Source organism: Sinorhizobium numidicum (assembly GCF_029892045.1).
Lineage (GTDB): Bacteria > Pseudomonadota > Alphaproteobacteria > Rhizobiales > Rhizobiaceae > Sinorhizobium > Sinorhizobium numidicum.
Map to the genome: position 1 here is coordinate 3,255,818 of NZ_CP120368.1, position 57,671 is coordinate 3,313,488.

The window sequence follows — 57,671 nt, forward strand, 5'->3', positions numbered from 1 at the left end:
CATCATGATCTTCAGCGGGATTCGATCCTGATTGTCCATGGCTACGCTGCAAAGTTTCGCCCGCTGCTGCGCGTGCGTAGCAGGATTGCGAAAAGTGCGCCGCGACCGCCGCATCCCACTCAAGCAAGCGAGAGGAGATCGGCGCGCAGGCGGGCTAAGCTGGTCTCGCCAAGAAGCGCGTCGACGCCTTCATGCGTCTGCTTCCAGATCGGTAGAGCCTCGGCCAGCAGCCGCTCACCATGGGGCGTGAGCCGCAAGCGACGCAGTCGCCTGTCATCCGCATCGACGAAGACCTCCACGAGACCGCGGCGCTCGAGCGGCTTCAGCGCCGCCGTCAGCGTCGTGCGGTCCATGGCGAGCAAGGATGCCACGGCGCTGATACTCGGGGGAACCGGCCGGTTCAGCGACATCATCAGCGAAAACTGCCCGTTCGTTATGTCGAGCGGTCTCAGCGCATCATCGAATTGACGCGCCAGCGCCCGGGCGGCGCGCTGTACATGAAGGCAAAGGCAGGTGTCCCTGACAAGGAGCGTGGTGGAGTAAGGTGTTAGCGGCGACTTTGACATGGTACAGTAATGTTGATATCAACATAATAGTCAAGCGCACATTCGTGGAGGAGGGAACGGATATGACGACGAACCACACCATCGTGTCGCCTGAAAAATGGCTGGAGGCGCGCAAGTCGCTTCTGGCGCTTGAGAAGGAGCACACGCGTCTTCGCGACAAGATCAATGCCCAGCGCCAGGCTTTGCCATGGGTGAGGATGGACAAGAACTATGTCTTCGAAACCGTCGACGGCCGCAAGACATTGTCGGAACTCTTCGATGGGCGCAGTCAGCTCGTCATCTATCACTTCATGCTTGGCGAGAACTGGGAAGCCGGTTGCCCGAGTTGCTCCTTCCTCGCCGACCACTTCGACGGCATGCTCCCCCATCTCAATCATCACGATGTGACCCTGATCGCCGCGTCCAATGCTCCGCTCGCAAAGATCGAGGCCTACCGCAGGCGCATGGGCTGGCATTTCCCCTGGGTCTCTGCCTGGGGCAGCGACTTCAACAGCGACTTCCACGTCTCGTTCACGCCAGCCGAGCTCGCCGGCGGCAAGGTCGTCTACAATTTCGCGGAAATCGACAGCGGCTCAGCCTATGAGGAACTTCCCGGCCTCAGCGCCTTCTACAAGGACGAGGACGGCACGGTCTATCACACCTATTCCACCTATGCCCGAGGGCTGGAGGAGCTTGTCGGCACCTTCATGCTGCTCGACCGGGCACCCAAAGGTCGGAACGAAGGCCAGGTCATGGATTTCGTCCGCAGGCACGACGAATACGAGGATGCGCAGCGGCAGCGGGCATGACGGCAAAGCGGGCGGCGACGCCGCGGAAGGAACCATTAGCGTTTCAGGGCGTTGTCGTCCCGCGCGCGGCGCGAGGGATCGCCGCGTCCTGCCATGGGAGGGAACAAGTGAAAGCGGAACCACAGGAAGAACATCGCTGGCTGGAACAACTGCTCGGCGAATGGACGGTCACATCCGAAGATCCCGCCGGCACCGAACAGTCGAATGCACCTTGGGTGGAAAATGTCCGCTCGATGCAGGGCCTCTGGGTTGTTTGCGAAGGGCAAGGCACCATGCCGGATGGAAAATTCGGCCAGACGCTGATGACGCTTGGTTTCAATCCGCTGAGGCAGCGCTATGTGGGCACTTGGGTCGGTTCCATGATGACGCATATGTGGGTCTATGACGGCGAACTGGAAGACGAAGGCAGGACGCTCGCCCTCAATTGCGAAGGTCCCGACTTCGAGGATCCCGGTAGATCCTGCAGGTATCAGGACAGGATAACGCTCATCGACGCGAACCACCGGACGCTAACGGCCCGCGTCGAAACCGAAGACGGAACTTGGAAAGACATCATGAAAGCGGACTATCGCCGCCGATAAGCTCGATGCAGCACCGCGGCGACCATTTCATTGCTACCAATGGCAGCATATCACACAGAATAATCGGAGGATCGACCATGCATGGGAACTTCGTCTGGTACGAACTGATGACGACGGACACGAAGGCAGCGGAAGCCTTCTACACGAACGTCGTTGGCTGGAGCGCCCGCGACGCGAGCATGCCAGGGATTGAATACACGCTGTTTTACGCCGGAGATCGGCAGGTGGCGGGCCTGATGACCATGCCGGACGGCGCGCTCGACATGAAGGTGCCGCCGGCTTGGCTCGGCTATGTTGCGGTCGACGACGTCGATGCCGCCGCTGCAAAGATTGCCGCCGAGGGCGGCAATGTTCATCGCGCACCGGATGACATACCGGGCGTCGGGCGCTTCGCCATCGTAACCGATCCTCATGGCGCTGCCTTCGCCCTTTTCAAGGGCACGGGCGAAGCGCCGCCTCTCGACCAGATGGCCCCCGGCAATACCGGCTGGCACGAACTGATGGCCGGCGACCTCGACACCGCCTTCGAGTTCTATTCGAAACTGTTCGGCTGGACCAAGGATCAGGCGATGGATATGGGGGAGATGGGCGTCTACCAGATCTTCGCTTCGGGCGGCAAGCAGATCGGCGGCATGATGACGAAGCCAAAGGATATTCCCGCCCCCTATTGGCTCTATTATTTCAACGTCGAGGCGCTTGATGCGGCGATCGAGCGGACGAAATCCGGCGGCGGGCAGATCGTCCTCGAGCCTATGGAGGTGCCCGGCGGAGCCTGGATCGTGCAGTGCACCGACCCTCAAGGGGCTCTTTTTGCCCTCGTCGCACCGAAACGCTAACACGCTCGCGACGAAATCAACTGAGAGCGGGAGGCTGATGCAAATCCGCTGAACGTCTCCCGCTCTTTATCGCCGCGCGTTGCATTTACTCAGGCCAGGCGCGCAACTGGACCCCTTTCCGCGGTAATGCGGGCATGCTTTGCAAGAAAATCGAGAACGGCACGCACGCGGGAGGGAAGCGCGCCGCCTTGGCCGAGAAAGACGGCGTGAATCTCCTCGATATCCCCCGGGTTCAGGTCCTCGAGCACGGGAAGAAGTCGGCCGGCTCGCAAATCTTCGCGCACCGTAAACTCCGCCAGTCGCGCCAATCCGGCGCCGGCCAGGGCCAGGTGGCGCAGTCCCTCGCCGTCGCTCGCCTGGACTGCTCCCGAGGCGGGCAGCACGATCGCTTCACCGTCGGTTCTTATCGGCCAGCCATCGACGGCGCGGCTATAGCAGAAGCCGAGTCGCTCATGTCCCCGGAGATCATCGAGGCTCGAGGGAATGCCGAACCGTTCGACATAGGACGGTGCGGCGACGATCATCATCCGCGTGGCACCGAGCTTACGTGCAATTAGCGTCGAACTTTTCATAGGTCCTGCCCGCACCGCCACATCGGCGCGCGCCTCCATCAGGTCGACCACCGCGTCGGTCTGGACGATGTCAAGGGTAACGGCCGGAAAGCGTGCCCGGAATTCCGGCACCAGCGGCATCAGGATATGGGTGCCGAAGGAAGCGCTGACATTCAGCCGCACCCTTCCCGCCGGGCTTTCGCCGGCCGAGGCACAGCGCTCGGCCTCCTCGATATCCGCGAGAATGCGTGTCGTCCGCTCGTAAAACGCATGCCCCTCCGGCGTCAGTTGCAGCCTCCGGGTCGATCGGTTCACGAGCCTGACGCCAAGCCGATCTTCCAGGCGGAGGACAAGCTTGCTCACCGCGGAAGGCGTCATGCGATAGTGGCGAGCCGCCGAAGAGAATCCGCCGAGCTCCACCGCTTTGGCAAAGATTTCCATTTCGCCTGAACGATTGACGGAAGGTCGAGACATATGAATTCAACTCACAAATAATATTCCGAGCACCAGTCTATATTCAAAGAGCAACCGGCTCCATGTTCGTCAACGGCAAACACGTGGATAAGCACAAAGGAGCTGGAATATGGAATACCGACGGCTTGGTTCGTCCGGACTGAAGGTCTCGGCGCTCAGCTTCGGCGCGGGTACCTTCGGCGGCAAGGGTCCGCTCTTCGGCGCCTGGGGCACGACGGATGAAACGGAGGCCCGCCGGCTCATGGATATTTGCCTCGACGCCGGCATCAATCTTTTCGACACGGCGGACGTCTATTCCGAAGGCGCATCCGAAGAGGTGCTGGGCGCGGCGATAAAGGGGCGTCGCGAAAAGGTGATCCTGTCGACGAAAATCTCGCTTCCCTTGGGAGACGGGCCGAACGATGCCGGCTCGTCCCGTTCCCGTCTCATCAAGGGCGTCGAAGATGCCCTGAAGCGACTCGGAACGGACTATATCGACCTCATGCAACTACACGCCTTCGATGCCGGGACGCCGGTCGAAGAAGTGCTGTCGACGTTCGATGTCCTGGTTCGTTCCGGCAAGCTGCGCTACGTCGGCGTTTCGAATTTCTCCGGCTGGCAGCTGATGAAGTCCCTCGGGGTCGCCGACAGGCTCGGCTATCCTCGCTACGTCGCCAACCAGGTCTACTATTCGCTCGTTGGCCGCGATTATGAATGGGAGCTGATGCCGCTCGGCCTTGATCAGGGTGTCGGCGCCCTCGTCTGGAGCCCGCTCGGCTGGGGTCGGCTGACCGGCAGGATCCGCCGCGGAAAGCCGTGGCCGGAGGGAAGCCGCCTGCACCATACCGCCGCGTTCGGGCCGCCCGTCGATGACGAAAAGCTCTACGACATCGTCGATGTGTTGGAGGTGCTTGCGGAAGAAACCGGCAAGACCGTGCCGCAGATCGCAATCAACTGGATTCTCCAGCGACCGACCGTTTCGAGCGTCATCATTGGCGCCCGCAACGAAGAGCAGCTCCGGCAGAACCTCGGTGCCGTCGGCTGGTCGCTCTCGGCCGAGCAGGTTGCGCGGCTTGACGGGGTGAGCGCGACGACGGCGCCCTACCCCCATTTCCCCTATTACCGGCAGGAGGGGTTTGCCCGCATCAATCCTCCGCCGGTCTGACAAACTCCCGAAGAGGAAGCGGCATACGCCTGAGAGCAAGCCGAAACCCACCGCGGTTTCGGCTTGCTTTCTTTCTTCGCATTGCACAAAGTTCCCTTGAATGGCGGGCGAAGGACCCGCCATCGAGGGGAAATTCTGCATGTCGATCAAGGCCAGTATCTACCACCTGACCCACTACACCTATGACCGGCCGGTAAGGCTCTCACCGCAAATCATCAGGCTGAAGCCGGCTGCACATTCCAAGCCCAAGGTCATCAGCCATTCACTGAAAGTCTCGCCGGCCAACCACTTCGTCAATTTGCAGCAAGATCCTTACGGCAACTACCTCGCCCGGTACGTTTTCCCCGATCCGGTGACGGAATTTAAGATCGAGGTCGACCTCGTCGCCGACATGACCGTCTACAATCCGTTCGATTTCTTCGTCGAGGAAGAGGCGGAGCACTGGCCGTTCCGCTATCCGGAAGAGCTGAGCGAGGATCTGAAGATCTACATGACGCCGGAGCCGATGGGGCCGTCGCTCTCCGCCTTCATGCAGACCGTGGACCGCTCGCGCCAACGCACGATCGATATGGTGGTCGGCCTGAACGCGCGGCTCCAGCAGGAACTCGGCTACGTCATCCGCATGGAACCCGGCGTTCAGTCGGCGGAGGAGACGCTGAGCCTCGCTAGGGGCTCATGTCGCGATTCAAGCTGGCTGCTGGTGCAAATTCTTCGCAATCTCGGTTTTGCCGCTCGTTTCGTCTCCGGCTATCTCATTCAGCTCACGCCCGACCTGAAGGCGCTCGACGGTCCTTCCGGCACTGAATACGATTTCACCGACCTTCATGCCTGGGCCGAAGTCTACCTGCCAGGCGCCGGATGGATCGGCCTCGATCCGACCTCCGGCCTGCTCACCGGCGAGAGCCATATTCCGCTGGCCGCGACACCGCATTATCGCAACGCCGCGCCGATTTCCGGCGGCTTTTCCGGCGATCCGGAAACGCAGTCCAACTTCGCCTTCGACATGAGGATAGCGCGTGTCGCCGAGCATCCGCGCATCACCAAGCCCTTCTCCGACGAGAGCTGGGAGGCGCTGAATGCGCTCGGTGAGGAGGTCGATCGCGTGCTCGCCGAGAACGACGTGCGGCTCACGATGGGCGGCGAGCCGACCTTCGTATCGATCGACGACTTCGAATCCGAGGAGTGGAATACCGATGCCGTCGGTCCGACCAAACGCGAAAAGGCGGACGGGCTCATCCGGCGGCTGCGTGAGCGCTTCGCACCCGGCGGTTTTCTCCATTACGGCCAAGGCAAGTGGTATCCCGGCGAGAGCCTCCCGCGTTGGACCTTCTCGCTCTACTGGCGCAGAGACGGCCTGCCGATCTGGCAGCGGCCCGAGCTGATCGCGGAGGAAAGAGGCCGGCACGATGTCACCGAACAGGATGCCGAGCGCCTGCTCGTCGCGATCGCCGGCGAACTCGATGTGCCGGCCGACATGGTCGTTCCGGCCTATGAGGACCCGGCCGAATGGATCGTCAAGGAAGCGAACCTTCCGAACAATGTCGATCCGGCCAACTCGAAGCTCAAGGATCCCGAGGAGCGCAATCGTCTCGCCCGTGTCTTCGAACGCGGCTTGACGATACCGAGCGGCTACGTGCTGCCGGTGCAGGCCTGGAATGCACGTGCCTCAGCTGTGCAATGGGTCAGCGAGAAATGGAAAACCCGGCGCGGCCGCCTCTTCCTTGTGCCGGGAGACAGTCCGGTCGGCTACCGTCTGCCGCTCGGCTCACTGCCTTACATCGCTCCTTCGTCCTATCCCTACGTCAATCCTGTCGATCCGACCGTTCCGCGTAACGACCTGCCCGATTTCGCCGAAGAAAAAGGGCGGGCGCAGCAATCACGCTTCCAGCCATCGGAGGCGCCGCAGACGCCGCTGCCGCCCTCTCGCGATGACATTGCTGGAGCCGTACGTACGGCGATCAGCGTCGAGCCGCGCGACGGCAGGCTCTGCGTCTTCATGCCGCCGACCACGAGCATCGAGGAATATCTGGATCTGATCGCCTCGACGGAGCGCGCCGCAGCAGAACTTGGGCTGGCGGTGCATATCGAAGGCTATCCGCCGCCCCATGACGAACGCATCAATGTCATCCGCGTCGCGCCTGACCCCGGCGTGATCGAGGTCAACATCCACCCGGCCGCGAACTGGCGGGAATGCGTCGACATCACCACGGCGATCTACGAGGAGGCGCGCCAAGGCCGGCTCGGCGCCGACAAGTTCATGATCGACGGCCGCCACACCGGGACGGGCGGCGGCAACCATGTGGTGGTCGGCGGGCGCAATCCCAACGACAGCCCTTTCCTGCGTCGCCCGGATCTGTTGAAGAGCATCGTGCTTCATTGGCAGCGCCATCCCTCCCTTTCCTATCTCTTTTCCGGCCTCTTCATAGGACCGACCAGCCAGGCGCCACGCATTGACGAGGCGCGCCACGATTCGCTCTATGAACTGGAAATTGCCTTGGCGCAGGTGCCGCCGCCCGGCACGGACCGCATGCCGCCCCTGCCCTGGCTGGTCGATCGGCTGTTCCGAAACCTGCTTGTCGACGTCACCGGCAACACGCATCGGTCGGAAATCTGCATCGACAAGCTGTTTTCGCCGGACGGACCGACTGGGCGGCTCGGCTTGATCGAGTTCCGCGGCTTCGAGATGCCGCCAAACGCGCGCATGTCGCTGGCGCAGCAATTGCTCGTCCGCGCTCTCATCGCGCGCTCCTGGAAAAGCCCGGTCGAAGGCGGCTTCGTGCGCTGGGGCACGACGTTACATGACCGCTTCATGCTGCCGCACTATGTCTGGCAGGATTTTCTCGACGTCCTCTCGGATCTGCGCGCCCATGGCTTCGATCTGCGTCCCGAATGGTTCGACGCCCAGCTCGAATTCCGCTTCCCCTTCTGCGGCGAGGTCGAATACGCGGCCGCCAAGCTGGAAATCCGCCAAGCCCTCGAACCCTGGCACGTGATGGGCGAACAAGGCGCGATCGGAGGTACCGTACGTTATGTCGATTCCTCGATCGAACGATTGCAGGTGAAGCTCGAGACCGCCAATCCGGATCGCTATACGGTCACCTGCAACGGTCGCCCGGTGCCGCTCTCGAAGGCGGGCACCAGTGGCGTCGCCGTCGCCGGCGTCCGCTACAAGGCCTGGCAGCCGGCATCCGGTCTGCATCCGGTGTTGCCGGTCAACACTCCCCTCACATTCGACATTTATGATACATGGTCGAATCGGGCGATCGGCGGCTGCGTCTATCATGTGGCGCATCCGGGCGGACGCCACTATGAGACATTTCCGGTCAACGGCAACGAGGCCGAGGCACGCCGACTGGCACGCTTCGAACCCTGGGGCCACACCGCAGGCGTCTATCGGCTCCGACCGGAGACGCCGTCGGCGGAATTTCCCCTGACGCTCGATTTGAGGCGTCCGGCAGGAGTGTAGATGGCGAAGAAGCAGGCGGCAGAGGCAGCAGACAAAGGCCAGTTCGATGGCGACCCGGTGTTCGGCTATCGGGCCTTGCCGGGAATTGCCGACGAGATGCTCGACCCGAACGGCAATGTCCGCCCGGTGTGGCAGCGGCTGCTCGCAACGCTCGGCCGCATGGACGAAACGGACCTCGCCAACCGCTTTGCCCGTGCCGATCGCTACCTGCGCGACGCCGGCGTCTTTTATCGCGCCTACGGCAAGGAAAGTTCCGAGCGAAGCTGGCCGCTGTCGCATGTTCCCGTGCTGATCGACGAAGCCGAATGGGCGGCCGTTTCACAGGGCCTTGTTCAGCGGGCCGAACTCCTGGAGCGGGTGGTCGCCGATATCTACGGCGAAAACCGGCTCGTCCAGGAAGGACTGCTGCCCCCCGCGCTCGTCGCTTCCAATCCGGAGTTCCTGCGGCCGCTGGTCGGCATCGAGCCGGCCGACGGACATTTCCTGCACTTCTGTTCCTTCGAGATCGGACGCGGACCCGACGGCAATTGGTGGGTGCTTTCCGATCGAACCGAGGCGCCGTCGGGAGCAGGTTTCGCTCTCGAAAACCGGGTGGCGACGACGCGCGCCTTTTCCAACCTCTATGCCGAAACGCACGTGCACCGGCTGGCTGGCTTCTTCGGCGCCTTCCGCGATACGCTGCAGGCACGCAAGCAGCACCCGGACGACCGTATTGCCGTTCTCTCACCGGGTATCGCCAACGAAACCTATTTCGAACATGCCTATATTGCCCGCTACCTCGGCTTCATGCTTCTCGAAGGCGAGGACCTCACGGTGGTGGGCGGCAAGGTCATGGTCAGAACGGTTGCCGGCCTCAAGCCGGTCGGCGTGCTCTGGCGCCGCCTCGATGCCGCCTTCGCCGACCCGCTGGAACTCAATCAGTCTTCTCACATCGGCACCCCCGGCATTGTCGAAGCGCTGAGGGCGGGCTCGGTTTCGATCGTCAATGCTCTCGGCACCGGTATTCTGGAGACGCGCGCCTTTCTCGCCTTCATTCCGGCGATCTGCCGTCACCTGCTTGGCGAGGAGCAGAAGCTGCCGTCGATCGCCACCTGGTGGTGTGGACAACAGTCGGAGCGCGAGCACGTCGCCGCCAACATCGAAGGCATGGTGATCGGGCCTGCCTATTCGACGCGTCCCTTCTTCGATGACAACGGCCAGTCGGTGCTCGGCGCCTCTCTCCGCGAGACGGCCAAAAGCTCCGTTTCCGAGTGGCTCACGGCCGAGGGCGGCAAGCTGGTGGGCCAGGAGGTCGTCACGCTCTCCACGACACCGGCCTGGGTGCACGGGCGCTTAATGCCCCGCCCGATGAGCTTGCGGGTCTTTGCCGCGAGGACGCGCAATGGCTGGCAGATCATGCCGGGCGGCTTCGCCCGCATCGGTTCCGGCGACGACGTAGCGGCGATCGCGATGCAGGCCGGCGGTACAGCGGCCGATGTCTGGATCGTCAGCGACAAGCCCGTCGAGCGCACGACGCTGTTGCCGGCCGAGGAAAGCTTCACCCGCAACATGCCGGGCAGCCTGCCGAGCCGCGCCGCAGACAATCTCTTCTGGCTCGGCCGCTATATCGAGCGCGCGGAAGGCGCGCTCAGGATTCTGCGCGCCTGGCACGGGCGCTTTGCCGAAGCCGCCGACCCGAACATGCCGCTCTTGAAGGACGTCACGGACTATCTGGCCGCCCTTGACATCAATGCGCGCCAACCGGTGCCGGACAGTCTGCTTGCCAATATCGACAGCGCGCTCTTCAGCGCCGGCAACATCCGCGACCGGTTCTCGCCCGACGGGTGGTTGGCCCTCAACGATCTGTCGAAAACGGCGCGAAAGTTCCACGCGACCGTCCAGGCGGGCGATGACGCCACCCACGCAATGACCATCCTGCTGCGCAAGCTCGCGGGCTTCGCCGGTCTCGTGCACGAAAATATGTACCGCTTCACCGGCTGGCGGTTCCTGTCGGTCGGGCGCTACATCGAGCGCGGGCTGCACATGACCCGGCTGCTCGGGCACATGTCCGGACCTGAGGCTCCCGATGGAGCCTACGACATGCTGCTCGAGATCGGCGACAGCGTCATGACGCACCGCCGCCGCTACAACGTCAATACGGCGGCATTGACTGTAACCGATCTGCTTGCGCTCGACCCGCTCAACCCGCGCTCGGTCCTCTACCAGTTGAACGAGATCAAGACGGAGGTCGAACTCCTGCCGAACGCCTTCGTCAACGGCCAGATGTCGCCCTTCTATCGGGAAACGATGCGGCTGCATTCCGGCCTTGCGGTGATGACGCCGGAAACGATGAACGTCACCGTTTACAAGCGGCTGGAGCAGGATCTCGAAAAGCTCTCCGATCTGCTCGCCCAAACCTATCTCGGCTAGAGCGGGATGAGGAAAAGTGTCTGCGGTTTTCCGCCCGCGTCCCGCTCTAACTTAGTAGAATCGATGATGTTTATGATTTTGGGTCGATTCGATCCAAAATCATCGTGATCTAATGGAGGGCGGCGTTCCGATGCTCTACGACATCAACTTGAAGATCACCTATGGCTACGAGGTTCCTGTCGTCGGCGGGCGTCATCTCGTGCGCGTTCTGCCGGCGTCGATTCCCGGTCGCCAGCGCCTCGTCGCGGGATCGGTGACCTGCCAGCCGCCCCCCGGCGAGCGGGTGGAAAGTCTCGATTTCTTCGCCAATCCCACCACGTCAATCCTGTTCCGCTCGGTGCACGATCATTTGATCATTCGCATGCAGGCGCGCGTCCAGGCGGAGGCGCCGGCGCTCATCGCCGATCTCTCGCCACCGCTTGCCGGGTTGCCGCCGCAACTTGCCGCATGCTGGACGGTCGATGCCGACTCCCCCCACCATTTCGTCGGACCGAGCCCGCTCCTAACGGAGGTGCCGGAGATCGCCGCCTATGCGCGCGCGATCGTCGACGAGGGAATGACCGTGCGGCAGATCGGCACCGCCATCTGCGACCGTGTCCATCGCGACTTCGCCTACGATACCGAGGCGACGACCGTCAGCACGACGCCTGCCGAGGCTTTCAGGCTGAAGCGTGGCGTGTGCCAGGATTTCACCCACGTGATGATCGTCGCCCTTCGCAGCCTCGGCATTCCGGCCGGCTATGTCAGCGGTTTCCTGCGGACCTTGCCCCCGCCCGGCAAGGAGCGGCTCGAGGGAGCCGATGCGATGCATGCCTGGGTCCGCTTCTGGTGCGGCAGCGCGGGCGGCTGGATGGAGCTCGACCCGACGAACAACATTCCGGCAGGCACGGACCACATCGTCGTCGGCCACGGCCGCGACTATGGTGACGTGGCACCGGTCATCGGCGTGCTCAAGAGCTATGGCAGCCAAACGACGGAACAAGCCGTCGACGTTATCCCCGTCGGGTGACCCGAAATGGCACACCCTGTTCCATTTTCAGACGGCCGAATGTCGCTAGAGCCCGGTAAAATCAAGGGTTTTCCGGCAAATCACTAAAATTGAAATAGTCGCCTGAACCCAATTGAAATTTATCGCCGCTAATGTCGCACCCGAGCTTGCAATGTGTTCTCTCGAGGTGTCCGAATATGGGAAGACGATCCACTGTAGGCCGATCCTTCATGACGATGCTGAAGGATCGGGGCGGCAATTTCGGTATGATGACGGCGCTGGTCGCGCCGCTGCTTCTGGCGGTCGGCGGCGTTTCCATCGACATGGCCAACATGCTGATGACAAAGAACCAGCTTCAGGATGCGACCGACGCGGCAGCCCTTGCAGCGGCGTCCGCACTCGTATCCGATGAAAAACCGGACATCGAAACGGCCAAGACGATCGCGCGCAAATTCCTGAAGACTCAGATGGCCGGCACGAGCTCGGCAGACGTCCCCGGAGAGGGAGCCACCATGGCAGCCGCAAACACCACGCCGGCTTCGACCACGCCAAATTGGGACGACGTCAACACGTCGGAAGTTGTCATTACCGAAGTGCCCAACGGCGCGAAGGGAAAGTCGTTTAAGGTTTCGGTGGTGAACAAGCACCTGCTTCAGTTCAACGCCATGACGCGTCTGCTCGGTAAAAATTCCATCGAGCTTCAAACCAGCTCGACGGCCGAAAGCGCGACTGAGAGCAAGAACGCCATTTCGATGTACCTCGTGCTCGATCGCTCGGGTTCGATGGCATGGAAAACCGATACCATCGACAAGACCCGGACAAAGTGCATCAACTGGACCGCGTCGAACTGGGGAAATTCGTACGTGAAGGAGACCAGTCCGTGCTACGTCGACAAGATCACCACTCTAAAGTCGGCGGTCGAAAAGCTGTTCACGCCGCTAGCAAAAGTGGATCCCGACAACGAGTACCTCCGCGTGGGTACAGTCGCCTACAACAACAGGCAGGACAAGCCCTCGAATTTGACGTGGGGCACGAAAGATGCGTCCGACTATGTTGAGGCCCTCAGCGCGACTGGAGGAACCGATTCGAGCTCGGCTTTTGACGCAGCCGTGGACGAATTGCTGCTGGATAGTGAGAATGAGGCCCATCTGGCCAAGAACGGGCAAACTCCGGAAAAATACATCGTCTTCATGACCGATGGCGAAAATACGAGCTACAACGGCAGAACTTCGGCCCGCGACCAGGAAAAGGCGGACTCAGTCACCAAAGCGGCTTGCACAACGGCAAAAAACAGCGGCATTGCGGTCTTCACCGTGGCCTTCATGGCACCGCAACGAGGCAAGGATCTGTTGAAGGCCTGTGCGACTTCGCTCGACCATTACAAGGAAGCCGACGACGCTGCGGCACTCGTTTCGGAATTCGAGAAGATCGGCCAAAAGGCTGCCGCGATGACGGCGCGCCTGACGAAATAAACCTTCACTTTCGGCAATTGTGGAATGCCGTCCGGCGCCGCCGGGCGGCATTTTTCTTTATGTGCAAATTCCGAAATATTTGCCGCATATGGGTCGACCGACAAGCACTCGTTGTTTTAAACCTTTTAAAAACATCTGTTGCAAGCGCTTCGGATCGATGCATAAATTGCCGCTATCCCCGGTCTGCTCCGACCTGCGGCTCCCAAACGCAAAAGGGTATGACAGTTCTTATGATGAATCGGCTCTCCACCACCGAACTGCCGCAGCCCGCACTCAGGTCTTCCGAGCCGGGTCAACTCGCGGTCGAAATTCTCGAGCGCCTCAAATACCGTATCGGCAAGGATCCGAAGGTCGCCAAGCCGCACGACTGGCTGACGGCCGCCATTCTCGTCGCTCGTGACCGCATTACCGACAAGTGGATGGAGTCTACACGCAAGACCTATGCGACCGGTGCCAAGCGCGTCTATTACATGTCGCTAGAGTTCCTGATCGGCCGCCTGATGCGTGACGCCATGACGAATATCGGCCTGATGGAGGAGATGCGCGACGCGCTCGCCTCGCTCGGCGTCGATATCGACGTGGTCGCCCAGCTCGAACCGGATGCCGCGCTCGGCAATGGTGGCCTCGGGCGGCTTGCCGCCTGTTTCATGGAGTCCATGGCGACGGTGGACGTTCCGGCCTACGGCTATGGTATCCGCTACATGCATGGCCTGTTTCGCCAGCAGATGGCCGACGGTTGGCAGGTCGAACTGCCTGAAACCTGGCTGGCGCACGGCAATCCCTGGGAGTTCGAGCGGCGGGAAAGCTCCTACGAAATCGGATACGGCGGCGGCGTGGAAACCGTCAATATCGACGAGGAAGTGCAGCGCTACATCTGGAAGCCGGCCGAACGGGTCATCGCCACGGCCTTTGACACGCCGGCCGTCGGCTGGCGGGCGACGCGCGTCAATACGCTCCGCCTGTGGTCGGCTCAACCGATCGATCCGATCCTGCTCGATGCCTTCAATGCCGGCGACCACATCGGCGCACTGCGCGAAAGCAACAAGGCCGAGAGCCTGACACGCGTGCTTTATCCGGCCGACGCGACGCCCGCCGGCCAGGAACTGCGGCTGCGGCAGGAATACTTCTTCTCCTCCGCCTCGCTGCAAGACATTCTCCGGCGCCATCTGCAGCAATATCCGGATTTCACGTCATTGCCGGATGCAGTTGCCATCCAGCTCAACGACACGCACCCGGCCGTCTCTGTCGCAGAACTGGTTCGCCTCCTAACGGACGTGCATGGGCTCGATTTCGAGCAGTCCTGGGACATCACCCGGCGCACCTTTTCCTACACCAACCACACGCTGTTGCCGGAAGCGCTGGAAAGCTGGCCGGTGCCGCTCTTCGAGCGGCTGTTGCCGCGCCATATGCAGATCGTCTACGCCATAAACGCCAAGATCCTGATCGAGGCGCGCAGGCAAAAGCACGCGACCGACGAAGAGATTCGCAATATCTCGCTGATCGAGGAGACGGGCGAGCGGCGCGTACGCATGGGCAATCTCGCCTTCGTCGGTTCCCATTCGATCAATGGAGTCTCGGCGCTCCACACCGAACTCATGAAGGAGACGGTCTTCGCCGACCTCCATCGGCTGTATCCGGAGCGCATCAACAACAAAACCAACGGCATCACCCCGCGCCGCTGGCTGATGCAATGCAACCCTGGCCTTTTCGGTCTCGTCCGCGACGCGATCGGCGACGAGTTCATGGACAATACCGAAGCGCTCCAGGCGCTCGACGCCTTTGCCGACAAGGCGGACTTCCAGGAGAGCTTCGCGGCGGTCAAACGCGCCAACAAGGTGAGGCTCGCGAAGCATGTTCAGAGCAGCCTCGGCATCCGGCTCGATCCCTCGGCCATGTTCGATATCCAGATCAAGCGCATCCATGAATACAAGCGGCAACTGCTGAACATCATCGAAGCCGTCGCCCTCTATGACCAGATCCGGTCGCATCCCGAGCGCGACTGGGTGCCGCGCGTCAAGCTCTTCGCCGGCAAGGCGGCGCCGAGCTACCACAACGCCAAGCTGATCATCAAGCTCTGCAACGATGTCGCCCGCGTCATCAACAACGACCCGGCTGTGCGCGGGCTCCTGAAGATCGTCTTCATCCCGAACTACAACGTCTCGCTCGCGGAAGTGATGGTGCCGGCGGCTGATCTTTCCGAACAGATCTCGACGGCGGGCATGGAAGCCTCGGGCACCGGCAACATGAAGTTCGCCTTGAACGGTGCGCTCACCATCGGCACGCTCGATGGCGCCAATGTCGAAATGCGCGACTGGGTCGGCGAGGAAAATATCAAGATCTTCGGCATGACCGCAGAGGAGGTGGCGAAAGCCCGGGCGGAAGGACACAACCCACGCGCCGTCATCGAAGGTTCGCGCGAATTGTCTCAGGCACTCGCGGCGATTGCCTCCGGGGTCTTCTCGCCCGACGACCGCAACCGCTTCTCCGGTCTTGTCGACGGTCTCTACAACCATGATTGGTTCATGGTCGCCGCCGATTTCGAAGCCTACGCCAGAGCCCAGCGCGAGATCGACCAGCTCTGGACCACGCCATCAGCCTGGTTCTCGAAGGCGATCCGCAATACCGCCCGCATGGGCTGGTTCTCGTCCGATCGCACGATCCGGCAATATGCCGGAGAAATTTGGAGAGCTGGATGACGCCTTCCGCCGGCAAGGGACCGGCACCAACCCCGTCAGGTTCGCTGCCGGCGCCGGAGATCGCGGCAATACTTTCCGGCACGCACGACGATCCGTTCTCCGTCCTCGGCGTTCACGCAGTAGGCAAAGGCTATTTCGCCCGATGCTTTATCCCCGGTGCGGAAACGGTGGTGGCGGAGACGCTCGCCGGCAAGGAAATCGGCGTGCTGGAGCGCCGCGACGACGCCGGTTTTTTTGAGGGCCCCGTTTCCGTCCGCAAGGAGCAGCCCATCCGCTACCGCGCCCGCAACAGCGGCGGCGAATGGATTGTCGTCGATCCCTACAGTTTCGGCCCGGTCCTCGGCCCGATGGATGACTATTATATCCGTGAAGGCTCGCACCTGCGGCTCTTCGACAAGATGGGCGCGCACCCGATCACGCATGACGGAGCCGAAGGCTTCCACTTCGCAGTCTGGGCGCCGAACGCCCGCCGCGTCTCCGTCGTCGGCAGCTTCAACGACTGGGACGGACGCCGCCACGTGATGCGCCTGCGTGTCGACACAGGCATATGGGAGATCTTCATCCCCGGCGTCCCGGAGGGCGCCCCTTACAAATATGAAATCCTGCCCAAGGACGGCGCGCTGCTGCCGCTGAAGGCAGATCCTTTCGCCCGCCGCTCCGAACTCAGGCCCGACACCGCTTCGGTGACGACCGGCGAGATCGCTCAGCTCTGGGAGGACGAGGCCCATAAGCGGCACTGGGCGGAGGTCGATCCGCGCCGCCAGCCGATTTCCATCTACGAAGTCCACGCGGCTTCGTGGCAGCGCCGCGACAACGGCGACATGCTCACCTGGGACGAACTGGCGGACCGGTTGATCCCCTACTGCGTCGACATGGGCTTCACCCATATCGAATTCCTGCCGATCTCCGAATATCCCTTCGATCCCTCATGGGGTTACCAAACCACCGGGCTCTACGCGCCGACGGCGCGGTTCGGCGGGCCGGAAGGCTTTGCCCGCTTCGTCAACGGTTGTCACAAGGTCGGCCTCGGCGTCATCCTCGACTGGGTACCGGCCCATTTTCCAACCGACGAACACGGTCTGCGCTGGTTCGACGGCACCGCGCTTTATGAGCATGCGGATCCGCGCAAGGGGTTTCATCCCGACTGGCAGACGGCGATTTACAATTTCGGCCGGCAGGAGGTTCTCGCCTATCTCGTCAACAACGCGCTTTATTGGGTGGAGAAATTCCATGTGGACGGCTTGCGCGTCGATGCGGTCGCCTCGATGCTCTACCTCGACTACTCGCGTCAGCACGGCGAGTGGGTGCCGAACGAGTACGGCGGCAATGAGAACCTGGAGGCCGTCCGCTTCCTGCAGACGATGAACACCCGCCTTTACGGCATTCATCAGGGAGTCCTGACGATCGCCGAGGAATCGACCTCCTGGCCGAAGGTCTCTCACCCGGTTCACGCCGGCGGACTGGGCTTCGGCTTCAAGTGGAACATGGGCTTCATGCACGATACGCTGCAGTATCTCGCGCGCGAACCCGTGCACCGCAAATTCCACCACAACGACATGACCTTCGGGCTGCTCTATGCCTTCAGCGAGAATTTCGTTCTGCCGCTGTCACACGATGAGGTCGTGCACGGCAAGGGGTCGCTGATTGCCAAAATGGCCGGCGACGACTGGCAAAAGTTCGCCAATCTCAGAGCCTACTACGCCTTCATGTGGGGCTATCCGGGCAAGAAGTTGCTCTTCATGGGGCAGGAATTCGCCCAATGGCGCGAATGGTCGGAAGACCGCGCGCTCGACTGGAACCTGCTCGAATACAATCTGCACGAGGGCATGCGCCGTCTCGTGCGCGACCTCAACGGCACCTATCGCGCGAAGCCGGCGCTGCATGCCCGCGATTGCGAGGGCGACGGCTTCGAGTGGCTGATAGCGGACGATCGCGAGAACTCGGTTTTCGCCTGGCTGAGAAAGGCGCCCGGCGAGAAGCTTGTCGCGGTCGTCACCAACTTCACCCCGGTCTACCGGGAAAGTTACGACATACCGCTTCCGGTCGCAGGACGCTGGAGGGAAATTCTCAACACCGATGCGGAGATCTATGGAGGGACTGGCAAGGGCAATGGCGGCGCCGTGCACGCGGAGAAAAAATCCACGGGAATCACGGTCGCCACTGTCACGCTGCCGCCTTTGGCAACGTTGATGCTGGAGGAGGATTAGCAGGGTCGTCGCGGCGGGCATTTGCCCGACGGACGAGGCAAGAAGAAATCGCGTGGGCCGCAGGGCGGCGCAGAAAGCCGCCAAGCAGTCCTCGATGAACTGATCTTGGGGAGGACAAATGGTGGAAAAACGTACACACCCTCTGGCTCGTGATGCCATGGCTTATGTTCTCGCCGGCGGCCGCGGCAGCCGGTTGAAGGAATTGACCGACCGGCGGGCAAAGCCCGCCGTCTATTTCGGTGGCAAGGCGCGCATCATCGACTTCGCCCTGTCGAATGCGCTGAATTCGGGTATCCGCCGTATCGGCGTCGCCACCCAATACAAGGCACATTCGCTGATCCGGCACCTGCAGCGCGGCTGGAACTTTTTCCGCCCCGAGCGAAACGAGAGCTTCGACATCCTGCCGGCGAGCCAACGCGTTTCCGAAACGCAATGGTATGAAGGCACTGCCGATGCGGTCTATCAGAATATCGACATCATCGAGGATCACGGCGTCGAGTACATGGTGATTCTCGCCGGCGACCACATCTACAAGATGGACTACGAGCTGATGCTGCAGCAGCACGTCGATTCCGGTGCCGACGTGACGATCGGCTGCCTGGAAGTGCCGCGCATGGAAGCGACCGGCTTCGGCGTCATGCATGTCGACAACGCGGACCGCATCATCGCCTTCGTCGAAAAGCCGGCCGATCCGCCTGGCATTCCGGGCAATCCGGAGCTGGCGCTGGCGTCCATGGGCATCTACGTCTTCCATACGAAGTTCCTGATGGACATTCTGCGCCGCGATGCGGCCGACCCAAAATCGAGCCGCGACTTCGGCAAGGACATCATTCCTCATATTGTCGAACACGGGAAAGCCGTAGCGCACCGCTTCACCCACTCCTGCGTCCGCTCGGACTTCGAACGCGAGGCCTATTGGCGCGATGTCGGCACTATCGATGCCTATTGGCAGGCCAATATCGACCTCACCCATATCACGCCCGAACTCGACATCTATGACAGCACATGGCCGATCTGGACCTTCTCCGAAATCAAGCCGCCGGCAAAATTCGTGCACGACGACGAAGATCGCCGCGGGTCGGCAACGTCCTCGCTCGTCTCGGGCGATTGCATCATTTCCGGCGCGGCGCTGAACAGGAGCCTGTTGTTCACCGGCGTCAGGGTTAATTCCTACTCCAGGCTCGAAAATGCCGTTGTTCTGCCTGACGTGACGATCGGACGCCACTCGACGCTGCGCAACGTCGTCATCGACAGCCGCGTCGTGATTCCTGAAGGCCTTATCGTCGGCGATGATCCGGAGTTCGATGCCAAGCGTTTCCGGCGCACCGAGAACGGTGTCTGCCTGATCACCCAACCGATGATCGACAAGCTCGGGATGTAGGCTGCCGTATGAATGTCCTCTCTGTTGCGTCCGAGGTGTATCCGCTGGTCAAGACCGGGGGGCTCGCCGACGTCGTCGGGGCCCTTCCTGCGGCTCTTGTCCCGCACGGCATTCGGACGCGCACGCTGATACCCGGCTACCCGGCCGTTCTGCAAAAGCTCAAAAAAAAGAAAACCGTCGGCGGCTTCGACAACTTATTCGGTAAGCCCGCCTCGATCCTCGCAGCCGAGTATGATGGGCTAGATCTGCTCGTTCTCGATCAGCCAGCTCTCTACAACCGAGACGGCGGCCCGTATCTTGACGCGACCGGGCGGGATTACCCCGACAATTTCCGTCGTTTCGCCGCACTCTCGCTCGCGGCGGCCGAAATCGCCGGCGACAACGCCATTGCGAACTGGAAGCCCGACATCGTTCATGTCCACGATTGGCAGACGGCGCTGACCCCGGTCTACATGCGTTTCGGCTCTGCGCGCGCCACCCCGACGGTAATGACGATCCACAACATCGCATTCCAGGGCCAGTTCGGCGCTTCGGCATTTCCCGAATTGGCCCTGCCGCCGGAGGCTTTCTCGGTGCAGTTCGTCGAATATTACGGCGATGTCGGCTTTCTGAAAGGCGGCCTGCAGACAGCGACGGCAATCACGACGGTAAGCCCCTCCTACGCGCAGGAAATCCTGACGCCGGAATTCGGCATGGGACTGGAGGGCCTTCTCGCCAGCAGAGTCGATGATCTGACCGGGATCGTCAACGGCATCGACGCCGACCTATGGAACCCGCAGACGGACCCGCATATCGTCGCGCACTTCGGCCCGGGCACGCTCAAACGGCGCGGCGCTAACCGCAAAGCGCTGGAGGACCGCTTCGGCCTGGAGAAGGATCCGGGGCCGATCTTCTGCGTGGTAAGCCGGCTGACCTGGCAAAAGGGCATGGACCTCCTCGCCGAAGTGACCGACGATATCGTCGCACTTGGCGGAAAGCTGATCGTGCTCGGCTCGGGCGATGCGGCGCTTGAAGGCGCGCTGCTCGCAGCAGCGTCGCGGCATCGCGGCCGTATCGCCATGGTGACCGGCTATGACGAGCCGCTGTCGCATCTGATGCAGGCGGGCTCCGACGCCATCCTCATTCCGTCGCGCTTCGAGCCCTGCGGACTAACGCAGCTCTATGGCCTGCGATATGGTTGCGTGCCCGTCGTCGCCGAGACTGGCGGCCTCGCCGATACGATCATCGACGCCAACGAAGCGGCACTTTCGGCGAAAGTCGCGACCGGCTTTCATTTCCGGCCCGTTACAGCGGACGGCTTACGTCTTGCGATCCGGCGCGTGTTCCGTGCATACAACGAGCCGAAAGTGTGGGCCCGCCTGCAGAATCAGGGCATGAAATCCGAGGTTTCCTGGGCCAAGAGTGCGGAACGTTATGCCGCGCTCTATTCCGGCCTTCTCGCGAAAGGTTAAGACAATGACAAAAACCGTCTCCACCAATCCCTATGGCGATCAGAAACCCGGCACCTCGGGCCTGCGGAAGAAGGTTCCCGTCTTCCAGCAGAAGAACTATGCCGAAAACTTCATCCAATCCATTTTCGATTCGCTCGAAGGTTTTGAAGGTCAGACGCTGGTGATCGGCGGCGACGGCCGCTACTACAACCGTGAAGTCATTCAGAAGGCCGTCAAGATGGCTGCGGCGAACGGTTTCGGCCGCGTGCTCGTCGGTCGCGGCGGTATCCTGTCGACGCCTGCTGCCTCCAACATCATCCGCAAATACAAGGCGTTCGGCGGCATCGTTCTCTCGGCGAGCCACAATCCCGGCGGCCCGACCGAAGACTTCGGCATCAAGTACAATGTCGGCAATGGGGGGCCGGCGCCGGAAAAGGTCACGGACGCGATCTTCGCCCGCAGCAAAGTTATCGACAGCTACAAGATCGCCGACGTCGGCGATATCAATTTGGACTCTGAAGGCACCCAGCAGGTCGAGGACATGACGGTTACCGTGATCGATCCGGTCGCCGACTACGCCGAACTCATGGAAAGCCTGTTCGATTTCGCAGCGATCCGCAAGCACCTCGCCGGAGGCTTCCGCGTGGTCTTCGATGCGATGAGCGCGGTCACCGGCCCCTACGCCAAGGAGATCATAGAGAAGCGGCTGGGCGCGCCGAAGGGCTCGGTCCTGAACTTCATACCGCTGCCCGACTTCGGCGGTCACCATCCCGACCCGAACCTGGTGCATGCCCGCGCCCTTTATGAAACGATGATGGCGCCTGACGCGCCGGACTTCGGCGCCGCCTCCGACGGCGACGGCGACCGCAACCTGATCATCGGCAAGGGCATCTTCGTCACGCCCTCCGACAGCCTCGCCATGCTTGCGGCCAACGCCCATCTCGCGCCGGGTTACGCCAAGGGGCTGGCGGGGATCGCGCGTTCCATGCCGACCAGCGGCGCCGCCGACCGGGTGGCCGAGAAGCTCGGTATCGGCCTCTATGAGACGCCGACCGGCTGGAAATTCTTCGGCAATCTGCTCGATGAGGGCCTCGCGACGATCTGCGGCGAAGAAAGCGCCGGCACCGGATCAAACCACGTGCGTGAGAAGGACGGCCTCTGGGCGGTGCTGCTCTGGCTCAACATTCTGGCGGCGCGGAAGGAAAGCGCGCTTGAAATCGCGCGCAAGCACTGGGCGACCTATGGCCGCAACTATTATTCGCGCCATGATTACGAGGAGGTGGACACCGATGCCGCAAACGGCCTGATCGCCGCCTTGCGGGACAAGCTTGCCGGCCTGCCGGGCAAGAGCTTCGGCGCGCTCACCGTGGAAACCGCCGATGATTTTTCCTATCACGATCCGGTCGACAAATCGGTGAGCAAGAACCAGGGCATCCGCGTCCTGTTCCAGGGCGGATCACGTGTCGTCTACCGCCTCTCGGGAACCGGGACGTCCGGCGCGACGCTGCGGGTCTATATCGAGCGCTTCGAGCCGGACCCGGCACGCCACGATCTCGACACCCAGCAAGCGCTCGCCGACCTGATCACCGTCGCCGACGACATTGCCGAGATCAAGACGCGCACCGGCCGCGATGCGCCGAGCGTGATCACCTGAAGCGCCGCTGCATGTTTCCTTTGTGCGTCTGAAAAGACGCACGGCGCTGTAGAAGCGGGCCGTTACGGCCCGTCACCTCACTGATCGCGAAAGGGGCGCGCCTTCATGTCGACGACCGGAATTCCACGCCTCGGCGTGACACGTGCGTCCGACGGAACGCGCTTTGCCGTCTATTCCCATAATGCCGCCGGGATCGACCTCTGCCTTTTCGACAAGAGCGGCAAAAAGGAACTGCGCCGCCTGCCGCTCATGCGTGACGGCGACGTCCACAGCCTTACCCTTGCCGATGCGCCGGCCGGCACCCGCTATGGCTTTAGAGCCGACGGCATCTACTCGCCCGAGCATGGGCTGTGGTTCGATCCGGCAAAACTTCTGGTCGACCCTTACGCGATCGAACTCGATCGCCCGTTTCGCCACGATCCCCGGCTGACGCTTTTCGGTGAGGAAACAGCCGACCTGGTGCCGAAAGCAATCGTGACGGACGCAAAAACGGTAAAGCCGAAGCCACCATTGTTTCAGCCGGGCGGCCTCATCTACGAGGTGGCCGTCAAGCCGTTCACGATTCTTCATCCGGACATTCCGGCAAAGAAGCGCGGCACGGTGGCTGCGCTGGCGGAGCCGGTGGTCATCGACCATCTGAGGCGCCTCGGCGTCTCCGCGATCGAGCTTATGCCGATCGTCGCCTGGATCGACGAGCGGCATCTGCCGCCGCTCGGACTCCACAACGGCTGGGGCTACAACCCGATCGCGCCCATGGCGCTGGACCCGCGTCTGGTGCCCGGCGGCGTCAAGGAATTGGGCAAGACCGTCGAGGCCCTGCATAAGGCAGGTATCGGTGTCATCCTTGACCTCGTATTCAACCATTCCGGCGAGAGCGACCGTTTCGGCACCACGCTCTCCATGCGCGGTCTCGACAATCTCACCTACTACCGTCATGCGAACGACCGGCCCGGCGAGCTCATCAATGATACCGGCTGCGGCAACACGATCGCCTGCGACCATCCGGTGGTGCGCGCGCTGATCCTCGACAGCCTGCGCCATTTCGTGCTCGCTGCCGGTGTCGACGGCTTCCGCTTCGATCTCGCATCGATCCTCGGCCGCGACATGAGCGGATTTCACCGTGATGCCGCCCTCTTCACGGCCATTGCCGCCGATTCCGTGCTCCGCGACCGCATCCTCATTGCCGAACCGTGGGATACCGGACCCGGCGGCTACCAGCTCGGCAATTTTCCAGAGCCGTTCCTCGAATGGAACGACCGCGCGCGCGACGACATCCGTCGCTATTGGCGCGGCGACCGGCACATGGTCGGCGCACTTGCGACCGCGCTCGCCGGCTCCTCCGATACCTTCTCTCGCTGGGGTGAGACGAAAACCCGCAGCGTCAACTTCATCGCCGCCCATGACGGCTTCACGCTGGTTGATCTCGTTTCCTATGCCCGCAAGCACAATGAGGCGAATGGCGAAAGCAATCGCGACGGACACGACGAGAACTATTCGTGGAACAACGGCGCGGAAGGCGCGATTGCTGATCCGGAGATCGTTGCGGGGAGACAGGCCGACGCCATGGCGCTCCTCGGTACGCTCTTCGCCTCACGCGGCACGATCATGTTGACAGCCGGCGATGAAGGCGGGCGCAGCCAAGGCGGCAACAACAACGCCTATGCGCAGGACAATGAGGTGACCTGGCTTGATTGGACGAAACTCGACCGCAAGCTGGTTGACCACACGGTCGCCCTCTCCGCAATGCGCCGGCGTTTCGACGGCTTCGCCTGGACAGATTTCCTCACGGGCGCGGGCGATGTCGCGTGGCTGCGCTTCGACGGCAAGCCGATGACAGTCGAGGACTGGGAACACCCGGCGACCGACAACCTCGTCATGGTGCTTGCGACTGAAGACCGGAAACAGCAAAGGGCAACACGGCTCGCGGTCGTCATCAATCGCGGTCATGCGCCGCATCCTGTGCAGCTTCCGGCAAGCCTTGATGGCGAGTGGCGCGACGCCCTTGTCGAAACGCCGCCGCCCGCCTTGGTCGCCGCCCGCTCGGTCACTTTTTTCGTCGAGGTTTTCTGAGTTTTTACCACTACTTGCTAGGTCTCCCCAGACCGGCCTATAGATCGATTGGGAGGCCCTTGTTTCAGGACATTTCATATGACGCAGGACATTTCACTTTCTGACATCAAGGCACTGATCGGAAAGGAGCTCGGCGTCTCCGACTGGATCACGGTGACACAGAAGACCATCGACCGCTTCGCCGAAGCGACGGGAGATTTCCAGTTCATCCACACCGACCCGGCACGCGCAGCAGCGGAAACGCCTTTCGGCGGCACGATCGCCCACGGCTTCCTGTCGCTCTCGCTGCTTTCGGCGATGAACTACAACTGCCTGCCGAAAATCCGCGAGCAGACGATGGGCATCAATTATGGTTTCGAGAAGGTGCGTTTCGTGGCGCCGGTGAAGAGCGGCGCCAGGGTACGCGGCCGCTTCGCCATGGCCGACGCCCGCTTTCGCGGCGCCGGCATGTTGATGATCACCTATGACGTGACGGTGGAGATCGAGGGCGAGAGAAAGCCCGCCCTTACCGCGACATGGCAGACGATCATCCAGTTCGACCCGAAGGATCGCCCGGCGAATGCCTGAGGAGCGGCGGGCCGAAACCATTCGCAGCGCGTTTCGCGACCAGGCGAAATCCTGCGAAGGGCTGGGCTCGCCGTTCACGGGCCGGCTGTGCCGCTTGGCGGCGGAACGACTGAACCGGGAGAGCGCTGTCGGTCGGCATATCCTCGACTGGCCGAGCGATCCGTCTTCGACGGGCGATGCGTTGCCCTTGCGTCTGTTCGGGACCCTGCATGCCCTCGTTCTGCTGCATCGCGACGAACTCCTGGAAGCGTGCTATCCGCCGAACCAAGCAGACGACGAAACGTTGTGGGCCGCCTGCCGGAGCGCCTTCCTGAAACATGCAGATTTCATTCTCGATCGTCTCCGCTCGGCACCGCAGACGAATGAGGTCCGCCGCTCCGGAGTTCTGCTTCCAGGTTTCCTGACGGTAGCGGATCATTTCGGGAAACCGCTGATTCTCTCCGAAATTGGCGCCAGCGCCGGTTTGAATTTGCATTGGGACCGCTACCGGTATGAGCTTTCGGGTGGCCGGTGGGGCAACAGCGGTTCAGCGATTGTCATCGCACCGCAATGGTCCGGAAGCGCACCGCCCCTTGGTCCTGTCAAGATCATCGAGCGCGCCGGCTGCGACCTCAATCCGCTGGACCCCGCGAGCGAGGAGGATCGGCTGCGGCTTCTCTCCTACATCTGGGCCGACCAGCAGGACAGGCTTGAGCGCACAAGAAAGGCGCTGGAGACCGCAGCCAGTCATCGAAGCCTGGTTGAGTGCGCCGACGCAATCGACTGGCTGAGGGAGCGTCTTGCACACGTCCATGCCGGCGCAGTCCACGTGATCTATCACTCGGTGGTCTTGCAATATCTGCCGAAGTCCGCGCGGGAAAAAGGCGAGGCCCTGATCGCCGCCGCCGGAGCGGCCGCGACGGGAGAAGCGCCGCTCGCTTGGCTGCAGATGGAGGCCGATGGCTCCGCTCCTGGGGCGGCGCTGTGGCTTCAGGTTTGGCCAGCCGGCGAAAGGCAGATGGTCGGTCGTGCCGACTTCCACGGCCGATGGGTGGAGTGGAAGGGCTGGTCCTGAAGGTTGGACCTCAAAACATGATGACGTGGCGAATGACGCGTCCCTGGTCGAGAAGATCGAACGCCTCGTTGATCTCCTCCAGCGGCCCCGTGCTCGACAGCAGCCGATCGACCGGCAATCGGCCGCGCTGATAAAGGGCGATGAACCGAGGGATATCGCGGCTCGGCACGCAGCTTCCCATATAGCTGCCCCGAAGCGTGCGCTCTTCGGCGACGAGGCTGACCGCAGGAATCGAGATCTGGCTTGCGGGATGGGCGAGACCGGCTGATGCCGTCAGTCCGCCGCGCCGTGTTATCCTGTAGGCAAGGTCAAGGGCTTTGACGGAGCCCGCCGCCTCGACCGCATGGTCGACGCCGCCACGCGTCGCCTCCCGGATCTTCTCGGCCGCGTCGGGATCTCCTGCTCGAAACGCCTCGGTCGCGCCGAGCAACAGGGCGAGCTTGAGCTTGTCTTCCGAAAGATCGACGGCGATGATGCGCTCGGCGCCAGCGGCGATCGCTCCGAGAATCGCGGCAAGGCCTACGCCGCCGAGACCGACGACCGCAACGGACTGGCCGGGGCGCACCTGGCAGGTATTGACGACAGCGCCGACGCCGGTCAGCACCGCGCAGCCGAAGAGCGCAGCCTCGACCATCGGCAGATCCGCTTCGATTTTCACGGCCGAGTGGCGCGAAACAACGGCGTAATCGGCAAAGCCCGAAACGCCGAGGTGATGGTTCACCTGAACTTCCTCGCACCGCAGTCGGCGCTCACCCGAAAGCAGCGTGCCCCTGCCATTCGCCTCCGCACCAGGAATGCAAAGCGCCGGCCTGCCCTCGGCGCACGGCAGGCAGTGGCCGCAGCTCGGCATAAAGCTCATCACCACGCGGTCGCCGGGTGCGACATCGCGGACGCCGCTCCCGACCGCCTCGACGGTTCCGGCGGCCTCGTGGCCGAGCACCATCGGCACCGGCCGCGGCCGATCGCCGTTGATGACGGAAAGATCCGAATGACAGAGACCGGCGGCGCCGATCTTCACGAGCAGCTCGTCCGGCCCAGGTGGATCGAGTTCGACGGCCTCGATCGAAAGCGGTCTTGTATGCGCATAGGGTCTTTCGACCGGTGATTTTCTGAGCACTGCCGCCCGTGTCTTCACGCCGTCTCCTCCGCTTTTAAATTTGAGCCAAGCAGAAATTTATAAACGTGATTGAGTACCAGAAGTCGAGACGCGAAAGCCGGACGGTCGCCCGCTTACCCAGCTCTCCCGCCCGCGGGGCGAGAGGGGGTGAGGCAAAGCGTCGCCGCATGTCCTTCTCCCCGGCTGCAGGAAGAAGATGGCGGCAGCCGGAAGAGGGGCCCACACGCGGCACGAACGCTGCGAACAAAGCCCGCCGGACAAAGGAAAAGCGGCGGATCGCTCCGCCGCTTGTAGCCTCTTAAATAAAGCTCACTTCAGTGCCCCGCGTCCTCGGCTCCCTCCGACAGCAGGCCGAAGACATAGGGTGAAAACGACCGCCAGCATTCGACGCGGAAAGTGTCTTCCGCGGTTCGGAAGAGAACGATTTCGACCTTGCCGAAGATCGTCCGAGAGCAGGCGCCGACCGGGAAGATGCCGAGCGACAGATCCTGCGGGCAACCGCTGTTGATCGCCACTTCCGCACCCGGTCCATTGACGATCACCGCCGTGTTGCGGTGCGAAATATCGACCGCCGAGTGCAGCACGCCAGTCGACGCGGCGGCCGCCATCAGGTCGGCGCCGTCTTCGTCGATCACCAGCCACTCGTCCGGCCCGAGCCAGAGCGCGTGGCGCTTGCCGGTGGAGGCCGAGGTCTTCGGTCGCGTCGGGAGCGTCACGCCGATCGCGGCGGAAACCGGCGAAACCGCGTCCGGCGCGGCGCGCAGTGATATACGCGAGGCGGGGCCGGCGGGCGTCAGGATCGCCGCGGGCGAGCCGCCGCGGAGGCCGGCAAGCGGAGCATTGAGGGTTGCAGTTGCCTGGTCAGCCATGGAGGCGACCTCCTTCCTTGTCAAAGAACACCATGTCGCTCACCTCGACGGCGATCGTCCGGTCGGCCATCGGAACGTAGAGCGTCTGGCCGAGGCGTGCCTTGCCGCCGGCAACAACCGCCAGCGCGATCGAACGGCCGCAGTTTTCCGACCAGTAGGACGACGTGACATGGCCGAGCATGGTCATCGGCTTCGGTTCGTTCGGATCCGCGACGATCTGCGCGCCTTCTTCCAGCACGATTTTCGGGTCCTTGGTGAGGAGACCGACGAGCTGCTTGCGGCCGTCCCTGACCAGATCGGGGCGCTTCAGCCCGCGAATGCCGACGAAGTCCCGCTTTTTCTTCGAAACCGCCCAGGAGAGCCCGGCATCGTCCGGCGTCACTGTGCCGTCCGTGTCCTGCCCGACGATGATGTAGCCCTTTTCGGCGCGCAGCACGTGCATCGTCTCGGTACCATAGGCGCAGGCACCCATCGGTTCCGCCCGCGCCCAGATCGCTTCCCAGACCGCCTGGCCGTAATCCGCCGGTACGTTGACTTCGAAGCCCAGCTCGCCGGTGAACGACATGCGGAAAAGCCGTGTCGGCACGCCGCAGATCCGCCCTTCGGTGACGCTCATATGCGGGAAGGCTTCGTTGGAGAGATCGATGCCCTCAACGAGCGGCGCGATGATCTCGCGCGCTTTCGGCCCTTGCACGGCGATGACGGCCCATTGCTCGGTCGTCGAGGTGAGCCACACCTTGAGATGCGGGAACTCCGTCTGAAGATAATCTTCCATATGGTGCATGACGCGCGGCGCACCGCCCGTCGTCGTCGTCACATGGAAGCGGTCCTCGGCAAGCCGACCGACGACACCGTCGTCATAGACGAAGCCGTCATCGCGCAGCATGATGCCGTAGCGGCAGCGGCCGGGTTTCAGATTGTCCCAGGCATTCGTATACATGAGGTTGAGGAACTCGGCCGCATCCGGGCCCACCACCTCGATCTTGCCGAGCGTCGACGCGTCGAACACACCGGCCACGTCGCGCACGGTCTTGCACTCACGGGACACCGCCTCATGCATTGTCTCGCCCGCCTTCGGATAGAACCAGGCGCGCTTCCAATTGCCGACATCCTCGAATTCGGCGCCATGCGCCTCCTCCCAGGCATGCATCGGTGTCTTGCGGGCCGGGTCGAAGAGCCCGCCCCGCGAGTGGTTGACGATCGCTCCGAAGGTCACCGGCGTATAAGGCTGCCGGAAAGTGGTCAAACCGACCTGCGGTATCTCCTTGCCGAGCGCTTCTGCCGCGATGGCAAGGCCGTGCATGTTGGAGAGCTTGCCCTGGTCGGAAGCCATGCCGTTGGTGGTGAAGCGCTTGATATGCTCGATCGAGTGCATGCCCTCGCGCACGGCGAGGCGGATGTCCTTGGCGCAGACATCGTGCTGGAAGTCGATGAAGGCCTTGACTGTCTTGTCCGGACCGGCACCTTCCGCGGCCCCGTTCATGCCGCCCGTCCATTCAAAGGCGTTCTCGCCTGTGAGGGTGACCTGCGCGCCGCCATCCGCGCCCGCGGCTCGGGCCGTCAGTTCGCCTGCAGCGAGCGCCTCGTCGATGGTGGCCTGGAGGTCGTCGGTGCCGTTGCAGGCTCCGATCGACAGGCAATCCTGCAGATAGATGCCGGGCAGGAAGCGTTCGGTTGCCGCATCGAACTTCACCTTGCCACGCGATTGCGAGAAAAGGTGCACCGAAGGGGTCCAGCCGGCGGAGACCAGCAGCGCATCGACGGCGAACTTCCGTGCGGCGCCGCCGCCGTTGCGGGCGATGCTGATCGAGGAAATTCGCAGCTTGCCGGTGGTGTTGACGACCGAATGGCCGGTCAGCACCTCGATGCCCAGGCTCCGCGCTTCGGCAAGCACCGCTTCGCCCGGCTTCTCGCGGCAATCGACGATCACCGGCACGGCAATGCCGGCCTTCTTCAGATCGAAAGCCGCCTCGTAGGCGGAATCATGCGCGGTATAGACGCCGACTTTGCGGCCGACGGCGACGCCGAAATGGTTGAGATAGGTGCGGCCGGCCGACGCCAGCATGATGCCGGGGCGGTCGTTATTGGCGAAGACCATATGCCGCTCGATCGCGCCATTGGCGAGGATCACCTTCTTCGCGCGCACTTGCCAGAGCCGTTCGCGCGGCAGCGCCTTGTCGGGCGACGCGACATGGTCCGTCACTCGCTCCACCAGGCCGACGAAATTGTGGTTGTAATAGCCGAAAGCCGTGGTGCGGCTCAGCACCGTGACATTGTCCATGCCCGCGAGGGCCTTGCCGGTCGCCTGCGCCCAATCATAGCCCGGCTTGCCGTCGACAAGGGTGCCGCTGTCATAATGGAGGGCACCGCCGACCTCTGGCTGCTCGTCGCACAGGATGACCTTGGCGCCGGCATGAGCCGCTGCAAGCGCCGCCGAAAGACCGGCGACGCCGGCACCGACGACCAGTACGTCGCAATGGACATAGCGGCTCGCATAATGGTCCGGGTCGGCCTCCGTCGGCGCAACGCCGAGGCCGGCTGCGCGACGGATGAAGGGCTCATAAATCTTGTGCCATGCTGCCTTCGGCCACATGAAGGTCTTGTAGTAGAAACCCGCAGCAAAGAACGGCGAGAGCAGATCGTTGAAGCCGCCGACATCGAAGGCGAGCGATGGCCAACGGTTCTGCGACGAGACCTTCATCCCGTCGAAAACCTCCTGCACCGTGGCGCGCACGTTCGGCTGCCGGCGCGCCGCATCGCGCGAAACGTCGAGCAGCGCATTCGGCTCCTCGGCGCCGGCGGAGAGAATGCCCCGCGGACGGTGATATTTGAATGAACGCCCGACGAGATGGATGTCGTTGGCGATGAGCGCCGAGGCAACAGTATCGCCCTCGAGCGCCGTCAGCGTCCGTCCGTCGAACGTGAAACGGGCGGTGCGCGCGGGCGTCAGGCGCCCCGCACCTGCAATGCGATTGGCGCCGCTCATTCCGCCACTCCTTCCAAGGCCTCGTAGGTTTCGACCGTCTCACTCGTCTTAGGAGCGGCGCCGATCTCGGGCTTGGGTTCACCTGCCTTGTAGGTCACATGGAACCGGTCGCTGACCGTATCACGGGCTGCGTTGAAGAAACGGCCGCAGCCGTGGATGTGCCGCCATCTTTCGTAGATCAGACCTTTCGGGTTCTGGCGGATGAAGAAATATTCCTCGAATTCCTCGTCGGTGATCTCGGCAATGTTGGTCGGCCGGGCGATGTGGGCGTCTCCGGCATTGCGGAATTCGAGCTCGGAGCGCTCTTCCTCGCAATAGGGGCAATAAATCAGAAGCATCTGGAATTTCCTCGCGTTAGAGCGCCGCGCATTCCGTGGAACGTGCAAAGGTCGCTCTATCCTTTCATTCTAGTGCGCAACGGCGGCAGCGGCCGCCTCGTCAATGAGTCGCCCGGTGCGGAAGCGCTCGAGCGTAAGCCCTGCGGCGAGCCGGTGCGGTTCGCCGCGTGCGATGAGATGGGCGAAGAGATTGGCCGAGCCCGGCGTCGCCTTGAAACCGCCCGTACCCCAGCCGGCATTGAGATAGAGGCCCGGCACCGGCGTCACGCCCTGGATCGGCGACCGGTCCTGCGTCACGTCGACGATCCCGCCCCACTGCCGCATCATCTTCACGCGCCGGAACATCGGGAAGAGTTCGCAGATCGCATCCAGCGTATGGCTGATGATCTGCAGGCCGCCGGTCTGCGAATAGGAGTTGTACTGGTCGGTGCCGGCGCCGATGACGAATTCGCCCTTGTCGGACTGCGAAATATAGGCGTGCACCGAGTTCGACATCACCACGCAGGGGAAGATCGGCTTCAGCGGCTCGGAAACGAGCGCCTGCAGCGGCTGGCTCTGCAGCGGCACGCGCACCTCGGCCATCTGCATCAGCACCGATGTGTGGCCGGCAGCGGAAATGCCGATCTTTCTCGCGCCGATGAAGCCGCGATTGGTATCGACGCCGGTGACGCGGCCGGTTCCGTCGCGACGGATGCCGGTGACCTCGCAGTTCTGGATGATGTGAACGCCACGGTCAGAGGCCGCCCGCGCATAGCCCCAGGCGACCGCGTCGTGGCGCGCCGTACCACCGCGCCGCTGAAGCGCTGCGCCATTGATCGCATAACGGGCGGTCTTCGAAATATCGAGTGGCGGGCAATAGGCCTTGGCCTGTTCCGGGGTCAGCCACTCATTGTCGATGCCGTAGAGCCGGTTGGCGTTGATGTGCCGCTTGAAAGACTGCTGGTCGTGGATGTTGTGCGACAGCATCATCACGCCACGCGGGGAATACATCACGTTGTAGTTCAGGTCCTGCGACAGGTTTTCCCAGAGCTTCAGCGAATGCTCATAGATGTCCATGCTCTCTTCATAGAGATAATTGGAGCGGATGATCGTCGTGTTGCGGCCAGTGTTTCCGCCGCCGATCCAACCCTTTTCGAGCACGGCGACATTGGTGATGCCATGCTCCCTGGCAAGATAATAGGCAGCGCCCAGGCCGTGCCCGCCGCCGCCGATGATGATCACATCATACTCCTTGCGCGGCTCGGGCGAGGCCCAATGCGGCCCCCATCCCTTGTGGCCGCGCAGCGCCTCGCGCGCCACGGCAAAAACAGAATATTTGCGCATCCGCCTGCTACTCCATGAACCCCGATAAAACGTCCTGTTGGCGTTAGAAATCGCAAATCCGAAGGCGACGCAACGTTTCTTTTGCGACGCGATCCGGCGGACTTGGGCGGACTTGCGACATCAAGCGCCCCTCCCCTCGAAAACCGCCTTGAAGCGCACACCTGCCAGTCCAGGCGCCTCCCCTCGGCATTTTTCCGCAGGGCCGCGATCTCGCCGCTGGACTTTCCCGGAGCGATCTGGTATCCGCTCCTTAATCGTAAAGCTTTCGGCTCAGCGAACGTCGAACTTTTGCCTCCCGGACCTGACGGTGAGGCTGACAACTCGAACAAAGGAACGGGATTCACGTGCAGGTACTTGTCCGCGATAACAATGTCGATCAGGCGCTCCGCGCTCTCAAGAAGAAGATGCAGCGCGAAGGCATTTTCCGCGAAATGAAGATGCGTGACTTCTACGAAAAGCCGTCGCAGAAGCGTGCGCGCGAAAAGGCTGAAGCCGTTCGCCGCGTTCGTAAGCTGGCGCGCAAGCGCGCCCAGCGTGAAGGCCTTCTGGCCCGCTGATTTGTCGTTTTTTCGACGCTTTCTAATGTAAGTCGTGGCGGGGGCGAGATATCGCCGCCGCCTTTTTGATATGGACATCATGTCCGTCGGCAGTCTAGCGTGACCGTATCGGCTAGCGACGGTCAGCCGCCGGACGAGATATGCCGGTCGGATCGCCGGAGGCGCTGATGAACCCCGGCTGGAGCGCCGCGCCTGTGCCGGTCTCCGTAAACGGAAAGCCGACGGCTTTCGGGACCTTGTCTCATTGAGGGATCGACTTTGACACTTGCTGCCATGACTGCGGACGTCTCCGGTTTCACCATCCACGAGGCGCACCGCCGCCACCAGCGCAAGCCGAAGCTTGCCGCCATGCTTATCCTCGGCTCGGCGCTGCTGCTTGCAGGCTGCCAGACCGACACTTCCGAATCGATGATCCGTGTCGAGCGCGCACAGGGCTCGGAAGAAAACATCGCTTCGCTCTCCAGCGTCATCGCCGCCAATCCGAGCGATCCGGAAGGCTATAACGTGCGCGGCTCGGCTTACGGCCGTGCCGGTGAATTCCGCCGTGCACTCGCCGATTTCGACAAGGCCATCGAGCTCAATCCGCGTTTCTATCAGGCCTATGCCAACCGGGCGCTCGTTCAGCGCAACATGGGCAACCAGCAGGCCGCAATCGCCGACTACAATGCGGCACTGCAGATCAATACAAGCTACGACGTCGCCTATATCGGCCGCGGCAATCTCTATCGGCAGGCAGGTCAGCTCGACGCCGCCTTCAACGATTTCAACAAGGCGATCGAGCTCGACACGACCGATCCCCGCGCCTATCACAATCGCGGTCTGATCTATCAGGCGCGCAATCAGCACGTGCAGGCGATCGAAGACTTCTCGACGGCGATCTCGCTGTCACCGAGCTCTCCGGAGCCTTATAACGGCCGCGGAATTTCCTATGTCGCCCAAGGGGATGACGACAACGCCTTTTCCGATTTCAATACCGCCATCAATCTCAACGGCAAGGTGGCCGAGTCCTGGGCAAACCAGGCGCTGATCTATGAGCGCCGCGGCGAGAAGGCCAAGGCATCGAAATCCTATTCACACGCGCTTTCGCTCGATACCAAGTACGAGCCGGCCCGCGCCGGCCTCGCCCGCGTCAAAGCGACGTCCTGACACCCCACATCTTTCCGCCGACCCGCGCCCGCGACAGACTCGCGGGCGCTTTTTTTGTGCCGGTCGTAATATCGCGCCGGCGCGAACGCAAGTACGCACAGCCGAAGAGGGTGCCGGCACGAAGTCCCGCTGACGGAACCATCGCTGCCTCGATCCGTTTGACCAATGGCTTCAACAACGGAGACTGAGCCATGATCAAGCAAACCTTCATTGCAGCGGCCGCCCTTGCCGCCCTCTCCGGCGCTGCGCCGGCGGCTGAAAGCTATGTCACGCTCGGCCGCCTCACCTGCGGCTCGGAAGGTGGACCCGGGCTCATCATCACGTCGACCAAGAACCTCATGTGTACCTTTAGACCAGCCGATGGTTCGCCGGCCGCCGTCTACGCGGGCACGATCAGGAAATTCGGCCTCGATGTCGGGGCGACCGGCAAGAGCGTGATGATCTGGGACGTACTGGCAAGGACCGGCACTCCGATAGCTGAATACGCGCTTGCCGGCGAGTATTACGGCGTCGGCGCGGATGCGAGCTTCGCGGTTGGCGGCGGCGCCAAGGTGATCGCCGGCGGCACAAACAAGGCGTTCATGCTGCAACCGGTGAATGTTCAGGTCCAGGAAGGGCTGAACATCGCCATCGGTGTCGAACAGTTGGTCCTGGCACCCGCCGGTTGATGTGCCACATGTACCCGAAGACAATCGTACCCTGGATCATCGATCCGAGGCCCCGGACCGGGGCCTCTTTTGTTTCCGCCCTATGCTGCCACAGAGATTCGAGCCCAAATCGTCCCGGACGAATTGATGCGGCATTGAATGTGCACGGCGACTCTTGCGCGTCTGCAAAAGGCGCGGCACTGTGACTGTCGATTGATCGCTGCAGCTATCGCTGGCGCGGCGACAGGAAAAACGATGAACGACGAGCAAATTCGCGACATAATTCTTTGGACATCCGAGCAGGGAATTCAGGGGCTCGAGGAGCCCGACCTTCTGGCTGGATTCTGCGAACGATGTCACGGCGCCGGGCTTCAGATCGATCATGCCTTGGGGCTGATCGACACGCTTCACCCCGAATTCGAAGGGCGCGCTTTCCAGTGGAAGAGCGACAGCGACAAAATACCGGAGGTCGTGCAATACGGTTCAACCGCCGGCGGCGAGGCACAGACGAGTTGGCAGCGCTCCGTATTCTATCACATGCTGGCGGAGCACGAGGCCGAGCGCCGCACCAGGCTTGGCGTGGAATCATGCATTCCCTTCACCATGCTCGACAATCTGAAAGCCGAAGGTCACACCGATTGCCTGAGCATGATCCATCATTTCACGGACAACGGCCGTATCGGCGAAATGGATTGCTTCTATTCCTATTGGACGACGAAGAAGAAAGGCGGTTTCAGCGACGATGATCTCGACGCGCTGCGGGTGCTGCTGCCGACGCTTGCGCTCGCCGTCAAGGCCGCTTCCTGTGTCCGCATCATCGGTACCCTCGCCGACGTCTATCTCGGTCAGGACGCGGGCCGGCGCGTCGTCAAGGGCAGCATCGTGCGCGGCTCGGCCGAACGCATCGAAACGGTGATGTGGTTTTCCGATCTGCGCAACTATACGCGGATTTCCGACACCGCAGCGCCCGAGGAGATCATACCGCTCCTCAACGACTATGCCGGCACGGTGATCACCGCCATCGAGGACCACGGCGGCAGCGTCCTGAAACTAATCGGCGACGGTGTCCTTGCCATCTTCAATGTAGACGACCGCGCGGCCGCTTGTGCATCGGCGATCGCGGCAGAGCGGCAATTGCGGGTGATGCTGAACGAAGTCAACGTCCGACGGCTGGACGAGGGCAAGCCGACCACAGACGTCTATCTCGGCCTGCATATCGGCGAAGTCTTCTACGGCAATATCGGCAGCCAGAACCGGCTCGACTTCACTGTCGTCGGGCCGGCGGTCAACGAGGTGAGCCGTATCGCTTCCATGTGCCGCTCGGTCGAGCGGCATGTGATCATGTCCTCCGAATTCGCCCAAGCCTGCCCGCCCGCCCATCGCGCCGACATGGTGTCGCTAGGTCGCTTCGCGCTTCGCGGCATCGCGAAGGCGAAGGAGCTTTTCACTTGGGATCCGGAAGTTACGGTCTGACCGTCAATCGTTCCCAACCCGTCAGTGGTTGATCGCCTTGACGATCTCCTCGGTGACCTTCTTGGCATCGCCGAGCAGCATCATCGTGCCGTCCTTGTAGAACAGCGTGTTGTCGATGCCGGCATAGCCGGAGCCGAGCGAGCGCTTGACGAACAGGCAGGTCTTGGCCTTGTCGACATCGAGGATCGGCATGCCGTAGATCGGCGAGGTCTTGTCGTCGCGCGCCGCCGGATTGGTAACGTCGTTGGCGCCGATGACATAGGCGACGTCCGCCTGGGCGAATTCGGAGTTGATGTCCTCGAGCTCGAAGACCTCGTCATAGGGGACGTTCGCTTCGGCGAGCAGCACGTTCATATGGCCAGGCATGCGGCCGGCGACCGGATGGATCGCGTATTTGACCTCGACGCCGTTTTCCTTGAGCTTGTCACCGAGTTCCCGCAGAGAATGCTGCGCCTGGGCGACCGCCATGCCGTAGCCAGGCACGATGATCACCTTGGAAGCGTTCTGCATCAGGAAGGCGGCATCGTCGGCAGAGCCCTGTTTGACCGTCCTCTGCACACCATCATCGCCGCCCGCAGTCGCGGTCTCGCCGCCGAAGCCGCCGAGGATCACCGAGATGAACGAGCGATTCATGCCCTTGCACATGATGTAAGAGAGGATCGCACCCGACGAGCCGACGAGCGCACCGGTGATGATGAGCGCCAGGTTGCCGAGGGTGAAGCCGATGCCGGCGGCCGCCCAGCCGGAATAGGAATTGAGCATCGATACGACCACCGGCATGTCGGCGCCGCCGATCGGGATGATGATCAGTACTCCGAACACCAGCGACAGCGCGACGATCGCCCAGAAGTCGAAATGGCTCTCGGTCAGCGCAAGCCCGATGATGAAGAAGACGACCAGCGCCACCAGCGCCATGTTGATGGCGTGACGGTAGGGCAAGAGGATCGGCTTGCCGGACATGCGGCCGTCGAGCTTCAGAAAGGCGATGACCGACCCGGTGAAGGTGACCGCGCCGATGGCGACGCCGAGAGCCATCTCGACCAGCGCCTGCGCGTGGATCGAGCCCAACTCGCCGATGCCAAAGGAGGACGGCGCATAAAGCGCGCCGGCGGCGACCAGCACCGCGGCAAGACCGACGAGCGAGTGAAAGCCGGCGACGAGCTGCGGCATCGCCGTCATCGGGATGCGTTTGGCTATATAGGCGCCGGCACCGCCGCCAACGGCAAGTCCGAGCACGATCAGGAGGAACCCGCCGATCGACGGTTGCGCCAGAAAGAGCGTCGTGACGATGGCGATGCCCATGCCGATCATGCCGTAGGTATTGCCCCTGCGGCTGGTGGTCGGATGCGACAGGCCCCTGAGCGCCGTGATGAAGAGGACGCCGGAGACGAGATAGAGGAAGGCTGCGAAGTTAGCGTTCATCGGCCGGCCTCACTTGTCTTTTTTCTTGTACATGGCGAGCATGCGCTGGGTGACCAGGAAGCCGCCGAAGATGTTGACCGAGGCGAGCACCAGCGCCACGAAGCCGAAGCCTGTGGCAAGCCCGGACGCGGAAATCCCGACGGCCAGCAGCGCGCCGACGACGATCACCGACGAGATCGCGTTGGTGACCGCCATCAGCGGCGTGTGCAGCGCCGGCGTCACCGACCAGACGACGTAGTAGCCGACGAAGATCGCCAGTACGAAAATCGCCAACCGGAAAACGAAGGGGTCTATCGCGCCGCCGGTCGCCCCGTGCGCGACCGCGCCGGCCGCATCCGGAACGTATTCCGCCGCGGTTCTCACTGCTTCGACAGCTCGTTCGAGGTCCGTCAACGCCTTGTCCAAAAGTTCGTTCGCCATCACTTGTCCCCCTCACTCGCGCCGCCGAAGGCCGGATGCACGACAGCCCCGCCGTGGGTCAGCGCCGTCGCCTTGACGAGTTCGTCTTCCATGTTCAGCGCCAGCGCCTTTTCCTCCTTCGAGACCATGGTCTCGAGAAAGGTGACGAGGTTCTTGGCGTAGAGCAGCGAGGCGGAAGCGGCGATCCGACCCGGCACATTCAGATGGCCGATGACCTTGACACCATCGACCTCGACGACCTGGCCGGCCTCCGCACCTTCGACATTGCCGCCACGCTCGACGGCGAGGTCGACGGCAATCGATCCCGGTTTCATGGCTTTCAGCATCTCGCGCGTCACCAGGCGCGGCGCTGGCCGGCCGGGGATCAGCGCCGTGGTGATGACGATGTCCTGCTTGGCGATGTGCTCGGCGACGAGCGCCGCCTGCTTGGCCTGGTAGTCCTTCGACATTTCCTTGGCATAGCCGCCGGCGGTCTCGGCCGCCCTGAACTCCTCATCCTCGACGGCGATGAACTTGGCCCCGAGCGAGGCGACCTGTTCCTTGGCGGCGGGGCGCACGTCGGTCGCCGACACCATGGCGCCGAGGCGGCGTGCCGTGGCGATCGCCTGCAGGCCGGCAACCCCGGCGCCCATGACGAAGATTTTCGCGGCCGGCACCGTCCCGGCCGCAGTCATCATCATCGGCAGTGCCCGGTCGTATTCGTAGGCCGCATCGATCACCGCTTGGTAGCCGGCGAGGTTCGCCTGACTGGAAAGCACATCCATCGACTGAGCCCGGGTGATGCGCGGCATCAGCTCCATAGCGAAGGCGGTCAGGCCCGCCCCCGCCATCGCGGCGATCGCGTCCTCATTGCCGTAAGGATCCATGATGGCGATGACGATCGCGCCGGGCTTGTAGCCGGCAATCTCTTGCCTCGTCGGACGACGAACCTTGAGGATCACGGCGGCGTCCCTAGCGTCGTCGGCCGCGCCGATTCGGGCGCCAACTTTCTGGTATTCCGCGTCGAGCACGCGCGAACGCAACCCAGCGCCGGTTTCGACGATGACGTCGAAACCCAACGACTTCAGTTTCTTGACGCTTTCGACGGAGCCGGCAACGCGCCCTTCGTTCGGATCCGTTTCCTTCGCGATAAAGACGATCTCGCTCACAAGTCCCCCTCCCGACCCGCATCAGCCAAGGCTGGCTGGAGCGCGGGCACCTTGTCCGATTGCCCGAAGCGGCCGTTCGAAAATCCGGCCCCTCGATGTGGCAGGTACTCTTCAAGGGCGAACGTTCTCCGCCATCGAAACTCCTCACTCGGTGAGGTGAAGCCGGATCGCCCGGCTGCCAAAGACGAGGGGCCTCCTCTCCCGCCTTCAGCAAGCAATGTCAGAGAGACCGGTCAGCGAAGAAGAAAGAAACCGCCAACGTTGATGAGGATGAGAAGCACGAGCGAGCTGAAGAAGCCCATGGTCGTGAAGAACGCCGCGGCCATGGCGATCAGCAGCGATACGCAAAACAGCGTTCCGTATTTCGTGGCGTTCAGGAAGAGGTTGTAGGTCTTCTCATGCTCGGAATAGTCCATCGGCGCGCCCGTTTCGACCGGTCCCGAATGATGCTCTGCCATCGTCCAATTCTCCCAGAATGCTGCGGCACCGCTGACGAGCGGCTCCACCTTCAAGCTTGTTCACAGACGGACCCGCCTGCCAGACATGCGAGCAGGCGGTCCTTTAGCTCCCGCATACACAATGCGCAGCCCATTCGCAACGAAAACCCGCCCGCGGGAACTGCGGCATAATCGATGGTGCCGGATCGATGCCGCCGAGACTACCGGCTCTCGAATCCTGCGGGCGACGACCGTGGTTTGGGAATGATTTGCATGCGAGCGCGACGGCAGTTGATCAGCTCGCAGATAAACGGAGGGCGCTGCGGCCATAGCCGCCCTGCGCGATTCGCGCGGTCGGTAGGATCGTCAGGGGCGCGAACGGCAATTCGTCACGGCTCGCAAACATCATCCGCCGTTCGAAGGGTTCCGAATCGAAAACCGGATACCGATCGAGAATGGAAGGTCGCTGTCCGCGGACCTGCGCCGCCAGAAGCGCCCCGTCGGCATTGTAGACGCCGAGGTTCTCCCGCCGTGCGACGATCGTCTCGGACGCGAAGATCCGCTTGTAGAAGGCCGTGTGGCGCGGACGGCATGCCGTCAGGCAGCGGTCGGCGGTGAAATACTCGCAGGCCATCGCAACCGGCCGCAGCGTCAGATACGGCAGAGCCCGCATGTCGTCGCCGAGCACCTCCGGGTCGACAGCGAGCCGGCCCGGGTCGATCAGCACCATGCCGGCGTCCAGGAAGACATCGATTTCCGGACCGAAGATCATCCCGGACGTGCTCGCGCGATGATCCGGCGTGACGTGGTGCACGCGCACGGTGCTGACCAGTTGTTCATCGAGATAGATGCCGAAGACATAGGCATGGCTGTCGAAGTCGAGTTCGTCTATCAGCGTCGATCCCGTCAGTTCCATCAGGTTCACGGCCTTGTAGGCCTTGTACCGAAGCCGCGCGATGTCCTCCATGTCCTCTCCGGTCTCGACGCGCCTGTATTCGACCCGATCGAGAAGAAGCATCAGCTTTTCAGAAAAAATTCCAGGCTCCGCCCGGTGCCCGTTTTCACCCATCATCTTGCCCCCGATAGTTAACGAAGGGTTAAACTATTGACGGATGAGCGGGCGGCAACCGCAAAATGGCACAGACCGCATTTAACCTTTTATTAACCTTAACAAAGAGTTAAGTTTTAGGGTAAACGCGGGCCGCGAACATCGTACTTGGTAACGCAGATGGTTGGAGGTGTAGGTTCCGAGGCGAATCGGCGCGAAGCAGCAGAGACAGGCGGTTGTCAGGCGATCCGCTGGCCCGACGATTTGTTGGATCGTTTCCGCGCACCTTGCTTGCACAAAGCTTCGATCGCGGAAGCCGGCATGGGTGCCGAAAAGACAAAGCCCTGTATCAGATCAGCGCAGCCGAACTTGTTGATGAGCTGCAGCTGGTCGGCCGTCTCCACTCCTTCGATGACCGTCTTCAGTCCAAGAGCGCGCGCGAGGTTGACAGTGCCCCGCAACAGTTTGAAGCGTCGAGCGTCTTCGCGGATGTTGCGCACGAACGACCGATCGATCTTGATGATGCTGGCCGGCAATGCGTCGAGATAGCTGAGGCTCGAATAACCGGTCCCGAAATCGTCTATGGCGATGGTGATGCCACGCTCGCGCAGGTCGTGAAGAATGGCTTGCACCTTGACCGGCTCATCCATCAGACAGCTTTCCGTTACCTCAAGGTGCAGTCGCGCCGGGTCCAATCCAGTTTCCTTGAGCGCCTCCGCGACGATCGCAACGATTTCGTTGCCGCGAAGGTCGAGGACGGAAAGGTTGACCGAGACGGAGATATCCGCCGGCCAATTCATGCAGTCGCGGCACGCCTGGCGCAGAACATAACGGGTGATGTCGGTGACGACGCCGATCTCCTCGGCAAGCTGGATGAACACGTTTGGCGGCACGGGCCCGCGTTCGGGATGCGTCCAGCGTGCCAACGCCTCGCAGCACTCGATGCGCGATCCGTCCGGCTTGAACATTGGCTGGTAAGATAGGCTGAGACCGCCGGAGCTGACCGCGTCGCGCAGATCGCTCTTGAGCTTCTGGCGATCGAGATAGCGCGCGTCCATCTCGGCTTCGAAGGCTGTGCATCCGCCCTTGTTCCTGGCTTTGGTTTCGGACAGTGCCAGATCGGCCTTGATCTGCAACTCCTCAAGCCGAAAATCGCGATCCTGCGTAATGACGAAACCGGCGCTCATCGTCATATTGAATGTAAAGCCGCCCGCCATGTAAACGCCGCGCAGGCCGGCGTGCAGGCTTCGTATCCGCTCTTCGAGGCCTTTCGCTCCGGTCTTGTTCGGAAAAAGAACCACGAACTCGTCGCCCATCAGCCGGGCGGCGATGGCATCGCGTCCCGCAAGGCTCTTGAGACGTTCGGCGATCGCCTGAAGCAATTTGTCGCCGACGACATGGCCTCTCGTGTCGTTGACGTGCTTGAACTCCGCCACATCGAGAACAAGGAATCCAATGTCGCGGTGGAGCCCATCGTCGGCAATCATGGCATTTTGAGCGAGTTCTGCAAAATAGTCACGGCTCGGCAGCCCGGTCAGCGTGTCGAAGCGCACCATCTGCAAAATCTGCTTTTCTGCCTGAACGCGTGCCGTCACATCTTCGAAGATCAGCACGATTTCGCCGTTCTCACGCCGGTTCGCGGAAAATTCGAGAAAGAGATCGTCCGAAATGGAGATCAGCGCGCGCGAACGCTTTCCCTTGATCAGCAGATCGAGTTGGCGAGCGAGGTTCTGGCTTTTGTCCCTCTGAAGCGACATGCGACCGGCACCGTGCTCGAGCACTTCCCCGAGGAGGCGATCCTTCAGATCCGCCTTGTCGCCAAGATCAAGAAGTTCGCAGGCACGCTCATTGGCGACCACGACGCGGTTGTGCCCGTCCAGCATGAACAGCCCATGCGTCATATTGTTGAGGGCCGCGTCGAACTGCCCGGCAATGGTTCTGATTTCCCGCGCGGCGAGCACGTTCTCATAGAGGAAGGCCCGCACATTGTTTGCCATCATCCAGGTCGACAGGATGAACGGCAGTATCAGCACTGCCAGAACGAGCATGAACGGGTCGCGCATCGTTATGAGGCCGATGACGATGGGCAAGCAGGCGGAAGAGGATAGCAGCAGCACCGCTCGTTCGGAGCCGTAATTTCGGCCCACCAGCGAAATCATCGACGCAAGCGTCACCGAAATGCATGCCAGTTCGGAGAAAGAGTCCTGGCTGACGGCAATGGCATATCCGCAGGCGATACCGCAGGTTATCGTCACGCTGATGCCGCCGATGATATATCGGTTTTCCCATTTTCTTACGGCTGCGTGGTCGGCGCCGGAAAAATCCTGCTGATCAAAGCGGTTCATGTCGAGGTTGCGCAACACCCAGACGATAACGATGGTCGCCGCGCAGGCCAGGTAGAGGGGATCCGAGGTCTTCAGAAAGACGAGTAGAAAGGTCACGACATGCGACAGCATGCCGATTACCAATGTCCGGCGATGTTCGTAGAGCGAGCTTACAGACGACAGATAGACATCTGTCGGAAGAGCGCCCCGTTCATTGCGCATCATGAACCCAAAGCTCCGGTTTGCCGGATTGTTAGGGTCGAGGGCTTAACGAAAGATTTCGTCTAACGACCCGAAATAACATGCGTATTTGCAGAATAGTCACGAAACGGCGTCGGATATACGCACCAATTCAACCCAGTATTGCAGCGCAAACTAAATAATATCGGTTTTCTGCAACCAAACATAGGTATTTTTGCAGCGGAACGCTGCGATTGCAACTTGCATAGCTCTGCAATCAGCGATACCGCGACAGCATTTCCCGATAAAATGGTTACCCGATCTTAAAGAAATGCTCGTGATTTCCTGCCCCGTCGAAGTCAAAACCGTTCCAGCAGCCGGTCGACCATGCCTGATTGCAGCCATGATTCTGCGCAGTTGACATTGACGAGCATCTGGCGGCAAGGCTTTTCGAACGATAATCCGGAGTCTGATAATGTCGAAACCTGTCGTTGCCATCCCCTGCGATTTTCGCGAATTCGACGGCAATGTCTGGCATGTTGCCGCCCATCAATACGTACGCGCAGCCGTCGAGGGAGCCGGCGTCATGCCGTTCCTGATTCCCGCGCTGGAAACCGGCAATGACGTCGACGAGATTCTCGATCGCGTCGATGGCGTCCTTGCAAGCGGCGCACGCTCCAATGTTCATCCTTCTCTCTATGGCAGACAGGCGACCGATGCGGATGGCCCGTTCGATCCGGGCCGCGACGCGACAAGTTTGCCGCTGATCCGCCGCGCACTCGAGCGCGGCATCCCGCTTTTTGCCATCTGCCGCGGCATTCAGGAGCTGAATGTCGCCCTTGGCGGCACGCTTGCAACCGAAATTCATGAGCAGCCGGGCATTTTGGATCATCGCAAGCCGGATGTGCCCGAGCTCGATATCGCTTACGGCATTCGCCAGGATGTGATCGTCAAGGAGGGAAGCTGCCTGGCACCTGTTCTCGGCGCCGGTCGGATAAGGGTCAACTCGCTGCACCGGCAGGCGATCTCGGCCACTGCTCCGCGTCTCGCAATCGAAGCCGTTGCCGACGACGGCACGATCGAAGCCGTATCGGTCGTCGGCGCCAAGGCTTTTGCCGTTGGCGTCCAGTGGCATCCCGAATATTGGGTGAGGACCGATGCGCCCTCGTTGGCACTCTTCAAGGCCTTCGGCGACGCGGTGCGCGGCTATCGCGAGAGCAAGGCTAAGTCTAGTCTCGAGCGTCGCGCCTGAACGGTGTCTCGACGACAGGCGTCAGGGCCTCCCCGCTCGAAAACCAGGCCTTGAGATTGTCAACGACGAGGTCGGACATGGCGTTGCGGGTGACGACTGAAGCGGAGGCCACATGCGGCAGCAGCGAGACATTCGGCAGTGCCAGTAGGGCCTCCGGCACCTCAGGCTCGTTTTCGAAAACGTCGAGGCCGGCGCCGGCGATGGTATCGTTCTGAAGCGCTGCAATGAGTGCCGCTTCGTCCACCGTCGAGCCGCGGCCGACATTGATCAGCACGCCCTGGGGTCCGAGAGCGGCGAGAATATCCGCGTTGACGGCCTTCAGCGTGCTTTGCGTTCCCGGCACGATCACGATCATGGTATCGACCGCCTCTGCCAAGCTCCGCAGGCTCGGATGATAGGCGAAGGCCAGCCCCTCCCGTGGGGTGCGCGTATGATAAGCAATCGACACGCCGAAAGCCTCCAGCCTCCTGGCGATCGCGAGGCCGATCCTTCCGAGCCCGAACAGTCCGACCTTGCGCCCCCGCAGAGAAAGGGGCGAGAGCGGAAAGGCGCCGTCGCGCGCCCAGCGCCCCTGCCGCAGCCATTGCTCGGCCTGGGGCAAAAGGCGTAGCGTATTGATGAGCAGTCCGATCGCCGTGTCGGCGACTTCTTCTGTCAGGACATCCGGCGTGTTGGTGACGACGATACCGCGCGCGGCGGCGCGGGCAACATCGACGCCATCGTAGCCGACACCGAAATTGGCGATGATTTCCAGGTCGGGGAACGCATCCATCAGCTCCGTGGGCAAGCGGCCGGAGACCGCAATACCGGCGACGCCGGCCATATCGGGCGTCACCAGCGCCGCATCGGCACGTTCGAGCCGCACCGTCTCGAACATTTCCGGCAGGCGCTCGAGGATACGCTCATTGATCTTGCCGGGCACAAGAATTCTGGGACGGTTCATCGATGTTCCTTTCTGGAGCGCGAAGAAGGGATTGCGGACGGTTTAGGCCGGCATCCTGCTCCAATTTAAGGGAAACGATCAAGCGGTTACGCGGAGAGGACCCGTCGACTGGCGAATGCGCATTTCCGGCTTGATCAGATGGATGCCGTCCGGCTCGTGGCTCCCGGAAAGCTTGTCAAGCAGGGCGCGCGCCGCGCTGCGGCCCACCTCGGCCTGACCATTCCAGACCGTTGTCAGAGCGGGCGTCGCAATCGACGCCTCTTCCAGATCGTCGTAACCGGTCACGGAGATGTCGACGCCCGGCACGAGACCGGCGCGAGCGATACCGTTCATCATGCCGATCGCCACCAGATCGTTCCAGCAGACGACCGCCGTCGGCTTTTGCGGCAGCGACAGAAGGTGCACCGCAGCTTCGAACCCGCCCTGCTTGGAACGCGGGCCCGGAATGCGGAGTTCCGGATCGACTTCGATATTCGCCTTGCGCAACGCGTTGACATAGCCTTGGTATCGGTCGCGGCCGGTCGAGGTCTGGTCGGTGCCGCCGACCATCGCAATGCAGCGGTGTCCGAGGCCGATGAGGTGATTGGTTGCGAGCGCGATGCCATAGGCATCGTCGCCGCGGAAGATTGGCACGTCGAGGCCGTCGATGGAACGCGCGATCAGGATCGCCGGCATGCCATTGTCCTCGGCGAGCTGGATATCTTCCGGCGGCGTGCCGATCGCCGGCGACATGATCACGCCGTCGCCACCGAGTTGCAGCAGCGTTTCGATGAAATCGCGTTGCTTCTCGACGGAATCGTAATGATTGGAGAGAATGAAGGTCTGCTTGTCGCGATCGAGTTCCGCCTCGATCGCCTTGAGGATCTCGCCGTAGAACGGGTTCATGATGTCGTGCACCACGACGCCGATGATGCCGGAACGCGATGTCCTGAGGCTCGCGGCGCGCCGGTTGTAGATATAGCCGAGCGCGCGTGCCTGCTCCTTGATCTTGTCGCGGGTGACGGTTGCGACAAGCGGGCTGTCTCGCAATGCCAGGGATACCGTCGCCGTCGAAAGGCCGAGTGTTTCCGCGATTGTCGAAAGCTTGACCTTTTGCGCCACCATACCCCCCAGTTGCAGTCGATGTTGTCAGCCCGATTTAAACCCTCTTTAAACTGTTTAAATTGTCTTCGCAATCGGGGAAGTCAACTGGAAGGCGCTCTCAGTCTGCGGCTCGCGCCGCCTGCAGATTGCTGTCGACGACGCGAAGCAGCTTCAAGAGCGTGCGGACCTGTTTGTCGGTCAGGCCGCGCGTGGCGAGCTTTTCCGAATGCTGGCCCGCCTCGGCAATGGTTTGCAAGCGCTCGCGCCCGGGAGTGGTCAGGTAGACCTTGGTCAGCCGCGCATCGCCCTCGTCCGGCCGACGTTCAAGAAAGCCCTGAGCTTCCATGCGACCGATCGTGCGCGTCATCGTCGGCGCCTTGACGCCGAGCTTGGCCGCAAGCGCGCCGGCGGTCAGGCCGTCGGTTTCGGCAAGCGCCAGCATAACGCCGTCCTGCCCGGCATAAAGGCCGCTTTCGATCAGGTTGCGGGAGAGCACCGTGCGCATCGATCGCGCCGCCTGGACGAGAACGGAAGCAAGGTCATGATCGTGGGGTTCGGCAACAAGCTCATCCTTCCTCTTGCCGTTCTTGCCCTTCTTTTCGGCTTTGCTCTTCTTGCCCATTGGACCTCCCGCCGAATCCCGTACACTGCCTTTATAGCAATACGGCCCGTGAATACGAACTGTATGACTCAAATAACAATTTTACGACAATCGATGCGAAGGACCGAAGAGAAATGTCGATGCCTAAGGCCCGCTGGGAGGACAATCCCCCCGATCTCGCTGCCATCGAGCGACGGGACTGGATCGCCGTGCTGCCGCTCGGGGCTCACGAGCAGCACGGGCCGCATCTCCCCTTCGAAACCGACCGGCTCATCGCCGAAGGCATCGTCGCGCGCGTCATTGCCCGCTTACCGCAAGACCTGCCGGCGACCTTTCTGCCGGTCGAACCGGTCGGCTATTCGATCGAGCACATGGACGTGCCGGGGACTCGCACGCTCGCCTATGACGAGGCGATCTCACGCTGGCTCGGAATCGCTCAAAATCTCGCTCGGCTCGGTATACGCAAATTCGTGATGCTGAACGCCCATGGCGGCAATTCTCCCCTGATGACCATTGTCGCGACCGAGGCGCGGGTGCGCTTCCGTATGCTTACGGTCGCCACGAGCTGGACGCGCTTTGGGCAGCCGGAAGGCTGGATCAGCGCCGAGGAGAAGGCAATCGACATCCACGGCGGCGACATCGAGACGTCGGTGATGCTGGCGCTGTGTCCGGACAAGGTGGACATGGCGAACGCGCGCAATTTCCCCTCTCGCCAGAGCGAGTTCGCCCACCGTTTCAGACATCTGCGCGCCTACGGCCCGCACGCCTTCGGCTGGAAGATGTCGGACCTCAGCCCGGAAGGCGTCGCCGGCAATGCCGCGGCTGCCACGGCGACGCGCGGCGAAGCCCTGCTCGACCATGCGGTGAGCGGCATCATCGAACTGCTTCGGGACGTGAAGGCCTTTGACGCCGGAGAACTTGCCTGATCCGCGCGGCCGGCGATCTCGCTGGCGGCAAAAACGCCCACTCCTATTTGCGCATCGTCGCGTCATCTCCTATATCAGTCCCCGACATTGATGACCGCGGCGCATCGCCAATCCTCGAGGCTCCCATGACAGAAGCATCCACGCAGAAGCCGATTCCCGTAACCGTGCTCACGGGCTATCTCGGCGCCGGCAAGACAACGCTGCTCAATCGCATCCTCAGCGAGAATCACGGCCGGAAATATGCGGTCATCGTCAACGAATTCGGCGAGATCGGCATCGACAACGACCTGATCGTCGAATCGGACGAGGAAATCTACGAGATGAACAACGGCTGCGTTTGCTGCACCGTTCGCGGCGACCTGATCCGCGTCGTCGAAGGGCTGATGCGCCGCCCCGGCCGTTTCGACGCGATCATCGTCGAGACCACCGGCCTTGCCGATCCGGTTCCAGTCGCCCAGACCTTCTTCATGGATGACGACGTGCGCGCCAAGACCGAGCTCGACGCCGTCGTCGCTCTCGTCGACGCCAAGCACCTGCCGCTGCGGCTGAAGGACAGCCGCGAGGCGGAGGACCAGATCGCCTTCGCCGACGTCGTGCTGCTCAACAAGACCGATCTCGTGACGCCGGAAGAACTCGAGCGGATCGAGGCGACGGTGCGCGTCATCAATCCGTCTGCCCGGATCTACAGGACGCAGCGCTCCGAAATCGACCTGACCAAGGTTCTCGACCAGGGCGCCTTCAATCTCGAAAAGGCACTCGAAAACGACCCGCACTTCCTCGACCAGGACGAGCACGACGGTCACGTCTGCGGCCCGGATTGCGATCACGACCATCATCATCACAATGACCATCACGATCATGATCATCACGGCCATGAGCATGATCACCACCATCATCACAATGACAGCCCGTCGCCGATCCACGACGTGACGGTGCAGTCGATCTCTTTGCGCGGCGGCGAGATGAATTCGGACCGCTTCTTCCCCTGGATCCAGAAGATCACCCAGACCGAGGGACCGAACATACTGCGCCTGAAGGGCATCATCGCCTTTGCAGGCGACGCGGAGCGCTACGTGGTGCAGGGCGTTCACATGATCATCGAGGGCGACCACCAGCGCGCCTGGAAGGATGGCGAGAAGCGCGAAAGCCGGCTGGTCTTCATCGGTCGCGATCTCGACCGCGAGAAGCTCGAACGCACCTTCAAAGCTTGCGAGGTCCAGGCATGATCCGGAAAGGTGATTGCCGGCTTTCGCATGAGATCATGCTGAAACAAGAGAGCCTGACCAACTGATGCCGACAGTCGCTCCGCTCGATCTTGAAGGCCACGTCGTCGGCGTCGTCTTCCTTAAGGATACCCCGTTCTTCGCCGGAGCCGCAGGCACGATTCACCGCCTCGACCAAGGTCACAAAACGACCGAAGCGCATGACGGTTTGCTTTCGCTCGCTTATGACGAGGCGAGCGATACGCTCCTGACCGGCGGCGAGGACGGCAAGGTAATGCGCATCTCGGCCGACGGGACCGCCAGCCTTGTTGCTGAAACGTCGCGCAAGTGGATTTCGCAGGTCTCAGGCGGGCCGCAGGGCGCGGTCGCCTATGCCTATGGCAAGACGACCTTTGTCCGGCTTGCCGACGGCACCACCAAGGAATTTCCCGAGGAGCGCACGGTCGAAGGCATTGCCTTCGCGCCGAAGGGGTTGCGGATCGCGGTTGCGCGCTACAATGGCGTATCGCTGCATTGGGTCGCGATGACCGGGCAGCCGGTCGATCTCGAATGGAAGGGCGCCCATACCGGTGTCACTTTCTCTCCCGACGGCCGCTTCGTTGTCACGACCATGCAGGAAAACGCTCTCCACGGCTGGAAACTTGACGCAAAGCCAGGCGCCGAGGCGCGGCACATGCGCATGACCGGCTACCCGGCCAAGGTGAAGTCGCTTTCCTGGTCCGCCAAGGGCAAGTGGCTCGCCTCTTCCGGCGCGCCGGCCGCCATCATCTGGCCCTTCCAGGGCAAAGATGGGCCGATGGGCAAGGCCCCGCTCGAGCTTGGCACCCGCGCCAATATCATGGTGACGACCGTCGCCTGTCACCCGGCTGAAGACGTCGTCGCCGTCGGCTACGAGGACGGCATGATCCTCGCCGCCCGCTTCGCCGACAGCAAGGAAGTGCTGCTGCGCCGCCCCGGCAAGGGTGCGATTACGGCGATGGCCTGGAACAGAAACGGTCGGCAGCTTGCCTTCGGTTCGGCGGCCGGCGATTGCGGCGTGGTGGACATCGCCGGGTAGAGCCTATCTAGCGGCTGCGATGGCCGCCTCGCGTCTCGCGCGACGCGCCTCTCACCCTGGCCTTCTCGCCGCCTGCGGGGAGAAGGTGGCGCAGCCGGATAAGGGGGAATCGCGAAGCCCGCTTCGCTGCGTGCCACCAGTCGTTACCATTCAGGCTCCAGATGCGGGCGGCCGTTCGAGGTCTTTTCTATCGTCCGCCCGGTATCGTCGATGGTCACCGTTACCCGCTGGCGGAAGGCCGAGAAGCTTTCGAATGTGACCACATCGACCGGTTCGTCGAATTTGAACGCAGGCGATATCGCCCCGGCTGTGCGGTCAGCGCATGAACCGAAAGGATTTCCGCCTCGAAAGCCTGGCCGAGATAATGACCCTTGACCCGCGATCCGAGCATCCACGGATCGAAGGGCGGTCGGTTGCCGGCGGCGGCATGGAGAGTATTCCAATCGCGGTAGCCGTATTGAGCGGCGATCAGTTCGAGCGATTTTGAGTGACTGATTTCCTCGCCCTGCGATGCGAGCCGGGAGCGCAGGCGTTTTGCCTGATCCTTCAGCACGTCGAGTGCGGGAAGCGTCGTTGTTTGATGCACCATGACAGGGTCTCCTGCTGCGGCATGCAATTTCAGGATGGGTGCCCGCATTGCCATCGGTTCGCATGCCGTTGAGGCGTGACCGTGTCAAAAGGAGGGACTTCACCAAAGCTGACGCTCGCGGACGGCAGGGGCCCTCGCCCGCCGCATCCGTAAGGCAAGCTGCCGAGGCTGTCAAACGAGCGTGCGACGATGGATCGGCAACGACCTTGCCAAAGATGGCGAGCCGACGCTTGCGCGCACGCCAAAGCTGTGAGAGGACTTGGCGACCCGAAGGGAGGACATCATGAGCGAAGTCACCATACTTGCATTCGCGCTCGTCGCTTTCATCGGCATTGCGACGCCCGGACCGACGGTGCTGCTAGCTCTCACCAACGGCTCACGCTACGGCGTGAATCGGGCGGCGGCAGGCATGGTCGGCGCAGTTCTATCCGATTTCGTACTGATCGGCGCCGTGGCGCTCGGCCTCGGCGCGCTTTTGGCCGCGTCCGAGTTCTGGTTCACGGTCGTCAAGTGGCTGGGCGCCGCCTATCTCGCCTACTTGGGCGTCATGCTGCTGCGCTCCAAGGGCACGCTGGAGGTGCCGGGCGGCGAGAGCACGGCCGGCGCAGCCACGACACGCGGGATCTTCATGAAGAGTTTCCTTGTCGCCGTCACCAATCCCAAGGGCTATTTGTTCTTCTCGGCCTTCCTGCCCCAGTTCATCGATTCCGGACTGCCGCAGGCGACGCAATATGCCGTCCTGGCGGTCGTCTTCGCCTCGATCGATTTCGTGGTGATGTTCGGCTACGCGCTGGTCGGCTCGCAAGCCGTCCGTTTCCTGAAGCGCTCCGGCGCGATCTGGCTCGATCGCTTCTGCGGCGGCGCCTTGTTGGCGATCGCCGGATCTCTCGCCCTTTATCGGCGTGCCACGAACTGAGATGTTGCGCACAAGGACAATGCAGGAAGAAGCGGCGGAAGAGAACCGTCCATGATCGGATACACGATGGTCGGAACTGCAGATCTGAACCGGGCCGAACAGTTCTACGATCCGTTGATGGCCTTGCTAGGCCAGGAGCGCTGCTTTTCGGACGAGCAGTTCGCCTCCTGGGGCCGAAAGGATGACGATAGGGCGCCGCGCTTCTTCACCGGATATCCGTTCGACGGCAACAGCGCCTCGGTCGGCAACGGCGCGATGACCGCCTTCCTCATCGAAAGCCCGGAAGTGATCGATCGAATGTTCGAGATTGCGTTGGAGCGCGGCGGGCAGGACGAGGGGAAGCCCGGCTTTCGCCCGCAGTACGGCGAGGGCTTCTACGCCGCCTATGTACGCGACCCGGACGGCAATAAACTGGCCTTTGTCTGCTACGATGCAGGAAAACCGGCCTGAGTTCCTCCGGTCGGATCTACTGCATGTTTCCTTAAATCGGAACCGATTTAAGGACAAAAACATGCAGCAATTCAAAGTGCTACAGCGACCTTTGTGCGTTTGAAAAGACGCACGGCGCTGTAATACTGCCTGGCGAGCTATAGCCCCGCGTGCCCATCCTTTAATTCCGAAGACACTGTGAGAGGGCGTGCCCTCCAAAACGCAGCGCTCCCGCCGCCGACTGCAGCAGGAGCGCTGTTCTTTGTCCGCCTCCGCAGGGTGAGAGGCGGCAAGCTTTATGCCGCGCGCTTGAGCGGCGGCAAGGCCAGCTTCCGGCCGCTCGCGACCAGCAAACCGGCGGCACTCTCGAGCCAACCTTCCTTGAGCTCAAGCGCCAGGAAACGGTTGCGCTCGAAGGGACCTGGCATCACGAGATGCTGCGTAAGCGTCGTAAAGAAGCCGAAGCGTTCATAGTAGGCGGCATCGCCGACGAGCAGGATGGCGCCGTGGCCGCGGTGCTTCGCCTCCTGGATGGCGGCGCGCATCAGCATGCCGCCAATGCCTTTGCCCTCATGGGCCGGGTCGACCGCAAGCGGGCCGAGAAGCAGCGCCGGGATGGCGTGTCCTTCGCGGTTTACACCGGCCTCGACATTCCAGAGGCGCACCGTGCCGATGACATGGCCGTCGAGGTCGCGCGCAACCAGCGCGAGACCCTCAGCGGGCACCCGCCCGCGCCGGAGCTTTTCCGACGATTTCTTGCGGCGGCCCGGACCCATGGCGCGGTCGAGCAGGTTTTCCCGCGCAACGACATCGCCCGGGTTCTCGGAATCGATCACAAAGGTGGACGGCGCGAAGAACGCGCGTAGGGCATCAACAACAGCGGCCATCGGGGCCTCCCGTCATCAAAAACCGCTTCAGGCGGAACTGCGAAGAATTGTGAAATCGCCGCTCCCGCTTAAAAAGCGGGAGCAAGCTGGATCAGATCACATAGGACTTCAGCGGCTCGAAGCCGTTGAAGGCTACTGCCGAGTAGGTCGTCGTGTAAGCGCCGGTGCCTTCGATCAGAACCTCGTCGCCGATCGTCAGCGAGATCGGCAGCGGATACATGTTCTTCTCGTAAAGCACGTCGGCCGAATCGCAGGTCGGACCGGCAATGACGCAGGGCTCCATATCGTCACCATCGCGCGCGGTGCGGATGGGGTAACGGATCGCCTCGTCCATCGTCTCGGCGAGACCGCCGAACTTGCCGATGTCGAGGAACACCCAGCGGTGACCGTCGTTGTCCGACTTCTTCGAGACGAGGACGACTTCCGCCTTGATCACGCCCGCATTGCCGACCATGCCGCGGCCCGGCTCGATGATCGTCTCCGGGAGCTTGTTGCCGAAGTGCTTCTTCAGCGCACCGAAGATCGCCTGGCCATAGGCTTCGGCCGATGGAACGTCCTTCAGGTACTTCGTCGGGAAGCCGCCGCCCATATTGACCATCTTGAGCTCGATGCCCTGCTTTGCCAGCTGCACGAAGACGCGCTTGGCATCGGCGAGCGCCGCATCCCAGGCGTCGAGCTTCGTCATTTGCGAACCGACATGGAACGACACGCCATAGGAGACGAGGCCGAGCTGATGGGCGTAGACGAGTACGTCGACAGCCATCTGCGGCACGCAGCCGAACTTGCGCGACAGCGGCCACTCGGCGCCTTCGCCATCGGTCAGCACGCGGCAGAAGACACGGGCGCCCGGAGCGGCGCGCGCGACCTTCTCGACCTCTTCGTGACTGTCGACGGCGAACAGGTTGATCCCCAGGGCATGAGCACGGGCAACGTCCCGCTCCTTCTTGATGGTGTTGCCATAGGAGATACGGGTCGGGGTCGCACCAGCATCAAGCGCCATTTCGATTTCGGCGACGGACGCGCAATCGAAATTGGAGCCGAGACCGGCGAGGAGACGCAGGACTTCCGGCGCCGGGTTGGCCTTGACGGCGTAGTAGATCGCACTGTCCGGCAGCGCATGACGGAAGGCCTTGAAATTGTCGCGCACGATGTCGAGGTCGACAACGAGGCATGGGCCTTCGGGTCGTCGGGTGTTGAGAAAGTCGATGATGCGTGCCGTGGTCATGGCCATATTCCCTGATCCATTAAACTCCACAACTGTGGAGGACAAAGGGCATACGCGCGCTTGCACAGGTGCCAGCCGGTGGAGACCCCGGAACCATGCATGCGCTCGATGCGCGAAACGTTGAATCGAAGCCCGCAAAGGCTAGGATTCGGCTTTGTCTGCCATGGATTGGAGGGAATAACCCAACCGCACTTCCGGCAATGAAGGTGTGCCTCTTCAGTAACCCCGGCTGTTGGAGAGCCGGCAGACACCAGAAAGGCCCGCACCGTCGTTGCTTCAAGATGTCCTCGCATTTCCCGGTTGGCCGGAATAGCGACTGGAGGGGTTAGTTCCAGGTACCTTACCGATACCCTCACCTAATCGAGGGTCGGCGGACACCCACAGGCACGTGCGACTTTGGGCAAGGGGTAGGTAAGAAAAAACACTGTCGTAATCAAGAGTTTTTTCCGTTTGCCGCGCAATTTTTTCTGGACCCGAAAACATTGTCAGTGTTCACTTTCATTGAACAATCGCCACTGCGCCGAGGCTGGCCGCCGAAAGCCGGAAATGAGGGAATCCGGACCGAATTTCGGCCGCCGGTGCCAACATCGATGCGGCTGAAGCAAAAGGCAGGCGAAATGCTCCGCGGCGAATCAGTTTGCCGCGCGACTTCGGGAGGAATGATCGGCCATGGACACCTTGACCCGCATCCGCGCCTTTATCGACGTCGTGGACGCGGAAGGATTCTCGGCCGCCGCCCGGCGCGTCGGCAAATCCAAGGCACTTCTGTCGAAATATGTGCGGGAGCTCGAAGACGAACTCGGCGCACTGCTCCTCAACCGCACGACGCGGCAGTTCTCACTGACCGAAGCGGGGCACACCTATTACCGCACCGCGTCCGAGATCCTGAAGGAGATCGACAATCTCGCCGATCTCGTTCGCGCCAACAATTCCGATCTGCGCGGCCGTCTCAGAATCACCGTTCCGCGGACCTTCGTCGATGCGGAGATCGGTCAGTCACTGATAGATTTCGGTAAGCAGCACCCGGAGCTGTTGCTTGATATCGTTTCCGACGACCGTTTCATCGACCTCGTCGAGGAGGGCTTCGACGTCGCGATTCGCATTAGCCGGCTGGAGGATTCGACGCTGATCGCGCGCAAGCTCGACGACTTCCAGGTGCTGCTCTGTGCCTCGCCGGAATTCATGACCAAAGTCGGTCAGCTCAATCATCCGAGCGAGCTTTCCAAGATCCCGTGCATTCTCGACACCAACGGGCGCTCCTATTCGAACTGGCGCTTCATCGAGCCGGACGGTTCGCCCTTCACGGTTCCGGTCAGCGGGCAGATCGAGGTCAATAGCCCGCTTGCATCCGTGCGCGCCGCAGTGAGCGGCATCGGGGTGGCGCCCGTGCCGGACTTCATCGCCCGGCCGAAGATCCTGTCCGGCGAACTCGTGACGCTATTCGACGATTTCCTGCCGAAGGACCGCGGTATCTACGCGATCTATCCGCATCGGCGCTATCTGCCGACCAAGGTGCGTACCTTCGTCGATTTCGTCCACGGCTGGTTCCGCAAGTCGCAATAATTATCGGCGCAACCCGCATCTGCTGCCAGGCGAAGTCCCAATTCCGTCCCATTTGCGGTACATTCGGAGGGCGATTCGTACGGTCCGCTTTCGGCCCAAAAGGATTTCCATTCCCATGAAGACACAACGCCTCGTCATGGCCGGCCTTGCGACCCTCATCGCGCCCGCCCTGGCTGCCGCCCACCCGCATATCTTCGCCGAAGCGCGGCTGGAGATCGTTTCCGACGACAAAGGCGAGATCGGCGAGCTGCGCAACGTCTGGCGCTTCGACGAACTATTCTCGGCGAGCGTGGTACTCGACTTCGACAAGAACTCGAATGCCACGCTCGACCCGGAGGAATTGAAGGAAGTCGGCCAGACCGTGCTCGAGTCCCTCTCGGAATACAATTACTACACCACGATCCTCGACAACGGAAAATCGGTGAAGGTCAACAAGCCCGAGGCGATCAATGTCGATTACAAGGACAATCAGCTGCTGATGATCTTCGCGGTCAAGCCGGCGCAGCCGATGCCGCTTAAGGGCAAGCTCTCCTTCGGCGTTTACGATCCGACCATGTATACGGCGATGGACTTCCCGACCGACGATGACCTGACGGTCGTCGGCGAAAAGATCGAGGCCTGCAAGCATCAGGTGGTGCGGCCGGATCCGGACGAAGTGCTGGCCGAGAACAAGGACACATTGACCGACGCTTTCTGGAACGACCCGACCGGAACCGACATGTCCAAGCTCTTCGCAACCAGGCTCGAGGTCACATGCTGAACGCTCGCAAGATCGGCGGCGCGCTCGCGGCCGCGCTTTTGTTGACGGCTCTTACCGCGACCGTGGCCATGGCCCAATCGCCGCTCGGCATCGGCACTGCCGAACCTTCCATCCAGACGAACGGTTTTTTCGGCGGCTTTTTCTCCTGGGTGAACATGGAGCAGCAGAGTTTTTATCGCCTGCTGACCGGAGCGCTCAAGGGCATGCGCGAAAACCCATGGCAGCTCTGGTCGCTGATCGGCCTCTCCTTTGCCTATGGTGTCTTTCACGCTGCCGGCCCTGGGCATGGCAAGGCGGTCATCTCCTCTTACATGATCGCCAACGAAACGGAGCTCAGGCGCGGCGTCCTTCTGTCGTTTCTCTCTTCTATGCTGCAGGGCATCGTCGCCATCCTGCTGATCGGCGCCGTCTATCTCGTGCTGCGCGGCTCCTCGATCAGCATGACGAA

Annotated in this window: 47 protein-coding genes and 1 pseudogene (1 of these 48 cut by a window edge); 29 read left to right on the top strand and 19 right to left on the bottom strand. The window is 62.0% G+C overall.

What is annotated here, in order from left to right:
* Window positions 1-119 precede the first annotated feature (119 nt).
* Complete coding sequence (locus PYH37_RS26920) at window positions 120-566, bottom strand: MarR family winged helix-turn-helix transcriptional regulator (RefSeq protein ID WP_280734516.1); 447 nt, start codon at window positions 564-566, stop codon at window positions 120-122.
* A gap of 62 nt (window positions 567-628) precedes the next feature.
* Here PYH37_RS26920 and PYH37_RS26925 point away from each other — a divergent pair, with 62 nt between their 5' ends.
* The 3 genes from PYH37_RS26925 (at window position 629) to PYH37_RS26935 (ending at window position 2,771) form a co-directional block, all read left to right on the top strand.
* Window positions 629-1,354: a DUF899 domain-containing protein gene (locus PYH37_RS26925; protein WP_280734518.1), complete on the top strand. Its 726-nt coding sequence runs from the start codon at window positions 629-631 to the stop codon at window positions 1,352-1,354.
* A gap of 107 nt (window positions 1,355-1,461) precedes the next feature.
* The gene (locus PYH37_RS26930) at window positions 1,462-1,935 is read left to right on the top strand and encodes a DUF1579 domain-containing protein (protein ID WP_280734520.1); all 474 of its coding nucleotides are present in this window, start codon (window positions 1,462-1,464) and stop codon (window positions 1,933-1,935) included.
* Window positions 1,936-2,012: 77 nt separating this feature from the next.
* Window positions 2,013-2,771, top strand: coding sequence for a VOC family protein (locus PYH37_RS26935; protein ID WP_280734521.1), 759 nt, complete (start codon window positions 2,013-2,015; stop codon window positions 2,769-2,771).
* Between the two features lie 89 nt (window positions 2,772-2,860).
* Here the strand turns inward: PYH37_RS26935 and PYH37_RS26940 are convergent, their stop codons facing one another.
* Window positions 2,861-3,796, bottom strand: coding sequence for a LysR family transcriptional regulator (locus PYH37_RS26940; RefSeq protein WP_280734522.1), 936 nt, complete (start codon window positions 3,794-3,796; stop codon window positions 2,861-2,863).
* A gap of 109 nt (window positions 3,797-3,905) precedes the next feature.
* Here PYH37_RS26940 and PYH37_RS26945 point away from each other — a divergent pair, with 109 nt between their 5' ends.
* The 13 genes from PYH37_RS26945 to PYH37_RS27005 all read left to right on the top strand — a co-directional run bounded on the left by PYH37_RS26945 (window position 3,906) and on the right by PYH37_RS27005 (window position 26,334).
* Window positions 3,906-4,940 (top strand): aldo/keto reductase, encoded by a 1,035-nt coding sequence (locus tag PYH37_RS26945; RefSeq protein ID WP_280734523.1) that lies wholly within the window; start codon window positions 3,906-3,908, stop codon window positions 4,938-4,940.
* A 139-nt stretch (window positions 4,941-5,079) separates the two neighbouring features.
* Window positions 5,080-8,406, top strand: a complete 3,327-nt coding sequence (locus PYH37_RS26950) for a transglutaminase family protein (protein ID WP_280734524.1) — start codon at window positions 5,080-5,082, stop codon at window positions 8,404-8,406.
* Window positions 8,407-10,815 carry a circularly permuted type 2 ATP-grasp protein gene (locus PYH37_RS26955; RefSeq protein ID WP_280734525.1) on the top strand — a complete coding sequence of 803 codons (2,409 nt, stop codon included), beginning with the start codon at window positions 8,407-8,409 and terminating at the stop codon, window positions 10,813-10,815. It begins immediately after the preceding gene.
* 130 nt (window positions 10,816-10,945) lie between these two features.
* Window positions 10,946-11,824 (top strand): transglutaminase family protein, encoded by an 879-nt coding sequence (locus PYH37_RS26960; RefSeq protein WP_280734526.1) that lies wholly within the window; start codon window positions 10,946-10,948, stop codon window positions 11,822-11,824.
* 209 nt (window positions 11,825-12,033) lie between these two features.
* Window positions 12,034-13,275 (top strand): vWA domain-containing protein, encoded by a 1,242-nt coding sequence (locus PYH37_RS26965; protein WP_280734527.1) that lies wholly within the window; start codon window positions 12,034-12,036, stop codon window positions 13,273-13,275.
* A gap of 218 nt (window positions 13,276-13,493) precedes the next feature.
* Window positions 13,494-15,971, top strand: a complete 2,478-nt coding sequence (locus PYH37_RS26970; RefSeq protein WP_425336124.1) for a glycogen/starch/alpha-glucan phosphorylase — start codon at window positions 13,494-13,496, stop codon at window positions 15,969-15,971.
* A complete protein-coding gene (glgB, locus tag PYH37_RS26975) occupies window positions 15,968-18,178 on the top strand; it encodes a 1,4-alpha-glucan branching protein GlgB (protein WP_280734528.1) in 2,211 nt (736 codons plus the stop codon). Before PYH37_RS26970 ends, glgB begins: the two co-directional genes overlap by 4 nt.
* 118 nt (window positions 18,179-18,296) lie before the next feature.
* Entirely contained in the window at window positions 18,297-19,559 is a 1,263-nt protein-coding gene (gene glgC, locus PYH37_RS26980) for a glucose-1-phosphate adenylyltransferase (protein ID WP_280734529.1), read from the top strand.
* A gap of 8 nt (window positions 19,560-19,567) precedes the next feature.
* A complete protein-coding gene (gene glgA / locus PYH37_RS26985) occupies window positions 19,568-21,010 on the top strand; it encodes a glycogen synthase GlgA (protein WP_280734530.1) in 1,443 nt (480 codons plus the stop codon).
* A gap of 4 nt (window positions 21,011-21,014) precedes the next feature.
* On the top strand, window positions 21,015-22,643 hold the full coding sequence (locus PYH37_RS26990; RefSeq protein ID WP_280734531.1) for an alpha-D-glucose phosphate-specific phosphoglucomutase: 1,629 nt from the start codon (window positions 21,015-21,017) through the stop codon (window positions 22,641-22,643).
* A 105-nt stretch (window positions 22,644-22,748) separates the two neighbouring features.
* Window positions 22,749-24,713, top strand: a complete 1,965-nt coding sequence (gene glgX, locus PYH37_RS26995; protein WP_280734533.1) for a glycogen debranching protein GlgX — start codon at window positions 22,749-22,751, stop codon at window positions 24,711-24,713.
* A gap of 78 nt (window positions 24,714-24,791) precedes the next feature.
* Window positions 24,792-25,280, top strand: a complete 489-nt coding sequence (locus tag PYH37_RS27000) for a MaoC family dehydratase (protein WP_280734535.1) — start codon at window positions 24,792-24,794, stop codon at window positions 25,278-25,280.
* Window positions 25,273-26,334, top strand: a complete 1,062-nt coding sequence (locus PYH37_RS27005; RefSeq protein ID WP_280734537.1) for a DUF2332 domain-containing protein — start codon at window positions 25,273-25,275, stop codon at window positions 26,332-26,334. Before PYH37_RS27000 ends, PYH37_RS27005 begins: the two co-directional genes overlap by 8 nt.
* A 10-nt stretch (window positions 26,335-26,344) precedes the next feature.
* On the opposite strand, the gene PYH37_RS27010 is transcribed toward PYH37_RS27005, so the two are convergent.
* The 5 genes from PYH37_RS27010 to PYH37_RS27030 all read right to left on the bottom strand — a co-directional run bounded on the left by PYH37_RS27010 (window position 26,345) and on the right by PYH37_RS27030 (window position 32,967).
* On the bottom strand, window positions 26,345-27,469 hold the full coding sequence (locus PYH37_RS27010; protein ID WP_280734538.1) for a zinc-dependent alcohol dehydrogenase family protein: 1,125 nt from the start codon (window positions 27,467-27,469) through the stop codon (window positions 26,345-26,347).
* Window positions 27,470-27,765: 296 nt separating this feature from the next.
* A complete protein-coding gene (locus tag PYH37_RS27015) occupies window positions 27,766-28,320 on the bottom strand; it encodes a sarcosine oxidase subunit gamma (RefSeq protein ID WP_280734540.1) in 555 nt (184 codons plus the stop codon).
* A complete protein-coding gene (locus PYH37_RS27020) occupies window positions 28,313-31,306 on the bottom strand; it encodes a sarcosine oxidase subunit alpha (RefSeq protein WP_280734541.1) in 2,994 nt (997 codons plus the stop codon). Before PYH37_RS27020 ends, PYH37_RS27015 begins: the two co-directional genes overlap by 8 nt.
* Window positions 31,303-31,644, bottom strand: a complete 342-nt coding sequence (locus tag PYH37_RS27025) for a sarcosine oxidase subunit delta (RefSeq protein WP_280734542.1) — start codon at window positions 31,642-31,644, stop codon at window positions 31,303-31,305. The genes PYH37_RS27020 and PYH37_RS27025 overlap by 4 nt, the downstream gene beginning before the upstream one ends.
* Window positions 31,645-31,713: 69 nt before the next feature.
* On the bottom strand, window positions 31,714-32,967 hold the full coding sequence (locus PYH37_RS27030) for a sarcosine oxidase subunit beta family protein (protein WP_280734543.1): 1,254 nt from the start codon (window positions 32,965-32,967) through the stop codon (window positions 31,714-31,716).
* A gap of 344 nt (window positions 32,968-33,311) precedes the next feature.
* On the opposite strand from PYH37_RS27030, the gene rpsU reads away from it, so the two are divergent.
* From rpsU to PYH37_RS27050, 4 genes are all read left to right on the top strand, one after another.
* Entirely contained in the window at window positions 33,312-33,524 is a 213-nt protein-coding gene (gene rpsU / locus PYH37_RS27035) for a 30S ribosomal protein S21 (protein WP_012709405.1), read from the top strand.
* A 273-nt stretch (window positions 33,525-33,797) separates the two neighbouring features.
* Window positions 33,798-34,670 carry a tetratricopeptide repeat protein gene (locus PYH37_RS27040; RefSeq protein WP_280734544.1) on the top strand — a complete coding sequence of 291 codons (873 nt, stop codon included), beginning with the start codon at window positions 33,798-33,800 and terminating at the stop codon, window positions 34,668-34,670.
* A gap of 191 nt (window positions 34,671-34,861) precedes the next feature.
* Window positions 34,862-35,338, top strand: coding sequence for a DUF992 domain-containing protein (locus PYH37_RS27045; protein WP_280734545.1), 477 nt, complete (start codon window positions 34,862-34,864; stop codon window positions 35,336-35,338).
* Window positions 35,339-35,572: 234 nt separating this feature from the next.
* Window positions 35,573-36,790 carry an adenylate/guanylate cyclase domain-containing protein gene (locus PYH37_RS27050; RefSeq protein WP_280734546.1) on the top strand — a complete coding sequence of 406 codons (1,218 nt, stop codon included), beginning with the start codon at window positions 35,573-35,575 and terminating at the stop codon, window positions 36,788-36,790.
* 21 nt (window positions 36,791-36,811) lie between these two features.
* On the opposite strand, the gene PYH37_RS27055 is transcribed toward PYH37_RS27050, so the two are convergent.
* The 6 genes from PYH37_RS27055 to PYH37_RS27080 form a co-directional block, all read right to left on the bottom strand.
* Window positions 36,812-38,212: an NAD(P)(+) transhydrogenase (Re/Si-specific) subunit beta gene (locus PYH37_RS27055; RefSeq protein WP_280734548.1), complete on the bottom strand. Its 1,401-nt coding sequence runs from the start codon at window positions 38,210-38,212 to the stop codon at window positions 36,812-36,814.
* A 9-nt stretch (window positions 38,213-38,221) separates the two neighbouring features.
* Entirely contained in the window at window positions 38,222-38,632 is a 411-nt protein-coding gene (locus tag PYH37_RS27060) for an NAD(P) transhydrogenase subunit alpha part 2 (protein WP_012709410.1), read from the bottom strand.
* Window positions 38,632-39,780, bottom strand: coding sequence for a Re/Si-specific NAD(P)(+) transhydrogenase subunit alpha (locus PYH37_RS27065; RefSeq protein ID WP_280734550.1), 1,149 nt, complete (start codon window positions 39,778-39,780; stop codon window positions 38,632-38,634). The genes PYH37_RS27060 and PYH37_RS27065 overlap by 1 nt, the downstream gene beginning before the upstream one ends.
* A gap of 233 nt (window positions 39,781-40,013) precedes the next feature.
* Window positions 40,014-40,238, bottom strand: a complete 225-nt coding sequence (locus PYH37_RS27070) for an aa3-type cytochrome c oxidase subunit IV (protein ID WP_280734551.1) — start codon at window positions 40,236-40,238, stop codon at window positions 40,014-40,016.
* Between the two features lie 274 nt (window positions 40,239-40,512).
* Window positions 40,513-41,286, bottom strand: coding sequence for an N-acyl amino acid synthase FeeM domain-containing protein (locus PYH37_RS27075; RefSeq protein WP_280735977.1), 774 nt, complete (start codon window positions 41,284-41,286; stop codon window positions 40,513-40,515).
* Window positions 41,287-41,504: 218 nt separating this feature from the next.
* Window positions 41,505-43,814, bottom strand: a complete 2,310-nt coding sequence (locus tag PYH37_RS27080) for a putative bifunctional diguanylate cyclase/phosphodiesterase (RefSeq protein ID WP_280734552.1) — start codon at window positions 43,812-43,814, stop codon at window positions 41,505-41,507.
* Between the two features lie 430 nt (window positions 43,815-44,244).
* On the opposite strand from PYH37_RS27080, the gene PYH37_RS27085 reads away from it, so the two are divergent.
* The gene (locus PYH37_RS27085) at window positions 44,245-45,021 is read left to right on the top strand and encodes a gamma-glutamyl-gamma-aminobutyrate hydrolase family protein (protein ID WP_280734553.1); all 777 of its coding nucleotides are present in this window, start codon (window positions 44,245-44,247) and stop codon (window positions 45,019-45,021) included.
* Here PYH37_RS27085 and PYH37_RS27090 read toward each other — a convergent pair.
* From PYH37_RS27090 to PYH37_RS27100, 3 genes are all read right to left on the bottom strand, one after another.
* Complete coding sequence (locus tag PYH37_RS27090; protein ID WP_280734554.1) at window positions 44,999-45,964, bottom strand: 2-hydroxyacid dehydrogenase; 966 nt, start codon at window positions 45,962-45,964, stop codon at window positions 44,999-45,001. The genes PYH37_RS27085 and PYH37_RS27090 overlap by 23 nt on opposite strands.
* Window positions 45,965-46,042: 78 nt before the next feature.
* Window positions 46,043-47,065 (bottom strand): LacI family DNA-binding transcriptional regulator, encoded by a 1,023-nt coding sequence (locus PYH37_RS27095; protein WP_280735978.1) that lies wholly within the window; start codon window positions 47,063-47,065, stop codon window positions 46,043-46,045.
* Window positions 47,066-47,165: 100 nt separating this feature from the next.
* Entirely contained in the window at window positions 47,166-47,669 is a 504-nt protein-coding gene (locus tag PYH37_RS27100; protein ID WP_280734555.1) for a MarR family winged helix-turn-helix transcriptional regulator, read from the bottom strand.
* Window positions 47,670-47,782: 113 nt separating this feature from the next.
* Between PYH37_RS27100 and PYH37_RS27105 the strand changes: the two genes are divergently transcribed.
* The 3 genes from PYH37_RS27105 (at window position 47,783) to PYH37_RS27115 (ending at window position 50,854) form a co-directional block, all read left to right on the top strand.
* Entirely contained in the window at window positions 47,783-48,574 is a 792-nt protein-coding gene (locus PYH37_RS27105) for a creatininase family protein (protein ID WP_280734556.1), read from the top strand.
* Window positions 48,575-48,699: 125 nt separating this feature from the next.
* Window positions 48,700-49,800, top strand: a complete 1,101-nt coding sequence (locus tag PYH37_RS27110; RefSeq protein ID WP_280734557.1) for a CobW family GTP-binding protein — start codon at window positions 48,700-48,702, stop codon at window positions 49,798-49,800.
* Window positions 49,801-49,864: 64 nt separating this feature from the next.
* Complete coding sequence (locus PYH37_RS27115; protein WP_280734560.1) at window positions 49,865-50,854, top strand: WD40 repeat domain-containing protein; 990 nt, start codon at window positions 49,865-49,867, stop codon at window positions 50,852-50,854.
* A 143-nt stretch (window positions 50,855-50,997) separates the two neighbouring features.
* Here the strand turns inward: PYH37_RS27115 and PYH37_RS27120 are convergent.
* Window positions 50,998-51,443: pseudogene (locus tag PYH37_RS27120) on the bottom strand (glyoxalase superfamily protein).
* Window positions 51,444-51,726: 283 nt separating this feature from the next.
* On the opposite strand from PYH37_RS27120, the gene PYH37_RS27125 reads away from it, so the two are divergent.
* Together PYH37_RS27125 and PYH37_RS27130 are read left to right on the top strand one after the other, a co-directional pair.
* Window positions 51,727-52,359 carry a LysE family translocator gene (locus PYH37_RS27125; RefSeq protein ID WP_280734561.1) on the top strand — a complete coding sequence of 211 codons (633 nt, stop codon included), beginning with the start codon at window positions 51,727-51,729 and terminating at the stop codon, window positions 52,357-52,359.
* Between the two features lie 51 nt (window positions 52,360-52,410).
* Window positions 52,411-52,809 carry a VOC family protein gene (locus PYH37_RS27130; protein WP_280734562.1) on the top strand — a complete coding sequence of 133 codons (399 nt, stop codon included), beginning with the start codon at window positions 52,411-52,413 and terminating at the stop codon, window positions 52,807-52,809.
* 275 nt (window positions 52,810-53,084) lie between these two features.
* On the opposite strand, the gene PYH37_RS27135 is transcribed toward PYH37_RS27130, so the two are convergent.
* A complete protein-coding gene (locus PYH37_RS27135; RefSeq protein ID WP_280734563.1) occupies window positions 53,085-53,675 on the bottom strand; it encodes a GNAT family N-acetyltransferase in 591 nt (196 codons plus the stop codon).
* A 91-nt stretch (window positions 53,676-53,766) separates the two neighbouring features.
* Window positions 53,767-54,906, bottom strand: a complete 1,140-nt coding sequence (odc2, locus tag PYH37_RS27140; protein ID WP_280734564.1) for an ornithine/lysine decarboxylase — start codon at window positions 54,904-54,906, stop codon at window positions 53,767-53,769.
* A 663-nt stretch (window positions 54,907-55,569) separates the two neighbouring features.
* On the opposite strand from odc2, the gene PYH37_RS27145 reads away from it, so the two are divergent.
* From PYH37_RS27145 to PYH37_RS27155, 3 genes are all read left to right on the top strand, one after another.
* Entirely contained in the window at window positions 55,570-56,463 is an 894-nt protein-coding gene (locus PYH37_RS27145; protein WP_280734565.1) for a LysR family transcriptional regulator, read from the top strand.
* Between the two features lie 115 nt (window positions 56,464-56,578).
* Window positions 56,579-57,223, top strand: a complete 645-nt coding sequence (locus tag PYH37_RS27150; RefSeq protein ID WP_280734566.1) for a DUF1007 family protein — start codon at window positions 56,579-56,581, stop codon at window positions 57,221-57,223.
* A protein-coding gene (locus PYH37_RS27155) for a nickel/cobalt transporter (RefSeq protein ID WP_280734567.1) crosses the window boundary here: on the top strand, window positions 57,217-57,671 show its 5' portion. 574 nt of this gene lie beyond the right edge of the window; 455 of the gene's 1,029 nt are visible here — the first part of the coding sequence; its start codon is at window positions 57,217-57,219; its stop codon lies off the right edge, out of view. Before PYH37_RS27150 ends, PYH37_RS27155 begins: the two co-directional genes overlap by 7 nt.

What these genes read in the sequence shown, in the direction of transcription:
- PYH37_RS26920 (WP_280734516.1), bottom strand. Translation starts at nt 566, where the DNA reads ATGTCAAAGTCGCCGCTAACACCTTACTCCACCACGCTCCTTGTCAGG.
- PYH37_RS26925 (WP_280734518.1), top strand. Translation starts at nt 629, where the DNA reads ATGACGACGAACCACACCATCGTGTCGCCTGAAAAATGGCTGGAGGCG.
- PYH37_RS26935 (WP_280734521.1), top strand. Translation starts at nt 2,013, where the DNA reads ATGCATGGGAACTTCGTCTGGTACGAACTGATGACGACGGACACGAAG.
- PYH37_RS26940 (WP_280734522.1), bottom strand. Translation starts at nt 3,796, where the DNA reads ATGTCTCGACCTTCCGTCAATCGTTCAGGCGAAATGGAAATCTTTGCC.
- PYH37_RS26945 (WP_280734523.1), top strand. Translation starts at nt 3,906, where the DNA reads ATGGAATACCGACGGCTTGGTTCGTCCGGACTGAAGGTCTCGGCGCTC.
- PYH37_RS26950 (WP_280734524.1), top strand. Translation starts at nt 5,080, where the DNA reads ATGTCGATCAAGGCCAGTATCTACCACCTGACCCACTACACCTATGAC.
- PYH37_RS26955 (WP_280734525.1), top strand. Translation starts at nt 8,407, where the DNA reads ATGGCGAAGAAGCAGGCGGCAGAGGCAGCAGACAAAGGCCAGTTCGAT.
- PYH37_RS26960 (WP_280734526.1), top strand. Translation starts at nt 10,946, where the DNA reads ATGCTCTACGACATCAACTTGAAGATCACCTATGGCTACGAGGTTCCT.
- PYH37_RS26965 (WP_280734527.1), top strand. Translation starts at nt 12,034, where the DNA reads ATGACGATGCTGAAGGATCGGGGCGGCAATTTCGGTATGATGACGGCG.
- PYH37_RS26970 (WP_425336124.1), top strand. Translation starts at nt 13,494, where the DNA reads ATGACAGTTCTTATGATGAATCGGCTCTCCACCACCGAACTGCCGCAG.
- glgB (WP_280734528.1), top strand. Translation starts at nt 15,968, where the DNA reads ATGACGCCTTCCGCCGGCAAGGGACCGGCACCAACCCCGTCAGGTTCG.
- glgC (WP_280734529.1), top strand. Translation starts at nt 18,297, where the DNA reads ATGGTGGAAAAACGTACACACCCTCTGGCTCGTGATGCCATGGCTTAT.
- glgA (WP_280734530.1), top strand. Translation starts at nt 19,568, where the DNA reads ATGAATGTCCTCTCTGTTGCGTCCGAGGTGTATCCGCTGGTCAAGACC.
- PYH37_RS26990 (WP_280734531.1), top strand. Translation starts at nt 21,015, where the DNA reads ATGACAAAAACCGTCTCCACCAATCCCTATGGCGATCAGAAACCCGGC.
- glgX (WP_280734533.1), top strand. Translation starts at nt 22,749, where the DNA reads ATGTCGACGACCGGAATTCCACGCCTCGGCGTGACACGTGCGTCCGAC.
- PYH37_RS27000 (WP_280734535.1), top strand. Translation starts at nt 24,792, where the DNA reads ATGACGCAGGACATTTCACTTTCTGACATCAAGGCACTGATCGGAAAG.
- PYH37_RS27005 (WP_280734537.1), top strand. Translation starts at nt 25,273, where the DNA reads ATGCCTGAGGAGCGGCGGGCCGAAACCATTCGCAGCGCGTTTCGCGAC.
- PYH37_RS27015 (WP_280734540.1), bottom strand. Translation starts at nt 28,320, where the DNA reads ATGGCTGACCAGGCAACTGCAACCCTCAATGCTCCGCTTGCCGGCCTC.
- PYH37_RS27020 (WP_280734541.1), bottom strand. Translation starts at nt 31,306, where the DNA reads ATGAGCGGCGCCAATCGCATTGCAGGTGCGGGGCGCCTGACGCCCGCG.
- PYH37_RS27025 (WP_280734542.1), bottom strand. Translation starts at nt 31,644, where the DNA reads ATGCTTCTGATTTATTGCCCCTATTGCGAGGAAGAGCGCTCCGAGCTC.
- PYH37_RS27030 (WP_280734543.1), bottom strand. Translation starts at nt 32,967, where the DNA reads ATGCGCAAATATTCTGTTTTTGCCGTGGCGCGCGAGGCGCTGCGCGGC.
- PYH37_RS27040 (WP_280734544.1), top strand. Translation starts at nt 33,798, where the DNA reads ATGACTGCGGACGTCTCCGGTTTCACCATCCACGAGGCGCACCGCCGC.
- PYH37_RS27045 (WP_280734545.1), top strand. Translation starts at nt 34,862, where the DNA reads ATGATCAAGCAAACCTTCATTGCAGCGGCCGCCCTTGCCGCCCTCTCC.
- PYH37_RS27050 (WP_280734546.1), top strand. Translation starts at nt 35,573, where the DNA reads ATGAACGACGAGCAAATTCGCGACATAATTCTTTGGACATCCGAGCAG.
- PYH37_RS27055 (WP_280734548.1), bottom strand. Translation starts at nt 38,212, where the DNA reads ATGAACGCTAACTTCGCAGCCTTCCTCTATCTCGTCTCCGGCGTCCTC.
- PYH37_RS27060 (WP_012709410.1), bottom strand. Translation starts at nt 38,632, where the DNA reads ATGGCGAACGAACTTTTGGACAAGGCGTTGACGGACCTCGAACGAGCT.
- PYH37_RS27070 (WP_280734551.1), bottom strand. Translation starts at nt 40,238, where the DNA reads ATGGCAGAGCATCATTCGGGACCGGTCGAAACGGGCGCGCCGATGGAC.
- PYH37_RS27075 (WP_280735977.1), bottom strand. Translation starts at nt 41,286, where the DNA reads ATGGGTGAAAACGGGCACCGGGCGGAGCCTGGAATTTTTTCTGAAAAG.
- PYH37_RS27080 (WP_280734552.1), bottom strand. Translation starts at nt 43,814, where the DNA reads ATGATGCGCAATGAACGGGGCGCTCTTCCGACAGATGTCTATCTGTCG.
- PYH37_RS27085 (WP_280734553.1), top strand. Translation starts at nt 44,245, where the DNA reads ATGTCGAAACCTGTCGTTGCCATCCCCTGCGATTTTCGCGAATTCGAC.
- PYH37_RS27090 (WP_280734554.1), bottom strand. Translation starts at nt 45,964, where the DNA reads ATGAACCGTCCCAGAATTCTTGTGCCCGGCAAGATCAATGAGCGTATC.
- PYH37_RS27100 (WP_280734555.1), bottom strand. Translation starts at nt 47,669, where the DNA reads ATGGGCAAGAAGAGCAAAGCCGAAAAGAAGGGCAAGAACGGCAAGAGG.
- PYH37_RS27105 (WP_280734556.1), top strand. Translation starts at nt 47,783, where the DNA reads ATGTCGATGCCTAAGGCCCGCTGGGAGGACAATCCCCCCGATCTCGCT.
- PYH37_RS27110 (WP_280734557.1), top strand. Translation starts at nt 48,700, where the DNA reads ATGACAGAAGCATCCACGCAGAAGCCGATTCCCGTAACCGTGCTCACG.
- PYH37_RS27115 (WP_280734560.1), top strand. Translation starts at nt 49,865, where the DNA reads ATGCCGACAGTCGCTCCGCTCGATCTTGAAGGCCACGTCGTCGGCGTC.
- PYH37_RS27125 (WP_280734561.1), top strand. Translation starts at nt 51,727, where the DNA reads ATGAGCGAAGTCACCATACTTGCATTCGCGCTCGTCGCTTTCATCGGC.
- PYH37_RS27130 (WP_280734562.1), top strand. Translation starts at nt 52,411, where the DNA reads ATGATCGGATACACGATGGTCGGAACTGCAGATCTGAACCGGGCCGAA.
- PYH37_RS27135 (WP_280734563.1), bottom strand. Translation starts at nt 53,675, where the DNA reads ATGGCCGCTGTTGTTGATGCCCTACGCGCGTTCTTCGCGCCGTCCACC.
- odc2 (WP_280734564.1), bottom strand. Translation starts at nt 54,906, where the DNA reads ATGGCCATGACCACGGCACGCATCATCGACTTTCTCAACACCCGACGA.
- PYH37_RS27145 (WP_280734565.1), top strand. Translation starts at nt 55,570, where the DNA reads ATGGACACCTTGACCCGCATCCGCGCCTTTATCGACGTCGTGGACGCG.
- PYH37_RS27150 (WP_280734566.1), top strand. Translation starts at nt 56,579, where the DNA reads ATGAAGACACAACGCCTCGTCATGGCCGGCCTTGCGACCCTCATCGCG.